At 60.4% G+C, this 57,671-nt stretch carries 49 protein-coding genes and 1 tRNA gene (1 of these 50 running past the window's edge); 39 read left to right on the top strand and 11 right to left on the bottom strand.

Translation table 11 applies throughout. The features are described 5' to 3' along the window. The 8 genes from ribD to hisF form a co-directional block, all read left to right on the top strand. Positions 1–815, top strand: partial view of a bifunctional diaminohydroxyphosphoribosylaminopyrimidine deaminase/5-amino-6-(5-phosphoribosylamino)uracil reductase RibD gene (ribD, locus tag ACIQH5_RS11350; RefSeq protein ID WP_400403186.1) — the 3' portion only. Its footprint begins 322 nt before the window's first position; 815 of the gene's 1,137 nt are visible here — the last part of the coding sequence; the start codon falls outside the window, past its left edge; it ends in the stop codon at positions 813–815. Beyond that, positions 815–1,441 (top strand): riboflavin synthase, encoded by a 627-nt coding sequence (locus ACIQH5_RS11345; protein ID WP_400403184.1) that lies wholly within the window; start codon positions 815–817, stop codon positions 1,439–1,441. The genes ribD and ACIQH5_RS11345 overlap by 1 nt, the downstream gene beginning before the upstream one ends. Next, positions 1,441–2,136 carry a 3,4-dihydroxy-2-butanone-4-phosphate synthase gene (gene ribB / locus ACIQH5_RS11340; protein ID WP_400403182.1) on the top strand — a complete coding sequence of 232 codons (696 nt, stop codon included), beginning with the start codon at positions 1,441–1,443 and terminating at the stop codon, positions 2,134–2,136. The genes ACIQH5_RS11345 and ribB overlap by 1 nt, the downstream gene beginning before the upstream one ends. Beyond that, on the top strand, positions 2,133–2,852 hold the full coding sequence (ribA, locus tag ACIQH5_RS11335; RefSeq protein ID WP_400403179.1) for a GTP cyclohydrolase II: 720 nt from the start codon (positions 2,133–2,135) through the stop codon (positions 2,850–2,852). The genes ribB and ribA overlap by 4 nt, the downstream gene beginning before the upstream one ends. Before the next feature lie 2 nt (positions 2,853–2,854). Continuing rightward, the gene (gene ribH / locus ACIQH5_RS11330) at positions 2,855–3,340 is read left to right on the top strand and encodes a 6,7-dimethyl-8-ribityllumazine synthase (protein WP_014921429.1); all 486 of its coding nucleotides are present in this window, start codon (positions 2,855–2,857) and stop codon (positions 3,338–3,340) included. A gap of 107 nt (positions 3,341–3,447) precedes the next feature. Continuing rightward, complete coding sequence (locus ACIQH5_RS11325) at positions 3,448–3,711, top strand: phosphoribosyl-ATP diphosphatase (RefSeq protein ID WP_018778638.1); 264 nt, start codon at positions 3,448–3,450, stop codon at positions 3,709–3,711. Positions 3,712–3,794: 83 nt separating this feature from the next. Then, a complete protein-coding gene (hisG, locus tag ACIQH5_RS11320) occupies positions 3,795–4,655 on the top strand; it encodes an ATP phosphoribosyltransferase (protein WP_062065953.1) in 861 nt (286 codons plus the stop codon). A 64-nt stretch (positions 4,656–4,719) separates the two neighbouring features. Then, the gene (hisF, locus tag ACIQH5_RS11315) at positions 4,720–5,496 is read left to right on the top strand and encodes an imidazole glycerol phosphate synthase subunit HisF (RefSeq protein WP_400403174.1); all 777 of its coding nucleotides are present in this window, start codon (positions 4,720–4,722) and stop codon (positions 5,494–5,496) included. A gap of 76 nt (positions 5,497–5,572) precedes the next feature. Here hisF and ACIQH5_RS11310 read toward each other — a convergent pair whose 3' ends face one another. Then, positions 5,573–6,217 carry a TIGR03085 family metal-binding protein gene (locus ACIQH5_RS11310; protein WP_400403519.1) on the bottom strand — a complete coding sequence of 215 codons (645 nt, stop codon included), beginning with the start codon at positions 6,215–6,217 and terminating at the stop codon, positions 5,573–5,575. A gap of 89 nt (positions 6,218–6,306) precedes the next feature. Here ACIQH5_RS11310 and hisI point away from each other — a divergent pair, with 89 nt between their 5' ends. The 11 genes from hisI (at position 6,307) to pyk (ending at position 21,541) form a co-directional block, all read left to right on the top strand. After that, on the top strand, positions 6,307–6,723 hold the full coding sequence (hisI, locus tag ACIQH5_RS11305) for a phosphoribosyl-AMP cyclohydrolase (protein WP_400403172.1): 417 nt from the start codon (positions 6,307–6,309) through the stop codon (positions 6,721–6,723). Positions 6,724–6,781: 58 nt separating this feature from the next. Next, positions 6,782–8,365, top strand: a complete 1,584-nt coding sequence (locus tag ACIQH5_RS11300) for an anthranilate synthase component I (protein WP_400403169.1) — start codon at positions 6,782–6,784, stop codon at positions 8,363–8,365. Further along, positions 8,362–8,967, top strand: coding sequence for a Trp biosynthesis-associated membrane protein (locus ACIQH5_RS11295; RefSeq protein ID WP_400403166.1), 606 nt, complete (start codon positions 8,362–8,364; stop codon positions 8,965–8,967). The genes ACIQH5_RS11300 and ACIQH5_RS11295 overlap by 4 nt, the downstream gene beginning before the upstream one ends. A 133-nt stretch (positions 8,968–9,100) precedes the next feature. After that, a complete protein-coding gene (locus tag ACIQH5_RS11290; protein WP_024820583.1) occupies positions 9,101–9,373 on the top strand; it encodes an HGxxPAAW family protein in 273 nt (90 codons plus the stop codon). 2 nt (positions 9,374–9,375) lie between these two features. Next, positions 9,376–10,194, top strand: a complete 819-nt coding sequence (gene trpC / locus ACIQH5_RS11285) for an indole-3-glycerol phosphate synthase TrpC (RefSeq protein ID WP_400403163.1) — start codon at positions 9,376–9,378, stop codon at positions 10,192–10,194. A 114-nt stretch (positions 10,195–10,308) separates the two neighbouring features. Further along, positions 10,309–11,685: a tryptophan synthase subunit beta gene (gene trpB / locus ACIQH5_RS11280; RefSeq protein ID WP_209760138.1), complete on the top strand. Its 1,377-nt coding sequence runs from the start codon at positions 10,309–10,311 to the stop codon at positions 11,683–11,685. Continuing rightward, on the top strand, positions 11,685–12,497 hold the full coding sequence (gene trpA, locus ACIQH5_RS11275) for a tryptophan synthase subunit alpha (protein WP_062065929.1): 813 nt from the start codon (positions 11,685–11,687) through the stop codon (positions 12,495–12,497). Before trpB ends, trpA begins: the two co-directional genes overlap by 1 nt. A gap of 21 nt (positions 12,498–12,518) precedes the next feature. After that, positions 12,519–13,673: a prolipoprotein diacylglyceryl transferase gene (gene lgt, locus ACIQH5_RS11270; RefSeq protein ID WP_400403159.1), complete on the top strand. Its 1,155-nt coding sequence runs from the start codon at positions 12,519–12,521 to the stop codon at positions 13,671–13,673. Positions 13,674–13,932: 259 nt separating this feature from the next. Beyond that, on the top strand, positions 13,933–18,546 hold the full coding sequence (gene gltB, locus ACIQH5_RS11265; protein ID WP_400403157.1) for a glutamate synthase large subunit: 4,614 nt from the start codon (positions 13,933–13,935) through the stop codon (positions 18,544–18,546). Further along, positions 18,539–19,996: a glutamate synthase subunit beta gene (locus ACIQH5_RS11260; protein WP_400403155.1), complete on the top strand. Its 1,458-nt coding sequence runs from the start codon at positions 18,539–18,541 to the stop codon at positions 19,994–19,996. The genes gltB and ACIQH5_RS11260 overlap by 8 nt, the downstream gene beginning before the upstream one ends. Before the next feature lie 54 nt (positions 19,997–20,050). Beyond that, on the top strand, positions 20,051–21,541 hold the full coding sequence (gene pyk, locus ACIQH5_RS11255) for a pyruvate kinase (protein ID WP_400403153.1): 1,491 nt from the start codon (positions 20,051–20,053) through the stop codon (positions 21,539–21,541). A gap of 160 nt (positions 21,542–21,701) precedes the next feature. Here the strand turns inward: pyk and ACIQH5_RS11250 are convergent, their stop codons facing one another. Next, entirely contained in the window at positions 21,702–22,307 is a 606-nt protein-coding gene (locus ACIQH5_RS11250; RefSeq protein ID WP_011774540.1) for an ANTAR domain-containing response regulator, read from the bottom strand. A 198-nt stretch (positions 22,308–22,505) separates the two neighbouring features. Here ACIQH5_RS11250 and ACIQH5_RS11245 point away from each other — a divergent pair. Next, positions 22,506–22,587, top strand: a tRNA-Leu gene (locus ACIQH5_RS11245). An 87-nt stretch (positions 22,588–22,674) separates the two neighbouring features. After that, positions 22,675–23,805 (top strand): tyrosine-type recombinase/integrase, encoded by a 1,131-nt coding sequence (locus tag ACIQH5_RS11240; protein WP_400403151.1) that lies wholly within the window; start codon positions 22,675–22,677, stop codon positions 23,803–23,805. A 15-nt stretch (positions 23,806–23,820) separates the two neighbouring features. Here ACIQH5_RS11240 and ACIQH5_RS11235 read toward each other — a convergent pair whose 3' ends face one another. Beyond that, on the bottom strand, positions 23,821–24,087 hold the full coding sequence (locus tag ACIQH5_RS11235) for a hypothetical protein (RefSeq protein ID WP_400403148.1): 267 nt from the start codon (positions 24,085–24,087) through the stop codon (positions 23,821–23,823). Positions 24,088–25,474: 1,387 nt separating this feature from the next. Here ACIQH5_RS11235 and ACIQH5_RS11230 point away from each other — a divergent pair. From ACIQH5_RS11230 to ACIQH5_RS11215, 4 genes are all read left to right on the top strand, one after another. Beyond that, complete coding sequence (locus ACIQH5_RS11230) at positions 25,475–29,614, top strand: hypothetical protein (protein WP_400403145.1); 4,140 nt, start codon at positions 25,475–25,477, stop codon at positions 29,612–29,614. A gap of 625 nt (positions 29,615–30,239) precedes the next feature. After that, positions 30,240–31,256, top strand: a complete 1,017-nt coding sequence (locus ACIQH5_RS11225; RefSeq protein WP_400403143.1) for a hypothetical protein — start codon at positions 30,240–30,242, stop codon at positions 31,254–31,256. After that, a complete protein-coding gene (locus ACIQH5_RS11220; RefSeq protein WP_400403140.1) occupies positions 31,253–31,708 on the top strand; it encodes a hypothetical protein in 456 nt (151 codons plus the stop codon). The genes ACIQH5_RS11225 and ACIQH5_RS11220 overlap by 4 nt, the downstream gene beginning before the upstream one ends. Positions 31,709–31,736: 28 nt before the next feature. Beyond that, positions 31,737–32,903, top strand: a complete 1,167-nt coding sequence (locus ACIQH5_RS11215) for an alpha/beta hydrolase family protein (RefSeq protein ID WP_400403517.1) — start codon at positions 31,737–31,739, stop codon at positions 32,901–32,903. On the opposite strand, the gene ACIQH5_RS11210 is transcribed toward ACIQH5_RS11215, so the two are convergent. Next, positions 32,875–33,138, bottom strand: coding sequence for a helix-turn-helix domain-containing protein (locus ACIQH5_RS11210; RefSeq protein WP_400403138.1), 264 nt, complete (start codon positions 33,136–33,138; stop codon positions 32,875–32,877). The two genes, ACIQH5_RS11215 and ACIQH5_RS11210, sit on opposite strands and share 29 nt — an antisense overlap. Positions 33,139–33,338: 200 nt before the next feature. On the opposite strand from ACIQH5_RS11210, the gene ACIQH5_RS11205 reads away from it, so the two are divergent. Continuing rightward, positions 33,339–33,842 (top strand): hypothetical protein, encoded by a 504-nt coding sequence (locus ACIQH5_RS11205; protein ID WP_400403135.1) that lies wholly within the window; start codon positions 33,339–33,341, stop codon positions 33,840–33,842. Here ACIQH5_RS11205 and ACIQH5_RS11200 read toward each other — a convergent pair. Further along, the gene (locus ACIQH5_RS11200) at positions 33,796–34,119 is read right to left on the bottom strand and encodes a helix-turn-helix transcriptional regulator (RefSeq protein ID WP_128397298.1); all 324 of its coding nucleotides are present in this window, start codon (positions 34,117–34,119) and stop codon (positions 33,796–33,798) included. The genes ACIQH5_RS11205 and ACIQH5_RS11200 overlap by 47 nt on opposite strands. Positions 34,120–34,299: 180 nt before the next feature. On the opposite strand from ACIQH5_RS11200, the gene ACIQH5_RS11195 reads away from it, so the two are divergent. The 3 genes from ACIQH5_RS11195 (at position 34,300) to ACIQH5_RS11185 (ending at position 37,079) form a co-directional block, all read left to right on the top strand. Continuing rightward, positions 34,300–35,193: a hypothetical protein gene (locus tag ACIQH5_RS11195; protein WP_400403133.1), complete on the top strand. Its 894-nt coding sequence runs from the start codon at positions 34,300–34,302 to the stop codon at positions 35,191–35,193. A 54-nt stretch (positions 35,194–35,247) separates the two neighbouring features. After that, positions 35,248–35,964, top strand: a complete 717-nt coding sequence (locus ACIQH5_RS11190; protein ID WP_400403131.1) for a hypothetical protein — start codon at positions 35,248–35,250, stop codon at positions 35,962–35,964. A gap of 68 nt (positions 35,965–36,032) precedes the next feature. Continuing rightward, a complete protein-coding gene (locus ACIQH5_RS11185; RefSeq protein WP_400403129.1) occupies positions 36,033–37,079 on the top strand; it encodes a C40 family peptidase in 1,047 nt (348 codons plus the stop codon). A gap of 54 nt (positions 37,080–37,133) precedes the next feature. Here the strand turns inward: ACIQH5_RS11185 and ACIQH5_RS11180 are convergent, their stop codons facing one another. Continuing rightward, positions 37,134–39,026: a UvrD-helicase domain-containing protein gene (locus ACIQH5_RS11180; RefSeq protein WP_400403127.1), complete on the bottom strand. Its 1,893-nt coding sequence runs from the start codon at positions 39,024–39,026 to the stop codon at positions 37,134–37,136. Next, positions 39,023–41,272, bottom strand: a complete 2,250-nt coding sequence (locus ACIQH5_RS11175; RefSeq protein WP_400403125.1) for an ATP-dependent nuclease — start codon at positions 41,270–41,272, stop codon at positions 39,023–39,025. The genes ACIQH5_RS11180 and ACIQH5_RS11175 overlap by 4 nt, the downstream gene beginning before the upstream one ends. A 667-nt stretch (positions 41,273–41,939) precedes the next feature. On the opposite strand from ACIQH5_RS11175, the gene ACIQH5_RS11170 reads away from it, so the two are divergent. The 9 genes from ACIQH5_RS11170 (at position 41,940) to ACIQH5_RS11130 (ending at position 51,026) form a co-directional block, all read left to right on the top strand. Further along, positions 41,940–42,227: a hypothetical protein gene (locus tag ACIQH5_RS11170; protein WP_157372120.1), complete on the top strand. Its 288-nt coding sequence runs from the start codon at positions 41,940–41,942 to the stop codon at positions 42,225–42,227. Between the two features lie 6 nt (positions 42,228–42,233). Beyond that, positions 42,234–43,637, top strand: coding sequence for a type IV secretion system protein (locus ACIQH5_RS11165; RefSeq protein ID WP_400403123.1), 1,404 nt, complete (start codon positions 42,234–42,236; stop codon positions 43,635–43,637). After that, on the top strand, positions 43,630–45,108 hold the full coding sequence (locus tag ACIQH5_RS11160; RefSeq protein WP_400403121.1) for an SCO6880 family protein: 1,479 nt from the start codon (positions 43,630–43,632) through the stop codon (positions 45,106–45,108). Before ACIQH5_RS11165 ends, ACIQH5_RS11160 begins: the two co-directional genes overlap by 8 nt. Beyond that, the gene (locus ACIQH5_RS11155; protein ID WP_400403119.1) at positions 45,105–46,565 is read left to right on the top strand and encodes an ATP-binding protein; all 1,461 of its coding nucleotides are present in this window, start codon (positions 45,105–45,107) and stop codon (positions 46,563–46,565) included. Before ACIQH5_RS11160 ends, ACIQH5_RS11155 begins: the two co-directional genes overlap by 4 nt. Before the next feature lie 26 nt (positions 46,566–46,591). After that, positions 46,592–48,355: a type IV secretory system conjugative DNA transfer family protein gene (locus ACIQH5_RS11150; RefSeq protein ID WP_400403117.1), complete on the top strand. Its 1,764-nt coding sequence runs from the start codon at positions 46,592–46,594 to the stop codon at positions 48,353–48,355. After that, positions 48,352–48,852, top strand: a complete 501-nt coding sequence (locus ACIQH5_RS11145; protein WP_400403115.1) for a hypothetical protein — start codon at positions 48,352–48,354, stop codon at positions 48,850–48,852. The genes ACIQH5_RS11150 and ACIQH5_RS11145 overlap by 4 nt, the downstream gene beginning before the upstream one ends. An 85-nt stretch (positions 48,853–48,937) precedes the next feature. Continuing rightward, positions 48,938–50,083, top strand: a complete 1,146-nt coding sequence (locus tag ACIQH5_RS11140) for an ArdC-like ssDNA-binding domain-containing protein (RefSeq protein ID WP_400403112.1) — start codon at positions 48,938–48,940, stop codon at positions 50,081–50,083. A gap of 53 nt (positions 50,084–50,136) precedes the next feature. Next, positions 50,137–50,640, top strand: a complete 504-nt coding sequence (locus tag ACIQH5_RS11135; RefSeq protein ID WP_400403109.1) for a single-stranded DNA-binding protein — start codon at positions 50,137–50,139, stop codon at positions 50,638–50,640. 104 nt (positions 50,641–50,744) lie between these two features. Then, on the top strand, positions 50,745–51,026 hold the full coding sequence (locus ACIQH5_RS11130; RefSeq protein ID WP_400403106.1) for a hypothetical protein: 282 nt from the start codon (positions 50,745–50,747) through the stop codon (positions 51,024–51,026). Between the two features lie 69 nt (positions 51,027–51,095). Here the strand turns inward: ACIQH5_RS11130 and ACIQH5_RS11125 are convergent, their stop codons facing one another. From ACIQH5_RS11125 to ACIQH5_RS11110, 4 genes are all read right to left on the bottom strand, one after another. After that, positions 51,096–51,602, bottom strand: coding sequence for a hypothetical protein (locus ACIQH5_RS11125; RefSeq protein ID WP_400403104.1), 507 nt, complete (start codon positions 51,600–51,602; stop codon positions 51,096–51,098). A gap of 14 nt (positions 51,603–51,616) precedes the next feature. After that, entirely contained in the window at positions 51,617–55,177 is a 3,561-nt protein-coding gene (mobF, locus tag ACIQH5_RS11120; RefSeq protein WP_400403102.1) for a MobF family relaxase, read from the bottom strand. Next, entirely contained in the window at positions 55,174–55,515 is a 342-nt protein-coding gene (locus tag ACIQH5_RS11115; RefSeq protein WP_400403100.1) for a hypothetical protein, read from the bottom strand. Before ACIQH5_RS11115 ends, mobF begins: the two co-directional genes overlap by 4 nt. Positions 55,516–55,831: 316 nt before the next feature. Beyond that, complete coding sequence (locus ACIQH5_RS11110; RefSeq protein ID WP_400403098.1) at positions 55,832–56,791, bottom strand: Lrp/AsnC family transcriptional regulator; 960 nt, start codon at positions 56,789–56,791, stop codon at positions 55,832–55,834. A gap of 151 nt (positions 56,792–56,942) precedes the next feature. Between ACIQH5_RS11110 and ACIQH5_RS11105 the strand changes: the two genes are divergently transcribed. Beyond that, a partial coding sequence (locus ACIQH5_RS11105; protein WP_400403096.1) for a hypothetical protein occupies positions 56,943–57,671 on the top strand: 729 nt, incomplete at its 3' end.

Here is a 57,671-nt window from a genome sequence, read left to right as displayed (position 1 = left end):
TTTACGCCGTCGATGATCCCCATGACCCCGCCGCAGGCGGTGCACGGACGCTCACCGCCGCCGGTGTTGAGGTCAGGTCCGGGCTGGAACGCGGGAAGGCGCTGGATCTGAACCGTGACTGGTTCGACGCCGTTGCGGCAAAGCGTCCGTTCGTTACCTTGCATATCGCCCAGACCCTGGACAGCAGAATTGCTGCTGTGGACGGCACCAGCCAGTGGATCTCCTGTCCGGAGTCGCTTGCCGACAATCACGGACTGCGGGGACTCATCGATGCAATCCTCGTGGGCACCGGCACAGTGCTGATCGACAACCCGCGCTTGACGGCCCGGGCACCCGACGGCGGGCTTGCCGCTCACCAGCCCCTACGGGTGGTCATGGGCCTTCGGGAAGTCCCTGCGGATGCTGCAGTCCGCGGAACTGACGGGCGTTTTGTCCACTTGCCAACCCGCGATCCTGCGGAAGCCTTGGACTCCCTGTTCGAAGAGGGAGTCCGGCACCTCATGGTGGAAGGCGGCTCCTCGATTCTGAGTACGTTCCTTGCAGCGGACTTGGTGGACGAACTGATCGTCTATCTAGCACCCACATTGCTCGGATCCGGAACTCCGGCACTCAACGACCTCGGTATCACCACACTGGCAGAGGCCCAGCGCTGGTCTTGGGACGACGCCGGTGGCGGCGCTGTCCGGGTTCTCGGCAACGACCTTCGGCTGCACCTGCGTTCCCCGCGGCGTGCCGCCAGCACCATCACGAATTCGGTTTCGCAGAATGTGGTTTCTCACAGTGAAGCTGCGGACCATCTCACAGGAGGAAACTGATGTTTACGGGAATCATTGCTGAGCAGGGCACTGTGCTGGGCATTGAACATGACGGCGATACCAGCGCAACACTGCGTCTCAAAGCTCCCACCACGGCGGAAGGATTGCCTTTGGGCGGTTCCATCGCCGTCAATGGGGTGTGCCTCACAGCCACTGAGATCGACGGCCAGGACTTCAGCGTGGATGTCATGGGCGAAACCTTGGTCCGGACCACCATCGGTGGGTTGGCGGCGGGCGATGCGGTCAACCTGGAACGCTGCGTACCCGCCGGCGGACGCCTGGACGGGCATGTCGTCCAGGGCCATGTGGACGGTGTTGGTGAGTTGCTGGAACGTGAGCCGCTGGGGAACTGGGACCGGCTCCGGTTTGGAGTGCCAGCCACGCTGGCGCGCTACATCGCCGAGAAGGGTTCGATCGCCGTCGACGGTGTCTCACTGACCGTGACCGCTGTCAGTCCTGCCGCCGAAGCGGCACCGTGGTTTGAAGTGGGGCTGATTCCCACCACGCTGGAAGAAACAGGCCTGGGTGCCAAAGAGGCAGGAGGCCGTGTGAACATCGAAGTTGATGTGCTGGCCAAGTACACCGAACGCCTTCTGTCCTTCGCGCCCCGGCAGGGAGGCAACTGATGAGCGCTCCTGCCAAGACGACTCCGGCCGGCGCGGGACGTACCGGGCTTGATCCTGTTGAATCGGCCATCGCTGCCATGGCCGCAGGCCAAGCCGTGATCGTGGTGGACAACGAGGATCGTGAGAACGAAGGCGACATCATCTTCGCCGCCGAACACGCAACCCCGGCCCTGATGGGTTGGACCATCCGCTATTCATCCGGCGTCATCTGCGTTCCCTTGGATGGAGAGCGTGCGGACGCCCTCATTCTGCCGCCCATGGTGGAGATCAACGAGGACGCCAAGGGTACCGCTTACACTGTTTCCTGCGATGCCGCGATCGGCGTCAGCACCGGAATCTCGGCCACTGACCGTGCGTTGACGGCCCGGATCCTGGCCGATCCAAGCAGCACTCCGGCCTCGATCACCCGCCCCGGGCATATTTTCCCGTTGCGGGCGGTTAACGGGGGAGTGCGTGAACGCCCAGGTCACACGGAGGCTGCTGTGGACCTGTGTCGTCTTGCCGGGCTGGCTCCGGTGGGCGTGATCGCAGAGTTGGTACATGACGACGGTGAAATGATGCGGCTGGACAGCCTGCGCGATTTCGCCGCTGAACATGGATGCCCCCTCATCTCCATCGAGGACCTGGTGTCATATGTTGAGGCGGTAGAGTCCCGGGCGGCACATGTTTCACAGGAGGACGAGGAGAAGCGATGACCGCATCGACCACACGCAGCAGTGACCACACTGGCCCCGGACCGCACCCAGTCAGCGGTGGGCCGATCGTGCAACTGCCTACGGCTTTTGGGGACTTCGTGGCACAGGCGTGGACGGACCTCGAGACCGGCCATGAGCACCTGGCCGTCAGTTCGCCCAACCCGCCCAAGGGAGGCCGCGCGCCGCTGGTACGGCTGCATTCGGAATGCCTGACCGGGGACGTGTTCGGTTCTTATCGCTGCGACTGCGGAGAGCAGTTGGCCTTTGCCCTGGAGCTCATCCATGCAGAGGGCGGGACACTGCTCTACCTGCGCGGCCAAGAGGGCAGGGGCATCGGGCTGGCCAACAAAATCAAGGCGTACGCGCTGCAGGAAGCCGGCTTTGACACCGTGGAGGCCAACGAGCAGCTCGGTTTGCCTGTGGACGCGCGTTCCTACACAGCGGCAGGCCAGATCCTCGCGGAAATGGGACTCCATGAGGTCCGGCTGCTGAGCAACAACCCCGACAAGCAAAACCGCCTTGCCCAAGCAGGAGTCACGGTTGTGGAGATGGTGCCCACCGAGGTGCCTTCCCGCGAACAGAACCTCCGCTATCTGCAGACCAAGAAAGACCGGATGGACCACAGGCTTGCCCTCGATGTCGAGCCTGTCAGCAACGGCAAGACGCCGGCACCCCACCCCTTTGACAACAACCAAGACCGAACGGATTCCCAGTAAACATGAGCGGACACGGCGCGCCCACTATTGACCTCACCACCCTCAACCCGGAGGAAACTTCCCAGTTGAAGCTCGCTATTGTGGCCGCGAGCTGGCACACACAGATCATGGATGGATTGGTTGACGGTGCGCTCCGCGCAGCCAAGGAAGCCGGCATCGCCGAACCGACGCTGCTCCGGGTTCCGGGCAGCTTTGAGCTTCCGGTTGCCGCCGCCAGGCTCGCGCCGCACTTTGACGCCGTCGTAGCCCTTGGTGTGGTCATCCGCGGCGGAACGCCGCACTTCGACTACGTCTGCCAGGCCGCGACGTCGGGCCTCACCGACGTCAGCGTTCGCACAGGAGTGCCGGTTGGTTTCGGCGTCCTCACCTGCGACACGGAGCAGCAGGGCATCGACCGGGCGGGCCTTCCGGGGTCCAAGGAAGACAAGGGCCACGAAGCAGTGACCGCTGCCCTTGCCACGGCTGTGACACTGAAGCAGTTCAGCTAGAAGCGCTTGCTATCGAAGGGGATGTGAGTGTGTCTTCACTCACATCCCCTTCGTCATGCAACGCCCCAACAAGCGGTGGTTGCCCCGGAGCAAGTAGTCTGGAGGGCGTGAAGAATTTCGAGACGCTGTTCGCAGAACTGAGTGAGAAAGCAGCGACCCGCCCGGCAGGTTCGCGCACGGTTGCCGAACTGGACTCCGGAATCCATGGCATCGGCAAGAAGGTGGTCGAAGAGGCCGCCGAAGTCTGGATGGCCGCAGAGTACGAATCGGACGAAGCCGCCGCTGAGGAGATCTCCCAGTTGCTGTACCACCTGCAGGTCCTCATGCTCGCCAAGGGCCTCAGCCTGGAAGACGTTTACAAGCATCTTTAGCCACGCCACTCCGCTTGCCTGTTGCGGAGCCCCCTGCGTGGCCAAGGTGCCTGAAAACCTCCATTCCAACAAGAAAGTCCCCAATGCTCCGTGTAGCAGTCCCCAATAAGGGATCCCTGTCCGAAGCCGCCTCGGCAATGTTGTCCGAGGCCGGCTACCGCCAGCGCCGCGACACCCGCGAACTGGTCATGGTTGACCCGGACAATGACATTGAATTCTTCTTCCTCCGCCCCCGCGACATCGCCGTGTACGTAGGTCAGGGAACCCTGGACGTCGGCATCACCGGCAGGGACCTCCTGCTCGACGCGAAGGTGGAAGCCGAGGAAATACTTCCACTGGGCTTTGCCCCGTCAACTTTCCGTTTCGCGGGTCCCGTTGGCGACTTTGCCGGCGTCGAACAGCTTGAAGGCAAGCGCCTCGCCACAAGCTACGACGCCCTGCTGCGTGATTACCTCGCCGAGCGCGGCGTCAATGCCAAGGTTGTCCGCCTTGACGGTGCCGTGGAATCCTCCGTGCGTCTCGGCGTTGCGGATGCTATTGCCGACGTCGTTGAAACCGGCAATACGCTAAAGGCCGCCGGCATGGAAATCTTTGGCGACCCCATCCTTAAATCCGAAGCCGTGCTGATCCGCCGCTCCGGTTCGGGTGGTGCGGCCAATGGAACCGCCAAGGAAATCGAAATCCTGATCCGCCGCCTGCAGGGTGTTCTTGTGGCACGCCAGTACGTGCTGATGGACTACGACATCCGGAAGGACCTGGTGGAAGCCGCAGCGGCCCTGACTCCGGGTCTGGAGTCACCCACGGTGTCGCCGTTGCGGGATTCCGAGTGGGTTGCCGTGCGGTCCATGGTTCCCAAGAAGGAAACCAACCGCATCATGGACGAGCTGTACGACCTCGGCGCGCGTGCCATCCTGGTCAGCAGCATCCACGCCTGCCGGATCTGATCCAGCGCAGCAAAATCATAACGCGCATCAACCTGCAGAGTTCAGAAATGTTTAGGAGCAGCACATGGCCGTAGCCGTACGCGTCATCCCTTGCCTGGATGTCGATGCAGGCCGCGTCGTCAAGGGCGTCAACTTCGAAGGCCTTCGCGACGCCGGTGATCCGGTGGAACTCGCTCACCGGTATGACAATGGCGGGGCTGACGAACTGACGTTCCTGGACGTCACGGCGTCCTCCGGTAACCGGGAAACCACGTTCGACGTCGTACGCCGCACCGCCGAGGAAGTGTTCATACCGCTGACCGTGGGCGGAGGCGTCCGCGGCGTGGCTGAGGTGGACAAGCTCCTGCGTTTCGGCGCGGACAAGGCGTCCATCAACACCGCTGCCGTTGCCCGGCCCGACGTCATTGATGAGATCACCCGTCACTTTGGCTCGCAGGTGCTGGTGCTCTCCGTGGATGCGCGCCGTACCCGCGACGGTGACCAACCGACGTCGTCGGGTTTTGAAGTAACCACCCACGGTGGCCGAACCGGTACCGGAATCGACGCCATCGCCTGGGCCAAAGAAGCAGCCGACCGGGGTGTGGGAGAAATCCTGCTCAACTCCATCGACGCCGACGGCACCAAGGACGGATTCGACCTCGAACTGATCCGTCTGGTTCGTGCCGCCGTGAACATTCCGATCATCGCTTCAGGCGGTGCCGGGGTGCCTGCGCATTTCCCGCCCGCCGTACAGGCAGGTGCGGACGCAGTACTGGCGGCGTCAGTGTTCCACTTTGGGCCGGACGACATGATCGCCCAGGTGAAGACCGCGATCCGCGAGGCGGGCTTCGAGGTTCGCTAACTGCCGAGCGTTAAAGCAGTAATGGAGGGTCACCGGCGCGGTGACCCTCCATTACTGCTTTAAAAGCTTCGAAAGGTTAGAGACCAATGTCCGCGGACTGCAACAGCGCGACGGCGTCCGGCTGGCCTTCGAAGGTGACCAGGGCCTGGCTGGTGCGGCCATGCGCGTGCATGAGCAGCTCGCCGGGCTCGCCAACGATTGCAACTGAGACGGGAGCGCGCTTGGCTACGTGCCGGGGGCCGGTGGGCCGCACAAGAACTATGCCGAGGTCCACGCCGCGGTAGAGGAAAGCAGCCCGTTTGATGAGTTCATCCCAGAGGGCGTCCGAATAGGCCTCATCCAGGGCCCGGGGAGCCCAACGGTCACCTGCTCGGCGAATGTCCTCGGTGTGCACAAAGTACTCAATGAGGTTTGACGTCTCATCCAGGGCTTTGATCTTCAACGGGGACAGCGCCGGAGGGCCCGCACGGAACGTTTTGACCAGCTCTGCGTAGGCATCCGAGCTTTTCAGCTTCTCTGCCAGCTTGGAGGTGGCCTTTTCGGAAGCCTTGCCCAAGCTGGGAATCAGGAGCCCCAAGCCAACGGCAATCTTCCGTTCCCGGAGGTATAAGTGCGCGGCAAGATCCCGGGTCAACCACCCTTCGCAGAGCGTGGGGGAGTCAGGCCCGGCCGCCAGCAGGGTTTCGGCCAGTACTTCTCGGGAAGGATCGACGAAATGCATCACTTGTGAAACTAGCACGATCGGAGCACTCTTGCGCACTGGAACCGCCGCAGAATCCGGCTCCCGTCAAAGGCACTAGACTTGATCTGATGTCAGAGCAGTCCGCCCCCAGCCCAACTCCTGCCGCGGAGCCCTCAAGCGACCCCGCGAGCCCTTTGCCGCAGGAGATCGCCAGCGCCCTGAAACGGGATTCTTCCGGCCTCGTCGCAGCAATCGTGCAACAACACGACACCCACGAGGTCCTCATGCTCGGCTGGATGGATGACGAAGCACTCCACCGCACCATGACGTCAGGCAGGGTCACGTTCTACTCCCGCTCCCGTCAAGAGTACTGGCGCAAGGGCGACACCTCCGGACACGTACAGTTCGTGAAGTCTGTTGCCCTTGACTGCGACGGCGATGCCCTTTTGATCCGTGTGGACCAGATCGGCGCAGCCTGCCACACCGGAACCCGGACCTGCTTCGATGGTCGCGACTTCACTGTCGTAACGGGCCACCGCGAATAAGGCACCCACCACTTTCCACTGACGCACCACCTCAGACAATAAGGCGGAGAACATAGCCATGCAGGACCTTGGAAGCATCAGCCCGGGCCTGGAAGAGTTCCGCGAACTCGCCGTCCACAGCCGTGTCATTCCTGTCCGACTCAAGGTTTTGGCGGACGCCGAGACCCCCATCGGCCTGTACCGGAAGCTGGCCAAAGGGCAACCGGGCACCTTCCTCTTGGAATCAGCGGCGGTTGGCGGCGCCTGGTCCCGCTACTCCTTCATTGGTTCCAAGTCACGCGCAACGCTGACCACCAAGGACGGGGAAGCTCACTGGATCGGACAGCCGCCTGTGGGCGTGCCGGTCTCCGGAAACCCGGTTGACGCTGTACGCGACACCATTGACGCACTGCAGACGGATCGCTTTGAAGGCTTGCCGCCGTTTACCTCCGGCCTGGTTGGTTTCCTGGGCTGGGAAGCCGTGCGCCACTGGGAGCGTCTGACGTCTCCGCCCGAGGACGACCTCCAGCTGCCGGAGATGGCACTGAACCTGGTCACCGATATGGCGGTGCACGACAATGTGGATGGCACGGTCCTCCTGATTGCCAATGCCATCAACTTTGATGACAGCACCGAGCGTGTGGATGATGCCTGGCACGACGCCGTAGCCCGGGTGAAGGGGCTGCTGGAACAGATCAGCACGCCTGTTGCCCAGCCCGTCTCCGTTCTTGAAACCGCCGCCTTGGACTTCGCATCCAGTGTCCAGGAACGCTGGGATGAATCGAAGTACTTGGAAGCGATCGACCGCGGCAAGGAAGCCATTGTTGACGGCGAAGTGTTCCAGGTAGTGATTTCCCGGCGCTTCGAGATGGAGTGCGCCGCGGACCCCCTGGATGTTTACCGCGTCCTGCGCAACACCAACCCCAGCCCGTACATGTACCTCTTCAGCCTGGAGGACGCAGACGGCCGGGAGTACTCGATCGTAGGCTCCTCGCCGGAAGCTTTGGTCACCGTCACCGGTGAGGAAGTCATCACCCACCCCATCGCCGGTTCGCGTCCCCGCGGCAAGACCGTGGAGGCGGACAAGGCGTTGGCAACCGAGCTGCTGGCCGACCAGAAAGAGCGCGCAGAGCACCTGATGCTGGTGGATCTCTCACGCAACGATCTCTCTAAGGTCTGCGTGGCCGGAACCGTGGACGTTACACAGTTCATGGAAGTGGAGCGGTTCAGCCACATCATGCACCTCGTGTCCACCGTGGTTGGCGAGCTGGCACCCCATGCCAAGGCCTACGACGTCCTCAAAGCCACGTTCCCGGCAGGCACTCTCTCCGGTGCACCCAAGCCGCGTGCACTGAGGCTGCTCGACGAACTCGAACCGCACCGCCGTGGCATCTATGGTGGCGTGGTTGGCTACCTGGACTTCGCCGGAGACATGGACATGGCCATCGCCATCCGGTCCGCGCTCCTCCGTGAAGGCCGCGCGTACGTTCAGGCCGGCGGTGGCATTGTGGCCGATTCCCATAAGCCCTCGGAAGCTCTCGAGACCGTGAACAAGGCAGCCGCGCCCCTTCGGGCCGTGCACACAGCCGGTTCGCTGCAGAACATTTCCGCGAACACCGTGCGTCACGTGGACGTATCCGACGACGGGACCCCGGCCTCATGAGCACGGCATCAGCAGCGCCTTCCGCGAGGCAGTCGCCGCGTTGGGCGCGAAAATCCACTCTTGTTCTAGCGACCACCATCCTTGCCCTGGCAGTTTTTGGAGCTACCACTCAGACTTGGATTGAGGTCCGGCTGGACCCCACTGGTGCTTCCAACAGTGACCTCCATGTCCAAGGAAGCAAGGCAGCCACCGCGGTCACGGCACTTGCCGTCGTCGCTCTGGCGGGCGGCTTGGCTGCATCCATCGCCGGAAAGATAGCGCGTTGGATCATCGCAGTCCTCATCGTTTTGTCCGCTGCGGGGATCATCCTCGCGGCGGTCACCGTGATACTTGATCCGCTGGGAGCCGCACAAGGTTCCATCGCCGCCGCCACGGGAGTCTCTGGCGGGCAGGCCGATGCTGCAGTGACGGTGTTCCCGGTGCTTGCCATCATTGCCGGGTCACTCCTGGCGGTCTGTGCTGTGGTTTTGCCGTTGGCGGGGCGCCACTGGACCTCGCGAACCAAGTATGACGCCGGGTCCCGGGGCAAGAAGAGCAGCAACGAACCAGTTGACGAGATCGACAGCTGGGACAGCCTCTCGCGCGGTGAAGACCCCACGTAGGCAGGCACATCGGACTTTCGAGTGGGCCCGGCGCAACAAAGCCGGACACCACGTGTCCCGACGTCCGGCGATGTCCCGGCCGTCGTCAATAAATGGCAGAATGTAAGCAGTATTCATCCTGAGGAGATTTCACATGAGCAAAACCACAGTGTCCGCAAACCAAGCTGAATCCACCATGGCCAGCCACGCTGACGCCATCGGCCACGGAAACAGCCCGGCTGCCTGGACCTGCGTACTTGTGATGCTGGTCGGCGCCCTGATTTCCTCCATCGCGTTTGTCATCGCCAGCACCCCGATCTTCGTCGGTGGACTGGTGGTCATGGTTATCGGCCTGATCGTGGGCTTCGTCATGCGCAAGGCAGGCTACGGAGTTGGCGGCAGCAAGCTGCAGAACAACGGTCACTAATCGTGACCGTTCTTGATGACATTATTGTTGGCGTCAAGGAGGACATGGAGGTCCGCCGCGGCCTCGTGTCCCCCGCGGAGCTGAAGAAACGCGCCGCCAACGCTGCTCCGGCCCGTGATGCATGGGCAGCCTTGGGCGGTCCGTCATCCATCCGCAACGACCTCAAAGTCATCGCCGAAATCAAGCGTCGCAGCCCTTCCAAGGGTGATCTCGCGTCCATCGCCGATCCCGCGTCGCTTGCGGTGCAGTATTCCGACGGCGGGGCTTCCGTGATCAGCGTCCTCACCGAACAGCGCCGCTTCGGCGGGTCCCTGGCGGACCTCGACGCCGTGCGCGCCGCCGTCGAAACGCCGTTGTTGCGCAAGGACTTCACTGTTGACGAGTACCAGATCTGGGAAGCCCGTGCCCATGGTGCTGACCTCATCCTGCTGATCGTCGCGGCGCTCTCCGACTCGGAGCTTGCTGACTTCAGTGCTCTGAGCCACGAGCTCGGCATGAACGTCCTGGTGGAAACGCATACCGAAGAAGAAATTGAGCGCGCAGTGGCAGCGCAGGCGAAGATCATTGGCATCAATGTCCGCAACCTCAAAACGCTCGACGTCGATCGTTCCGTTTTCGGATCATTGGCCGGTTTGATTCCGGCTGAGTCCGTGATCGTGGCCGAGTCCGGAGTCAGGGGTCCCGCGGACGTCGCGCACTATGCCGAAGGCGGCGCCAACGCCATCCTGGTGGGGGAGGCGCTGGTCAGCGACTCCACGCCGCGCGAACGCATTACCGAATTCAAGGCAGCCGGAGCTGCCGCCATCGCCGTCAGGAACTGAGGCAGTCACTGAAGCACGGCGAATAGTTGCAAGGCAGCCCGGGCATTAGCCTGCGGCTGCCTTGTGGCACGTGGAACTACCCAATGAACTAACTGGAACAGGACGGTGAGACTGATGGTCGACGCGCCAACAGCCGGCTCAGAAGAGAATGCGGCGGACGCATTCCTCCAAGGTGGCCCTTCGCTGCGGAATGCATCGGGGCCCTACTTTGGCAGCTATGGCGGACGCTGGATGCCCGAGTCGCTCATCGCCGCCCTGGACGAAGTCCAGGACACCTTTGAAAAAGCCAAAGCTGATCCCGATTTCATCGCGCAGCTCAAGGATCTCAACAAGAACTACTCCGGGAGGCCTTCGCTGCTGACCGAAGCCAAGCGCTTCTCCGAGCATGCCGGTGGGGCGCGCATCTTCCTCAAGCGCGAGGACCTCAACCACACTGGCTCCCACAAGATCAACAACGTCCTGGGCCAGGCACTGCTTGCCAAGCGCATGGGCAAGACCCGCGTCATCGCTGAGACAGGCGCCGGCCAGCATGGCGTAGCCAGCGCCACGGCCGCAGCCCTCCTGGGCCTCGAGTGCGTGGTCTACATGGGGGCCGAGGATTGCCGGCGACAGGCCTTGAACGTGGCCCGTATGCAGTTGCTGGGCGCAACGGTGGTTCCCGTGACCAACGGCTCGCAGACACTTAAAGACGCCATCAACGATGCCCTTCGGGATTGGGTCTCCAATGTGGAGCACACCCACTACCTGCTGGGTACCGCAGCCGGTGCGCATCCATTCCCTGCGATGGTGCGCTACTTCCACGAAGTGATCGGCGAGGAAGCCCGCAGCCAGATCCTTGAGCAAACCGGTAAGCTTCCCGACGCCATTGCGGCTTGTATCGGTGGAGGCTCCAACGCGATCGGCCTCTTCCACGCGTTCCTGGATGACGCATCAGTGAAGATCTACGGCTTTGAAGCCGGAGGCGAAGGCGTGGAGACGGGCCGCCACGCAGCAGCCATCTCCCTGGGCCGCCCGGGCGTCCTTCACGGCGCCCGTTCGTACCTGATGCAGGACGAAGACGGCCAGACCATTGAGTCGCACTCTATCTCCGCCGGCTTGGACTACCCCAGCGTTGGTCCGGAGCACTCCTACCTGGCTGACATTGGCCGCGTCACGTATGAGGCCGTAACCGACACCGAGGCCATGGATGCGTTCAGCCTTCTCTGCCGGACCGAGGGCATCATCCCGGCCATCGAGTCCTCGCATGCTCTGGCAGGTGCCATCAAGATTGGTCACCGGCTCACGGAGGGCAAGGAGAACCCCTCGGACGTCACGGTGATCGTCAACCTGTCCGGGCGTGGCGACAAGGACGTGGAGACCGCCGCTGCCTGGTTCAACATGTTGGACGAGGAAGGGCACGTCAAGGGCACCACGCTGTCCACGCGGAAGCCCAAGGGCCCAACGGAGCGCACCAACGAAGCAGCCGTGGATGTCAACGAGGACCAGAACTGATGACTGAAGAATTCGCCAGCAAATCCGCAGCCGCCATTGACCGCGCAAAGGCAGAAGGTCGCGCCGCCCTGGTGGGCTACCTTCCCGCGGGCTACCCCACGGTCCAGGAGAGCATTGAGGCCGGTATAGCCCTGGCCCGCAATGGCGCTGACCTGATCGAAATCGGCATCCCGTACTCCGATCCTGTGATGGACGGCCCCGTCATTCAGGCCGCCACCACCGAAGCGATTTCCAACGGCTTCCGAGTTGCCAACGTCTTTGACGTGGTTGCAGGAATCACGGCCGTTACGGATGCTGCGGTTCTGGTCATGACGTACTGGAACCCGGTCATGCGCATGGGCGTGGATGAGTTTTCCCGCCGCCTGGCCGAGGCCGGGGGAGCAGGGCTTATTACCCCTGACTTGGTTCCTGACGAGGCTCATGAGTGGATCGAAGCCTCCAACAAGTACGGCTTGGACCGGGTGTTCCTTGTGGCACCGTCGTCCACCCCGGAGCGGCTGGACATGACCGTCAAGGCAAGCCGTGGATTCGTCTACGCTGTCTCCATCATGGGTGTCACCGGAACGCGTACCTCCGTCAGCAGCAGTGCAGAAAGCGTGGTGGCCCGTGCCCACGCGGCCGGCGCCGAGCGTGTTTGTGTCGGATTGGGCGTCTCCAACCCGGATCACGTGCGTGAAATCGCTGCCTATGCGGACGGCGTGATCGTCGGCACCGCTTTGGTGGCGGCCCTCCGCGATGGCGGCGTGGACGCCGTCGGACAACTCACCAAGAACCTCAGCGCCGGCCTGGGCCGCGCAGCTGCAGAAGCCTAGGAAAAGGAAACAGCGAAGCGAATGCAGACCGTCCTCCACGCTGCGGCAATGGTCCCCTTGAGTATCCCGAGCCCATCGTGGTCCGGTTTCGACATTCCGCTGCCGTGGGGGACGTTACGCATTCACGCTTACGCCCTCTGCATCCTGGCGGGCATCATTGTTGGCCTGTGGCTGACCTCGGCACGTTGGAAGCGCCGCGGGGCGCCTGAAGGCAGCCTGTGGGATATTGCCATCTGGGCGATTCCCTTCGGCATCATCGGTGGCCGTCTCTACCACGTGTTCTCTTCTCCGGATGCGTACTTCGGTCCGGGCTTTGACGGCACCGGGGACCTCTCGCTGATTCCGCAGATCCAGCGCGGTGGGCTTGGCATCTGGGGTGCGGTGATCCTCGGCGCCGTGGGCGCGTGGATCGGTTGCCGCCGTGCCGGCCTGAAGCTGACAGCCTTCCTGGACGCAGCTGCCCCCGGGCTCCTGCTGGCCCAGGCAATCGGCCGTCTGGGGAACTGGTTCAACCAGGAACTTTTTGGCGCGCCCACCACCCTGCCATGGGGGCTGGAGATTGATCCTGCCAACGCGAACTTCCCGCCGGACATGGCTGCTGGCACACTCTTCCACCCCACGTTCCTCTACGAGATGCTGTGGAACCTCGCAGGAGTGGCCATCCTCTTGCTGCTGGACAAGAAGTTCAACTTCCGCTGGGGCCGGCTCTTCTGGCTCTACGCCGTGTACTACACCCTGGGCCGCGTCTGGATTGAGGCTCTGCGCATTGATGATGCCGAACAGATCAACCTGTTTGGCATCACCACCAGGCTCAATGTGTGGACCAGCATCTTCGTGTTCCTCGCGGCGCTGGCCATCTTCTTCCTCCTTGGCAGGAAGGGTCGCCCAGTCCCTGATACCCCTTATTTGGCGGGGCGCGAGCCGGAAGAAACCAAGGAAAAAGTGCCCGCTTCGGTGACCAGCGTCACCAGTCATGATGTGGACGCATCTGTCTCAGATACTGGTTCGCGTGGTAATCTCCCTGATAACCAAAGCGATTCGGGCCACGTTGACGAGCCGCGGGAAACAGCAGGGAAGCCGGAAAAGGACAGTGTGTCCTCTACGGATTCCACATCTGCTGAACCTGCCGCAAGGAAGGCCCCCGAATCCACACCGAAGGCAGACGACACCAAGTAGTCGCGTTCGGTAAAGGGGCAACAGAGTCACCGCTCGTAGGGCCCAGTCCACAGCGTCGTGGCACCCCGGAAACCGGATCGCAGCATACCGATGTTCACTGGTCAAGCCGGGGCCAGAGGTCTGCGTAACTGTTCGTTGCGCTGGATCGGCTGGCCTACAATTCCAATTACTAGCGCTTTGTTGTGCCCGTCACAGGGCAGGCAAGGTGGGGCCAACGTTGTCCCTTCCATACGCACGATTCCGAGGAAGGACGTCTCCCATGACCCATCTTCATAACCCCGGTTGGTCCGAAAATATCGAACCTCAGGGTGCCATGTCTCCATTCAAGCGCTTTGCCGCGCTCCCGGAGGCTCAGGGTCTTTACAACCCTGACAAGGAGAAGGACGCCTGCGGCCTGGCTATTATTGCCACGCTCCGCGGGGAACCGGGATACGACATCGTGGAAGCGGCTCTGACTGCTCTCCGCAATCTCGAACACCGCGGCGCCGTGGGCGCCGATGAAGGTACCGGCGACGGTGCGGGACTGCTCATGCAGGTTCCGGACGAGTTCTTCCGGGCCGTCACCGAATTCGAACTTCCTGCCCCGGGCCAGTATGTGGTGGGCACTGCCTTCCTTCCCGCTGAATCCCGCGAAGCAGAGACGGCAAAGGCCGGCATTGAAGCGCTTGCAGCTGACGAGGGCCTGACGGTTCTCGGCTGGCGTGAAGTTCCCGTGGTCGCAGACCTCGTAGGTGCCATGGCGCGGGCCTGCATGCCGTACTTCTCGCAGCCGTTCTTCGCCTCCGCCACCGGTGAGCAGCTGGAGTCCAACGAGCTGGACTCCCGTGCATGGCGTATCCGCAAGCGGGCCCAGAACAAGTTCGGTGTGTACTTCCCGTCGCTGTCCTCGCGCACCATTGTGTACAAGGGCATGCTGACCACCGCCCAGCTGGAGCCGTTCTACCCGGACCTCTCGGACAAGCGCTTCAAGACGAAGCTTGCAATCGTCCACTCGCGCTTCTCCACCAACACGTTCCCGTCGTGGCCGTTGGCACAGCCTTTCCGCACCATCGCCCACAACGGCGAGATCAACACGGTCAAGGGCAACCGCAACTGGATGCGTGCCCGCCAGTCGCAGCTGGCCAGCCCGCTGCTTGGCTCAGTCCCCGAAGAGCTGTATCCGATCTGTACCCCCGGTGCCTCGGACTCGGCGTCCTTCGACGAAGTAGCCGAGCTCCTCTGGCTGTCCGGCCGCCCCATCACGCACTCCATCATGATGATGATCCCGGAAGCGTGGGAGAACCACGCCACCATGGATCCCGCACGCCGTGCGTTCTACGAGTACCACTCCCTGCTCATGGAGCCCTGGGATGGTCCTGCAGCTGTCTCTTTCACCGACGGCAGCCTCGTTGGCGCCACCCTGGACCGCAATGGCCTGCGGCCGGGACGTTACTGGATCACCGAAGACGGCCTCATCATCTTCGCCTCCGAAGTTGGCGTGATCGAGGTTGAGCCTTCCAACGTGGTCAAGAAGGGCCGCGTTGCCCCGGGCAAGATGTTCCTGGTGGACACCGAAGCGGGCCGTATCATTGACGACGCCGAGGTCAAGGCCGAGGTTGCTGCTGCCAACCCCTGGGCCGAGTGGCTCAAGGACAACCTGATCGACATCAATGAGCTCCCCGAGCGCGAGCACGTGGTTCACACCGCAGCATCGGTGAACATTCGTCAGCGGACCTTCGGCTACACCACCGAAGAACTGAAGATCCTGCTGGGGCCGATGTCCCGCACAGGTGCAGAGCCTTTGGGTGCCATGGGTTCAGACACTCCCGTTGCTGTGCTTTCCAAGCGACCGCGCTTGCTGTTCGACTACTTTGTGCAGTCTTTCGCCCAGGTCACCAACCCGCCGCTTGACGCCATCCGCGAAGAGTTGGTTACCTCGCTGAAATGCGCCATTGGGCCCAACGGCAACCTGTTGGACGGCAAGCAGGTCCGTCAGCCGCAGATCTCCCTGCCGTTCCCGGTGATCAACAACGATCAGCTCGCCAAGATCGCGAACATCGAAACCCCCGACGGCGATCGCATCGCCATGAAGGTCCGTGGCCTCTACCGCCCCGAGGGTGGGGAAGCTGCACTTCGTGCACGGCTGACCGAGATCTGCGAGCAGGTCTCCGGTGCGATCAACCGCGGTGTGCAGTACGTTGTGCTGTCCGACCGTGACTCCAACGCGCAGTGGGCTCCGATTCCTTCGCTCCTGCTGGTCAGCGCCGTTCACCACCACCTGCTCCGCAGTGCCAACCGCACCAAGACCGCCCTGGTGGTTGAGGCAGGCGACGTCCGCGAGACGCACCACGTGGCAGTACTCATCGGTTACGGTGCATCCGCCGTCAACCCGTACCTGGCCATGGAATCGGTGGAACAGCTGATCTCCAACGGCGACGTCACAGGCGTCACTGCCGAAGACGGCGTTTATAACCTCATCAAGGGCCTCGGCAAGGGTGTCCTGAAGATCATGTCCAAGATGGGCATTTCCACTGTGGCTTCCTACACGGGCGCCCAGACCTTCGAAGCACTGGGCCTGTCCCAGGAACTCGTTGACGAATTCTTCTCCGGCACGCACTCCCAGCTGGGCGGCGTCGGTCTGGACGTCATTGCAGCCGAAGTTTCGGCCCGCCACCAGATGGCGTACCCGGAAGGCGGCATCGAGCACCCGCACCAGCCGTTGCTGGGCGGCGGCGAGTATCAGTGGCGCCGCGACGGCGAACCGCACCTCTTCAACCCGGAGACAGTGTTCCGCTTGCAGCACGCTACGCGCGAACGCCGCTACGACATTTTCAAGTCCTACACCAAGGGCATTGACGATCAGTCCGAGAACCTGATGACCCTGCGTGGGCTTCTCAAGTTCAAGGACGGGGTCCGTCCGGCCGTTCCGCTCGAAGAAGTGGAACCCGTTTCCAGCATCGTCAAGCGTTTCTCCACGGGCGCCATGAGTTACGGCTCCATTTCCAAGGAAGCCCACGAGACCCTCGCGATCGCCATGAACCGTTTGGGCGCCAAGTCCAACACCGGTGAGGGTGGCGAGGACGTTGACCGCCTGCTGGATCCGGAGCGCCGCTCAGCCATCAAGCAGATCGCTTCCGGCCGCTTCGGTGTCACCAGTTTGTACCTGACCAACGCCGACGACATCCAGATCAAGATGGCCCAGGGTGCCAAGCCCGGCGAAGGCGGCCAGCTGATGGCACAGAAGGTCTACCCCTGGGTGGCCCGGACGCGTCACTCAACACCGGGCGTCGGACTCATTTCCCCGCCCCCGCACCACGACATCTACTCGATCGAAGACCTCGCGCAGCTCATCTACGATGCCAAGCGCGCCAACCCTTCGGCACGAGTCCACGTGAAGTTGGTTTCGGAAGTCGGGATCGGCACGGTGGCGTCCGGCGTCACCAAGGCGAAGGCCGACGTCGTACTTGTTTCAGGTCACGACGGCGGTACCGGCGCCTCGCCGCTGAACTCGCTCAAGCACGCGGGTGTGCCGTGGGAACTTGGCCTCGCCGAGACCCAGCAGACCCTGATGCTCAACGGTCTCCGTGACCGTGTGGTGGTTCAGGTTGACGGCCAGCTCAAGACCGGCCGCGACGTTGTCATTGCCGCCCTTTTGGGTGGCGAAGAGTACGGCTTCGCGACTGCTCCGTTGGTTGTCTCCGGCTGCATCATGATGCGCGTCTGCCACTTGGACACCTGCCCCGTCGGTGTTGCCACGCAAAACCCTGAGCTTCGCTCCAGGTTCAACGGCAAGCCCGAGTTCGTGGTCAACTTCTTCGAGTTCCTCGCAGAGGAAGTCCGGGAAATTCTGGCCGAGCTCGGTTTCCGCAGCCTGGAAGAGGCAATCGGCCACGCCGAGGTTCTGGACACCCGCGAAGCGATCAACCACTGGAAGGCCGAAGGGCTGGATCTGGACCCCATCCTGCACGGGCTGGAGTTCGACGACGACGTGCCGCTGCGCAACATGACCGGTCAGAACCACGAGCTGGACAAGCACTTTGACCAGCGGCTGATCACCATGGCCCAGGAAGCGCTCAGCGACCGCATGCCGGTGAAGATCACCCTGGACGTCATCAACACGGACCGTTCCGTAGGCACGATGCTTGGCCACGTGGTGACCAAGACATTCGGCATTGATGTCTTGGCCACTGACACGATCGACGTCACGCTCAATGGCACCGCGGGCCAGTCGCTTGGTGCGTTCCTGCCTGCCGGCATCACGCTGCGCATGTTCGGCGACTCCAACGACTACGTCGGTAAGGGTTTGTCCGGCGGACGGATCATTGTCCGCCCGGACCGGACCAACGTGTTCCAGGCTGAGCGGAACGTCATTGCCGGCAACGTCATTGGTTACGGTGCCACCAGCGGTGAAATGTTCCTCCGTGGCCAGGTCGGCGAACGGTTCCTGGTGCGCAACTCCGGTGCCACCGCCGTCGTCGAAGGTATTGGCGATCACGGGTGCGAGTACATGACCGGTGGCCAGACGCTCATCATCGGCCGCACCGGCCGCAACTTCGGTGCCGGCATGTCCGGTGGAACGGCCTATGTGCTGGACCTGCAGCCTGAGCGCGTCAACAAGATGGCCCTTGATACCGGTGAACTCCAGCTCCTGGAGCTCGACGCCGAGGACCGCGACATTGTTCACGGCCTGCTTACCAAGCACGTTGAGGAAACCGAATCCGTCCTGGCCGGCCGTCTGCTCGAGAACTTCGACGACACCGCCGCCCGCATCACCAAAGTGCTGCCGCGCGATTACGCCGCAGTCCTGCAAACCCGTCTCGACGCCATCGAAGAGGGCCTTGACCCCGATGGCGAAGAAGTATGGTCTCGAATCCTGGAGGTAACCGGTGGCTGATCCACGCGGATTTCTGAAAGTCCGGCAGCGCGAAACGCAGCCACGCCGTCCCGTTCCTGTCCGCATCATGGACTGGAAAGAAGTGTACGAAGCCCAGGAAAAGGGCGTCCTGAAGAGCCAGGCCGGCCGCTGCATGGACTGCGGTGTTCCGTTCTGTCACCAGGGCTGCCCGCTGGGAAACCTCATTCCAGAGTGGAACGACCTCGTGTGGCGGGACAAGGGTGAAGAAGCGATTGAGCGCCTTCACGCTACGAATAACTTCCCGGAGTTCACCGGCCGTCTGTGCCCTGCACCCTGCGAAGCGTCCTGTGTGCTTGGCATCAACCAGCCCGCGGTGACCATCAAGCAGGTTGAGGTTTCGATCATCGATCAGGCCTTCGACAACGACTGGGTCCAGCCCCTTCCGCCGACGCGCCTCACCGGCAAGACCGTGGCTGTGGTCGGTTCCGGTCCCGCAGGCCTTGCCGTGGCACAACAGCTGACCCGTGTGGGCCACACTGTTGCCGTGTACGAGCGCGACGACAAGATCGGCGGCCTGCTCCGCTACGGGATCCCCGACTTCAAAATGGAGAAGGAACAAGTTGACCGCCGCCTGGAGCAGATGAAGGCCGAAGGCACCCGCTTCCGGACCGGCGTGGCTGTGGGTACGGATGTCACTTGGGAGCAGCTGCGCCGCCGTTACGACGCCGTTGTTGTGGCCACTGGCGCCACCGTGCCTCGTGACCTGCCCATCCCGGGCCGTGACCTTGAAGGTGTCCACTTCGCCATGGATTACCTGGTTCCTTCGAACCGTATGGTGGCGGGGGAGAACCCCGAAAACCACATCGATGCCCGCGGCAAGCACGTTGTCATCCTCGGTGGTGGCGATACCGGTGCCGACTGCATCGGCACCGCCCACCGCCACCAGGCTGCATCGGTGACCACTCTCGCGATCGGCAAGCAGCCGCCCGCCGAGCGTGCCACCCACCAGCCGTGGCCCACGTTCCCCACCCTGTTCGAGGTCGCCAGCGCCCACGAAGAAGGCGGCGAGCGTACATACCTTGCATCAACCGTTGAGTTCGTTGGAGAAAACGGCAAGCTCACCGGCGTCAAAGTTGCTGAAACCGAGTTCGCGGACGGCAAACGCCTGCCCAAGGCCGGTACAGAACGAATCATTCCAGCTGACCTTGTGTTCTTGAGCCTTGGCTTTACCGGTGCTGAGCCGGCAGGTATCACAGAGCAGGTCAGTGCAGAATTCGACGGTCGGGGCAACGTTGCCCGCGACGGCTACTACATGACGAACACTGAGGGAGTGTTTGTTGCCGGTGATGCCGGACGTGGCCAGTCACTGATTGTGTGGGCCATTGCGGAAGGCCGTGCGTGCGCGGCTGCAGTGGACAGGTTCCTGATGGGAAGCACCATCCTCCCGGCACCGGTCGCCCCCACCGACCGGGCGATAGCGGTCTTATAGCGCCGGCAGGAACACTTCTTTTACTCAATCAGCATGACTACTTAGGGTAGGTATATGAGACGCGCGAAAATTGTGGCAACTTTCGGCCCGGCTATCTCCAGCTTCGAGAACACCCTCGCGGTGTTGGAGGCCGGCGTCGACGTTGCTCGCATGAACATGAGCCACGGCGACTACTCCGTGCATGACATCACCTACGAAAACGTCCGCAAGGCGGCCGCCCAGCTCGGCAAGCCTGTGGCCATCATGGCCGACCTCCAGGGACCCAAGATCCGTCTTGGCCGTTTTGTTGACGGACCCCACGAGTTGGCTGTCGGCGACACCTTCACCATCACCACCGAAGACGTCCCCGGCACCAAGGACATCTGCTCCACCACGCTCAAGAGCCTCACCGAGGACGTCAACGTTGGCGATGCCTTGCTCATTGACGACGGCAAGGTGGCCCTGCGCGCCATCGAGGTTGACGACGTCAAAGTTGTAGCCACGGTGACTGTTGGCGGCAAGGTCTCCAACAACAAGGGCATCAACCTTCCCGGTGTTGCCGTCAACGTCCCCGCCTTGAGCGAAAAGGACGAGGACGATCTCCGTTGGGCCCTCAAGCGTGGGGCTGACCTCATCGCCCTCTCGTTCGTCCGCGATGCCTCGGACATCAAGCGCGTCCACGAGATCATGGACGAAGAAGGTCGCCGCGTGCCGGTGATCGCCAAGATCGAAAAGCCGCAGGCAGTGGAGCAGCTCCACGAAATCATCGACGCCTTCGATGCCATCATGGTGGCCCGTGGCGACCTCGGTGTGGAATTGCCGCTCGAAGAGGTACCGATCGTCCAGAAGCGCGCCATCGAACTGGCACGCCGTTGGGCCAAGCCGGTCATCGTGGCCACCCAGGTCCTCGAATCCATGATCGACAACCCGCGTCCGACGCGCGCCGAGGCTTCCGACTGCGCCAACGCAGTTCTCGACGGCGCCGACGCAGTGATGCTCTCCGGTGAAACCTCCGTGGGCCAGTACCCCATCGAGACCGTCAAGGTCATGGCAAGGATCATCGAATCCACGGAGGTACACGGTCTTGAGCGCGTACCCCCGCTGGGCACCAAGCCCAAGACCCGTGGTGGCGCCATTACCCGTGCCGCCGTTGAAATCGCCGACCAGCTGGACGCGAAGTACATCTGTACTTTCACCCAGTCGGGTGACTCGGCACGACGCCTCTCGCGTCTGCGCCCCGTCAAGCCCGTCTTTGCCTTCACCCCGGTGGAGCACGTCTGGAACCAGCTCGCCCTCACCTGGGGCATTCAGCCGGTACTGGTCCCCACCGTGGGGCACACCGACGAAATGACCGCGCAGGTTGACCGCAGCCTTCTGGACATGAAGCTCGTGGACGAAGGCGACCTCGTGGTCATCGCAGCCGGTTCCCCTCCAGGACAGGCCGGTTCCACCAACTCGCTGAAGGTCCACAAGGTAGGCGACCTCGCCGACACGTCCACAGTGGACTCGTCGCGCAAGGAGCCTGTTGGCCCGTGGCCTGAAAAGAAGTCCAAGACCAAGGCGTAGTTCTTAGGTTGTGAAAAGCGGGTCCCGCCTTCAGGCGGGGCCCGCTTTTGTTTGTCGGCTTTGGGTTTTGACCGTGGTGAGTACCGCTGTTTGTGGCGTGTACGACGGCGGCCGTCCACCTCGCGTGAGGTGAGCGGCCGCCGTCGTGCGTTGCTTTGTGTTAGTTGACCTGGTTGATGATGGTTTCGGCAACCTCACGCATGCTGAGGCGACGGTCCATGGAGGTCTTCTGGATCCAGCGGAAAGCTTCCGGCTCCGTCAGGCCCATCTTGGTGGTCAGAAGGCTCTTGGCGCGCTCTACAAGCTTGCGCGTAGCGAACTGCTCCTGGAGGTCGGAAACCTCGTTCTCGAGCGCCTTGATCTCCTCATGGCGGGACAATGCGATCTCGATGGCCGGGATCAGGTCCGCGGGGGAGAACGGCTTGACGACGTACGCCATGGCGCCGGCGTCGCGTGCGCGCTCCACCAGTTCCTTCTGGCTGAAAGCGGTCAGTAGGACAACAGGTGCAATGCGCGCCTTGACGATCTTCTCAGCAGCCGAAATACCGTCCATGACAGGCATCTTGACGTCCATGAGGACGAGGTCAGGCTTGAGTTCCTCGGCCAGCTGCACAGCTTTCTCGCCGTTGTCTGCCTCGCCGACGACGTCGTACCCCTCGCCCTTCAAAATCTCGATAATGTCCAGGCGGATGAGGGTCTCATCCTCGGCAACGACAACGCGTCGGGCCGGCTGGGCTGTGGACGTGGACTCCGTCTGTTCGGTCACGGGATCTCCTTGAAAAGGTTCGGCGGGTTCATGTCCATCTTAGTGTGGACTCTTTGATGGCAGGTTTTTGTTGCATCAGCGCGCCCGGTTCTTTGAATCAGCCTATCTGCATGTATAGTAATTTCGCGTGCTGGGAAAGGATTGCGTTGCTCACAGAAGTGAGAGCAGTCAGCGAGATTTAACTTCCCGGTAATCCGCGCCCGAGTGGCGGAATTGGCAGACGCGCTGCACTCAAAATGCAGTATCGAAAGGTGTGTGGGTTCGAGTCCCACCTCGGGCACGATGTTATCGCAGGTCAGGGGCCGTAATGGCCCCTGACCGTGTACAAAACCCCTAAAAGTGTGTACAGCGGCGTAGCGTTTTATCTATGGCCAGCATCTCTACACGACCCAAAAAGGACGGTTCCCAGTCCTTCATGGTCCGCTGGCGGGACCCCAAAACTGGCAAGGCCCAAGGGCTTACTTTCGTCTCTCATTCTGAAGCCGAGACCCTGAAACGGTTGCTCGACGCCAACGGCCAGAACTTCGAAGTGGCCCAGCACGCGATCCTCGAAAACGCCAAGCGAGTGCCGACCGTCGCCGAGGTGATCCAAGAGCACATCGACCTTCTGGTTCGACCCTCCAGCGGCACCGTGAAGACTTATCAGACCATGCTCGACCTTCATGTGAAGAAGGTCATCGGCGGACTGCCCGTCGACAAGCTCGACTACCGAGCGATTGCGTTCTGGGTGAAGTCCATGATGGCCAAGGGCCGTTCGCCGAAGACGATCAAGAACGTGCATGGCCTGATCTCGGCTGCCATGAACACTGCGGAGATGCTCGGTTACATCACGCGAAATCCTTGCCGTGGTGTGCAGCTGCCGAGCGTCGAGAAGGCAGAGGACGAAATGATGTTCCTCACCCACGCGGAGTTTGGGCTCATCATGGAGAACATGGGGGAGCGGTACCGAGATTTTACGAACTTCCTGGTGATGACCGGAACGCGGTTTGGTGAAGCAACGGCGCTGACCGTGGCGGACATCGATCTGCTAGGAAAGCCTGCGACCGCCCGCATCAACAAGGCTTGGAAGCGGGATGGGCAGAACCAGTTCTACATCGGGCCGACGAAGACTCGAGCTGGGAAACGCACGATTGGGCTGAACCCGGCGCTGGTGGATCTGTTGGTTCCGTTGGTTGCTGGCAGGCCGAGCAGCGAGCTGCTGTTCACGACGCCCAAGGGGGAGCGGATCGTGCACAAACTGTACTGGCACCATTACTGGGTGCCGGCGGTGAAGGCGGCACAGCTTCGTGGGCTACGGAAGGATCCACGTATTCACGACCTTCGGCACACGCACGCGTCCTGGCTGATTCAGGATGGGGTGCCGATCTTTACGATCTCGCGACGGTTGGGGCACGCTTCCATCAAGACCACGGAGCAGGTTTACGGGCATCTCATGCCTGAGGCGCTGCAGGTTGGTGCCGACGCGACGGAGCGTCAGGTCGCGGCGTTCATGCGCTGAGGCCGTCCTGGCCAGCTAGGAGACAAGTCGATTGCGCGCCCGCGTGCCTATGAGCCTGGTGCTGGTTGTACCGGCGCCGTGCGCCGTAGATGACGGATGGGGAGTCGGCAACACCTCGTTGAGCCTGGCTATCTCTGCGATGTGCTCGGAGGTGAAAACGATCTTGCCTTTGCCCCAGCAAGCGTGCGGGAAGCGCCCGGCAGCTGCGCCATCACGCAGCCATCCTTCCGTGCAGCGCATAAGTGCTGCAGCTTCTGCAGGTTCGAAGAATTCGAGGTCCATCGCCCTCCGATGATCGATCTCTTCCGTAGATATTCATCCGGAGTCACTGACATAAAGACATGACTATTGCGCAAGCGACGGCCGGTAACTTCGCATTGGAGCCCCTTAAGTGGTGGCCCGGCCAACTTCCCCTTGAATACGAAAATAATCAAGGGCACAGACGATCCATCGGCCCAGTGCTTCAACATCATCACCTGCGTATGCGTACGTCGCTTTAGCCGGCGTTGATGCGCTAGCGCAGTGGGAGGGCTCCTATCAAGAAGTGTTGCTCAGTGGGGCGGTGTCGGAAAGCCACAGGTGGCTAATCGCGTGCGCGGCGTCGCCAGGGTGTGGCTTGATGATTCGACTGATGCGCAGACCACCTAAGTTCTCGAGGACGCGGTGAGGTGACAAATTCGGCCCGGGTACTCCTTAGGATGTTAGTCATGTTCCAATGTTGCGGTCGCTGCTTGTGCGGTTTGTCCTGTTATCTCGTCGTGGGAAGCGTTCTCTCGGCAAACCGTTTGCGAGGATTTCTCGACTCGGCCGAAGTGAAGCAAGCGGCGCTGACATGGCCGAAGTAGGAGCATCCCCATACTCCACCGGAGGCGGTGGAGTCACGTTGGAGCACACGTATGCAGCATGCCTGTTGGCGGCACTCCTGGCAGGTGAAGCAATCCCTGAACTTGGGGATCACTTGAAGGTTTCGGTCATGCGTCTCCAAGCGAGGGACATTAGCGCAATCGATGACATCGTTGTTGAAGGCCACGACGCACACGGGGTTCTCCATCGAGCTTCTGTTGGAGTGAGGCGGGACCCAAAGCTGGTAAGAAGTGATTCGTCATCAGTGCCGTTGATCCGCGACTACCTCCGCATCATTACCGACAACTGGCAGGAAGTGAGATCGGGTAGGTGGTCGTTGGTGCTGGCCGTTGGGACAACTCGGGCAGCCCATCGCGAGTTTGGCGAACTAGCCGCCTTGGCCCGATCTGTTCCGGATTTGGAATGCTTCAGTAGCGCCCTCGTACGGTCTGGTACAACGAACAGTCAGATCAGAAACCGGCTTGCGCACGTCACCGCTCTCGTAGATCAAGCGGCTGGCGAGCTGCCAACCGAGTTAGACCTCACCACGGCGGAACTCACCTGGCGCTTACTGTCGGGCATGAAAATTCGGCACCTTCGCCTAGAGGGCTCAGACACATCCGATCGCATCGTGGCAGTTAATGCCCTTAAAAGCGTTGTGACTGATCACACCGTAGAGGCTGCTGACCTCTTGCTCCTCAAAGTATCCGAGCTCACTGCGTCTTGGGCAGCTCGCGGTGCTGTAATTACCGAAGCAATGCTGCGGAAGCAGCTAAGTGCCTATGGCCTTGAAAGGTCACAGTCACATGGCCGAGCCTGGGACGTCATGGACCGACTCGCGATCAGGCTACGTGATTCGATTCGACCCGGACTCGGATCTGTAAGCAATCTCCTTGAGCTGGAGCGCAAGGTGGAGAGAGCCAACCTTGAAGCCTGCATGCGAAATGTGAGTGATGATGGAGGATCAATCGTCGTCACCGGCGAACCCGATGTCGGAAAGTCGGCGCTCTCCCTCCGCGTGCTGGAGACGATGGGAGACGGAGGCGCAGTAGTTGCCAGCCTGAGCCTCCGAGATCTCCCTGCCAGTGTTTCCGACTTTGAGGAACAATTGGGTGGATCAAGCCTCGACGAGGTCATGACCACGGGAGAGGCCCAGGCCCGTCAACTGCTGCTGATTGACGGTAGTGAAGCAGTGCTCGAAGGAAAAGGCGATGTGTTTCGCGCACTGACAACTGCAGCTCTCAAGGCCGGTATTGGCGTCATCGCCGTTACACGCACCGATGGCGCAAGGCAGGTTCGCGAAGACCTAGTCCGGGCCAGCGAGGTTGCACGCATTTCGCAAGCTCCGGTTGAACATGTGGTTGGACCGCTCTCTGAAGAGGAACGACGTACGCTCCCATCTAAATTTGGCGTCTTGGCTCGTCTGAACGGCGATTCGCGCGCTGACTGGCTTTTGGGCCGCCCTGGCTTGGTTGACGCCCTCCTCCGTTCGGGCGCGGTTGTTGAGCCAAAGAACGTCTTGTGTGAAGCCGAAGTCTTTTCGGCCGTTTGGCGAGGACTCGTTCGCCGAGACGAGCGGCGTGGGCCGGGTATGATCTCCGCTGAGGACAGAGAGAACGCAGCCCTCGCTGTGGCTCGACGAACGCTGGGACTTGTCGCTGTCCGTGCCTACGGTACAGCCGTGGCAGAGCTCAAGTCCGACGGTGTACTCAGGATTCCGAATGATCCAGCGTTCTCATCAGGTGACGAGTTTTCGACGGATCTCTTCCGGGACTTCTCACTCTGTCGATTGTTCCTAACTGATGGCTGGGGGAACCTTACCGAGGCAGGGGCGCCGCGCTGGTCGATACGTGCGGCGCGGCTCGCTTGCCAGGCGTACTTGTTGCGTGGGGAGCGGCACCAGTCGTGGTCGCTCTTAACAAGGGAATTCGGAGCCATTGCAGAGATGATGGGCAGCCGATGGGCAGAAGTCCCTTACGAAGCTTTGCTAACTCTTAGCGATGCTGAGTCAGCTATCCATGAGCTCTGGACGAAGCTTGAAGAAGCTGACTATAGCGGACTCCGGACTCTCTTGAGACTCGCAGAGCAACGCTACGTACAGGGTACGTTCGGCGACCCGTTTGCACTTGCTCCAGTCGTCAAAGCGGTCTTTGCCGACCAGCCATTGTTCAACCGGGTCTCGGGAGCGACTAGCTCAGGTTTGACTAAAGTCGTTAGACAAGTAGTGCTTGCTTGGATTCGGGGCTTGGCATCGGCTGGCTGGGGTCAGGAAGAACTTCGGCAGATGGTGCGGGACGTCGTCCTAGAGCAAAGTCCGCCTCTCTATGATGAGTTTGCTGTCGAGCTTTTGGCTACTCTTGGCCCGGACATTGATGATCGAACCGAGGCGTGGCTGCGTGACGTCGCAAGTAAGCGCCCAGGCAACCTTCATCCCGCTGTGGAATCGGCGGCCACGGCGATCAGTATGTCAGCCTCTCACCCCAACCTTTTGCTGGATCTTGCCGAGTCTTATTACATTGAAGCACCCGACCCCGAACAGACTTGGGGACGAATGGGCTTGTTTGACGATGGCATCAGAGATCTCAAGCACGGTCCTGGCTTAGGCCTTGGTGTTCCCCAATCGGCTTGGTATTACGGTCCGTTTTTTCGCCTTTTGAGTACCGTTCCGCTTGACGCACTCGCCTTCATCAATCGCATGTTGAACCATGCCACGACGTTCCGATTGCAAAGAGATACGGAGCACCCCGCGCGGCTCGGCGAGTCCGTGGAACCGGAGGGGCTATGGCTAGACATCACAGGAACGGGCCCACGCTTCTATCATGGCGACAGTCAGGTATGGGCATGGTACCGGGGAACAGGAGCAGGGTCTCACGCTTGCATGAGTGCGCTCCTTGCCCTGGAACGCTTTGTGGACTACCTGTATGAAGAGGCTAAAGTCGACGTCCCACGCATATTCGAACTGCTACTGGAAGACTGCACTAACATTGCGGTCCCGGGTTTATTGTTTGGATTCCTAACACGACACCCTGACCTGGTTGGTGATCGTCTCGACGCCTTCCTCAGCCATCCCGAAGTCTGGCATTTTGAGACTGCGCGAACGACAGTTGGCCTTAGTTTCTTTTCCCCAGATGCAGATGCGGAGAACCTGACCGGAGCCCAAAGACGAGGCCATACGCCGCACGACACAGTTGGCACGATGGTTGTCAGCGCCCGACTCCGAGGTGACCATGAGCGGCTCGCCAATCTTGCAAATATTGGAGATCAACTCGTTGCAAATGCGCGAAAGAATCTTCGCGGTGCATCCGGTGAGGCGGAGTACATTGCCATGATCGAGGGGTGGGCGGCAGAGTTCCGGTTCGAGAGTTATAGTGCCAAACAATCTGACGGAGGACTCGTCATTGAATTTGAGCGCCCAGAACACGTGGAGAAGGCCTTGGCGGCTCGAAACGATGACCTCCAGACCACGATCAACCTCTATGGATTTCAGAACAGCTATTCTAGGTTGAATGGAAGCCCGGTTGAGTGGGCAATGGATGATCTACCGGACGACCTGACTAAAGCTCGGAGCATCAGTGAACGGGGCCTTCCACAGGACTCCCTTTCGCCGGAGGACGGCCTAGTTGCGGTCGCCTCCGCAGCCGTCCGCGCGCATGCTTTCGGGCTGAAAGTCATAGAGAACGTCGATCTGATGTGGGCGGCCGAAGCTGTGATGTTGACGGCAGAAAACCCTAAAACTGATGATCTGAGCCATCACGGCATCATGTTTCCAATAGGCGCTGATAGGTTAGCCGCCGTGGCCGTGCCGCTCCTTCTCACGAATAAGTTCGACAGCTTGGGACTAGATCGTCAGCGTCTGGACGAATGCCTGCGGGCGCAGGCTACGAGCCACAACGACGAAGTTCGAATGAAATATGCCGAAGGTTGCGAGCACATCTGGAGTGATCCTTGCTCGTATGCTCCCAATTCCGGTCCATGCTTGCGGCACGGCTCAGCTTGGAATGCTGCAGTTGCCAGTTTGGCTGACGCCCAAGGCGGCCAGCGGAGTCACAGTGGGCAGCGCAAGACCATCCGACCGCTCCGTCCTCCTTTCCACAAGTCTCTACCGAAGGTCGACAGCGATCGTCTTTTGGTGAACCACCTTCGAATGCCCATCGCATGTATGGTCGATGCATCGGCAGCGGCTTGCCTGAAGAAAGAAATTCGTCAGCTGTGGGACCCACTTTGGAATGCCGGTATCCGTGGAGTGCATCATTCATGGAGCCAAGGATTTGATCACCTTGAGATCATGCGGCACGAGCCAATCACTCGACGGCTGATCGATTTGGCGATCGACGGCGAGACAAGTCCCCTGGAAACCCACGTCAGAGCGTTCGCCGGCGACGCAAGCGCGCTTCACTTATTGCTTGAGAGCTTGACGCAGGTGCTGACATACGGGGATCGGCAGAGAAAGTCTCTGGGTGTTCTTTGGCCATGGGTGATGCGGGTGGCTTTGGATGCGGTGGGCGACGGCGCGGCTCTCCGGGCGCAGCGCCCCTGGGGCGGCTACGCAATATCGGCCATACTGCCGGTCCCGAATCCTCGGTCCTCTGACCCTGATATCGACGCGACGCTCGAAACATGTCGCCGAAACTGGATTCAGCCCGATGTCATAGCTGAAGTTGATGAGCGATGGCTCCGTCTTGCGGAAGGGCAGCCAACGGCTGTGGATGCCATAGTTAAATTCTCCCGTAGCGCGGCCCGAGAATGGCAAGCTTCGATTGCCCTCACCTGGATTGAAGTAGTCATAGGTACCCGCTTTGAAGTTTTTGCTAATCGTCTTTACTACCTTGAGAACTGGCTGACGGAGCTCCGGAATCTCGGGGCATTTACCAATGGTGACGCCCAAAGCCGGTACCACAGGATCGTGGATGGACTCGCTGCCGCGGGGGACCATGGTATGGCGAACCTCCAACAATTAGATGAGTGAGGGACGTGAGTGCGACCGGCCTCTGGACATGTCCAGAGAGCGGATGTTCAATGTATTTGAGGGTTCGCACCGGTCCGAGGTGCGGTGGGACGCGCTACGATTCACGCGAACCGGGGTCAACGTCACTGGGGGTGCCCATGCAAGTGAACCCAATCTACTCAGGGCAGTCGCCGGCAAAACGAGCAGCGAATGCCTTCGATTCCTTGTCGCTGCCGTCCCACCTGAGCTTGGAACGCCTGGTCAGTGTGGTCGAAGGTGTCCGGCGTCGTCCAATCGAAATTGAGGCAGCCGGATTTCTGAACGGAGGATCGGTGTGTGGTCTTTGGCTTTCGACGGATGAAGTCGAAGTCATTCTGCATGCCGTCAGTCCTTCGGGGCTACACCGGCAGCAGTTCGTGCTTCATGAGCTGGGGCATATGGTCCTGCGGCACGATGAACTTGTCGTTCCGGTGGACTACGTTGGGGTTCTTTTCCCAAATCTTCCGCCAAGTTTGGTGCATCGCGTCTTGGCGCGCACCAGTTTCGCTGATGAGTTAGAGGCAGCCGCGGAGTCTCTCGCGGACCTCTTCGCCGCAGCGATCAGGAATAGCGCGAGGGAACCGAGGTCGTTCGAGAGGGTTTTCGGATGATTCAGGTTGCGGCGGCGGTCTTGATTTGGTTGCTGGTTGCCTGTCTGCTGCCAGGAACTCGTCGACGGCGAGACCACAGTGTGTTGACTGCGGCCATCACGATTGCTGTGGCACTCACGCTGAATATCGACCAGGTCTATTCGAGTCTCGACGCAGCGTTCGGCGGCCGAAACTACGTAGACCTTCTGGCAAATGTCTCCATGGTCGTTGGTATCTACTTTCTCTCCAGGGCAATTATCCGGGCAGCGACTCCTGACGATGTGGGAGAGAGGCGAGACACGCCAGGCATTGTTCTCCTCGGCCTCGTGATTCTGGGGCTCTCGCTCAACTTCAGCTTCATCTCTACGCATGGAAGCTCGACGCGTTTCATGCTGGACTATGGCGATCAGTTCCCAGCTGCGTCATACTCGGCGATCCAGTTCGTCTACATCGGTTACGTGGTCAGCGTCACCGGAGCTACGTGCTTCCGGTTCCGCACCGGCATGTCGAGGCCCTACTACCGCCTGGCCTTCACGTTCATTGGAATTGGATGCGCGCTGGCCGTGTTACTTGTAACGCTTGTGCTCGCTATGGACGCCTTGCATTTGCAAGGCCAGCTCGATGCCATGCGCGCAGTATCGCCTGCATACGATGCGACGATGATTGCCGCCATGGCGTTCCTTTGCGTGGGCCTGGCCATCCCGCCTGTTGCACGGCGGATAATCCGCCGCAAAGAGTCCGAGACCCAGGATGAGTTGTTTCGCGGGCTCAGCGGAGTGTGGGAAAAGACAGCTGGGAGGAGGCAAGATGTCCGCCTGCAGCTCGGCGTCGAATCACTAAGGCAGCAGGACCAGGCTCGCAAACTGCACAGGATGCTCGTGGAGGTGCAGGACGCTCTTCTCGTTGAGCCAGGATTAGCGAGTTCCTTGGATATCCGCGAGCTTAGAGTATTGAGTGCTGTCGAGAATTATCTGGCTGGACCGATTGACCATGGAACGAAGGTGCGGAAGGGAAGAGGGGAGCGGGCGCTATGACGGATGATGGTGCCAACGTTTCCGAGACGCCGCAGTCCAAGTTGGCTCGAAAGCTCAACTTGCTCCTCGATCTCTATGAAGCAGGTGGCGCAGAGACTCTGACCTACCCAAAGATCAGCAGGCACATGAGTCAGCGGGGAACCCCGCTATCGCGATCTCGTTGGGCTTACATGCGCAGTGGAGACAGTTCACTGGCTACTGATGCCGCACTGCTAAGAAATCTGGCTGAGTTCTTCGGTGTGGACCGTGACTACCTCCTCGACGATGCAGGGGAGATTCCGCGGCTAGTGGACGCGCAGTTGGAGCTTCTTCGGGCTTTGCGGGAGTCGCGAGTGCGTAATTTTGCCGCCCGACAGCTGCAGGGAATCTCTCCAGAAACGCTGGAGAAGCTCCGCCAGGTGATCGACGACCGGAGGAAGCAGAAGGGGGAGAACGGTGTCGGTGACAAATAGGCAGCTAGCCGTCGATGCTGGACTGTCGATGGGATGGGTCGCGCTCCTGGCGGGTCTGTGTGGATCTGCGTACTTTGCACGTCGGGTAGTCGTACCCAAATACAGCCGTCGCGAGGACCTTTCCATTCGGTCGGTGTACCCCGGCAATGATGGGCAACTTCTTATTGAACTTCCGGCAACCAGACACACCAAGGCGGATGGACTGCACAGCTTATGGTTTGCGAAGGGGACTGGCCATGCCTGCTTGGGTCAGGTGGTTGAAACCAGCCCGGACAGAGACTCCGTCACTCGTGTGGTGGAGCGCGTGGACTCCGGAAACCTTGCACAGGCACCGGCGGGTATTTGGAGTGGGTACGTCTACTCAGAGCCCGAACAACTAGGCCTGCCTTACCGAGACGTTGAGATTACCGTCGACGACGGCGTGGCTCCGGCCTGGAGATTCGACTCACCTCCTGCAGACAGGGCTGGGACCTGGGCGATCCATATCCACGGAATGGGGGGCAGGAGAGCTGGTTGTCTTCGAGGCATACCAGTCACCAGACGTCTGGGACTGACCTCGTTGGTTGTCTCGTTCCGAAACGACGGCGACGCACCGCCGTCGTCCGATAACCGGTACCGACTCGGCGAAACCGAGTGGCGCGACGTCGAAGCGGCTATCAATCATGCCGTTGCCGAAGGCGCTGAGCGCATTGTGATCTTCGGGTGGTCATTGGGCGCGGCCTTAGCCCTACAAGCGGCAGCCCTTTCAGCGCACGCTCCTCGGATAGTGGGGATGGTTCTAGACGCCCCCGTCTTTGACTGGCGTACAACGTTGCGCGCGAACGCCAAGGCCGCCAGGTTGCCACGTCCGCTCGTGCAGTTGGGGTTCGCCATCCTTCAGTCGAAAGCGCTTCGGTGGGTGACCGGCCTCGCCGAACCGATACACCTAGATGCCCTGGATTGGCTAGCGCGGGCGGGGGAGCTGAAGAAGCCGATCCTGATCCTCCATGGCAGGAAGGATGACACCACCCCGTTTGAAGCATCTAAAAGGGCTGCGACGGTGCGGCCCGACCTCGTCAGCTTGGTGGAGTTTGAGTCCGTGGGCCACTCTCTCGAGTGGAATTTCGACCCCGACAAGTGGGAGCACTCCGTTGAGGACTGGTTCCACGGGCTCCCGCTGGCTGCCGCTAGTCCTGAACAGGCGGTGGCGTCGTAGGAGGCATTTGCACGGAGTATTGGTCGGCCAAGTCGATGAGCTGGCTCTCAATAAGCGCGGGCCGAGCAGCGAAGCGCTCACCGTCCAAGTCATGAACAAGGCCGGCTGACTCGAGGAGCATGAGATGACGTCGAATGGTGGCCTTCGAAGTCTGGAGCTCTGAAGCCAAGACGTTACGGGTGGCTGGCCCGCTCCTTATCAAGAAGCGGAGTATCTGGGTGCGTGTTTGGTTCATCAGGATGGATGTCGACATGCAAACCACGGCTCGGGGTGAGAAGGCTGAAAGCTGTAGACGGGTCTACAAGGACAGGATACGCCTGCGGTCATCCGCACAACAGATTCAAACTGCAAATGATTGTGTCGGTACGGCGCTCGCGGAATACTGATGGCGAAGGAGCCATGGTCACGGTCAGACAGGCAATCGAAAGGTGGAGCATGCCGGCGAATGACGCTAGCCGCAACGGCGAGCCACCGCAGGCAACGCTCGCGCGGCGATTGAACCTCCTGTTGGACGTCGTTGTTGCCGAGAGGGGATCGCCGGTTACTTTTAGGGAAGTCGAGGCCGGACTCCTGGCTCGGGGTGTCAAGATCTCACGGGCCAGGTGGTTCTACATGAAGGATGGAACTGGACGTCTGGTCAGCGATCCTCAGCTGCTCACCGCTATCTGCGAGATGTTCGACGTCGATCCTTCTTATCTGTTGAACGGTGTGGAAGGCGACATTCCTGAGCGCATAGATTCACAGTTGGAGTTTGTGAAGTCGTTGAGGGCGGCCCGAGTGAAGACATTTGCCGTCAGGACGCTGGGGGATGTATCCCCGGAGACACTGCGCGCTATCAGCGAGCATCTGAACAAGGACATCGACCTCCACCCACATGGAGAGAGGGCAGCAGCTACTCCTCCAGGACATAGCGAAGGTGAGCGTCCAGCAGCTCCTTGATGCGAGCGGGATTCGCTGAGTACCGCGGGGATCGGCCGTGGCGGCGCCCGGCCGGAACGTCGACGACGATCGCCCCCACCTGCTCGAGAGCGACCAGATGCTTTGCCACACTTGGCTCGCCAGCGCTGACGGAATCCACGATGTCGCCGCGCGTCGCGGGGCCGAAAGTCGTGAGGAACCTCAGTATTTCGTTCCTTGCCCTGTTTCCAAAGGTGGCCACAGCTGCCTCGACGTCGGGCGACCAGGCGTCGTCGTGAGGCTGCGTAATCCGTGGCATGGCTCAATTCTTGCCGAACAACATGAAAAAAGTAAGAACCGGACTCTTGACGATACTTAAAGTATCTTCGACAATAAATTTTAGATGCTTTGGTTTGCGGCTGAGTTGGTTCGGCTGCGACAACGTGGCCACTTTGCGGCGAACGTTAGTGAACAGTAGCTATTCGAAGCGGTGAGGGCGATGAGCCTAAACGACAAGATTGAGCAGGCCGAACAACTGCAGTCACGTCCCGGAACGGTGGACATCTCGCTTACTGGTCCGCCGGAGCCGATGTTGTCCGTGTCTGCTGACCAAATGATGCGAGCGGTTGAAGGGGTGCGGCGCTACGTCGTTTCTCACTTGGCTCATATCGGACGCGCATGCGATGTTGACGACGTCCTGCAGGACATCCGCGTAGCTGTCTGGAATGGGATAGCTCGGGGGAGCTACCGCGCGTTCCCTGGGGTCCCCTTTGAAGCGTGGGTCCAGGGCGTGGCGTCCAACATCTGCGCCGCGCACGCCCGACGCGAGCTCAACCACAAGACGCTGCCTTTGCTGCTAGACCCCACGGGCGACCAGGTTTTGGGTTCCTGGGGCCGGATCTCAGCGATCCTCATCGCGCAGGACAACCCGGAAAACCAGGAGATCATCGACCATGAGTGGGCAATTATGGTCCTGCAGTTGACTCGAGAAGCTGTCTCTGTACCGACGTGGCGGATGGCCGTTGAGAGCCTTACCACGCCTCGCCAATATGCGCTCCCGACGCCGCACGACCGCCGACGTTGGAACGCCGTAACTGCTGTGCGCCAGACTGCGAAGACAGTCAGCTTGGCGCTCGATGTCACCCCGGGCAGTATTGGCGATATCGGCCAACTCTGTCAGCGTGCGGTTGAGTGTCTCCCAAGTGTCCTCCTGCGTGAGGTCGCCAACGCGATAGTTCTTCCCGACATTCACGGATCGGAACGGCAAGCGGCGATTGCTCGGCTGGCCCGGGAGCTGGGCGTCACCGATCGCTATGTTGCTGTGCAGATCGGCACTGCACGTCGCCTGTACCAAACTGCTTGGCGCGTGGTCCGCCGGGCGGCCTCCTTCTAACCGGCGGAGGACTTGCCTCCGTAGCGGACAACCCATGCCTTCGAGGTGGTGATCATGAGCATTCGCAAGGCCAGCGGGGTTCGGACACGTTTGGGCCAGTGGGTCTTTGGACTGGCGATCATCCTCTTTGTTGGCTCGTTGGCTCTGCTTATCGCACTGCCGTCCAAGGGGCCAGCCACTGGGGCGCCGCCAGAGGCTCCTCCCGTAGCTTCGTCTTCTACGCCGAGCGTGTCGGCCGCCGCTCCACGGCCCTCAGCTAAACCTTCAGGAACAACCAAGGCGTCGGCTGTATCGCCTGTGCCCGGGGCGGCGGACTTCCGTGCAGTTGCCTCTACCGCTGCCGAGGCCATCTACACCTGGGATACGAGGACCTCGTCCTACTCAGAGGTCTACGGCCGGGTGCGCGATCTTTGGGTCTTGCTTCCCGATGGTTCCAATCCTTGGACCGTTCTGGTTCAAGAGCTTGAGGCTACTGGCGTGAACGCTGGATCGTTCGTCACTTTGGCGGGCCAAGGCGCCTTTCGTGAGGCGAATTCGGAGTCATTGATGTGTGACGAGCAGCTGGTCAAAGTGCGCGAGCGGCCCGCTCCATGGCCGGGGCTACATGTCTGCACCGTTCGGCTTCATGTCCAGGACCACACCTCGGCAAGTACCAACTCGTATTCCGCGCCCCTTAGTGTCATGGTGAACTGCCCTCCGGCTCCGACAGCACCTGCTGATAGTTGCGTGATGGTCGCGTTCTACGCGTCATCTGACCGAATCGTTTACTGATGCCTCATCCAGGACTTTCTGTCGTTCTCGTGCGACGGCGCGCCCTTTTCAGGTTGGTCGGAGCCTTCATGGCTGTCGTCGCGCTCGCATTTGGTGTCGTCGCCAGTGCGGTGGCTGTGGTCTTGGTGGGGGATCGTCCGACGGCGGCCGTCGCCTGTGTCCCTGGCCAAGAGACTGGTGCTGGTAGCGGCTCCGAAACGCTCAACCTGCGAACCGGCGTTGGAATCGCAGGGCTTTCGGCGGCCCAGACGAATGTAGCCAGGGGTTACGTGTCCGTCGGTAAGGGGCTCGGCTTGCAACGGGAGGCGTTGGTCATTGCCATCATGATGTCGCTGCAAGAGTCCAGTCTCCGAATGCTTGCCAATACCAACGTCCCCGATTCCTTCAACTACCCGCACGACGGAGTTGGTAGCGATCACGACTCGGTCGGATCGGCCCAGCAACGTCCTGCCGCCGGGTGGGGGAGTGTCGCGGAATTGATGGATGTTACCTACAACGCTAGAGCTTTTTATGGAGGGACGTCGGGGCCGAATCACGGAAGCCCTCGGGGGTTGTTGGATATCCCCGGTTGGGCTTCCTTGAGCAAAGGACAGGCTGCACAGGCGGTGCAGGTTTCGGCGTTCCCTGAACTGTACGACCGATGGGAACCGCAAGCGTCCGCGATCGTGAATGCGCTCAGCGGAATGGCGCCAGCTTCTGCATGTACGGACGCTCCAGCTGCGAGCTCGGATGTCGTGTCAGCTGAGGGCCTTAGCCAGATCCGCCAAGACATCCTCCGGTTCACCAAGATGGGAGTGGGAGGCAGCTATGTCTGGGGTGGCACTGCGTTCAAGTCGTGGGATTGTTCCGGATTCGTTCAGTGGATCTATCGACAGGTGGGAATTGAGTTGCCGCGTGTGGAGCAGTGGCAGGTAGGACGGATGACCGACTCGCCACAAATTGGCGACCTGGTGGTGCAGAACCCTCTTGGGCCGAACAATTGGGGACACGTGGGGATCTACGCCGGCAATGGGATGATGTACAGCGCGCTCAACCCATCTGCGGGAACGCTTTTGCACCCCATCGGATGGAACTCGGGAACAGCCTACTTCGACCTCCTAGAGCAGAACAGGTAGCCATGTCTCTACGGAAAATCGTTGTCGAAATGCTTCTAGGTCGAATATCGCAATTCACGCCGACCTGGCTGCCATCGGCAATTCAGACGCGGTTGCTATCTGAACGTGGTCACCGATGGCGGAGTGCCGAACTGCTTCAACCGCAAGGGTGACATCGGAGGCGAAAAGTACGATAGCCAAAGCCTCCTTTGCTCTGGAGACGCAGACGTAGAACAACCGGCGGGTGCGTTCTATTGCAGAATCTTTCCCTGCAGCCTGATTCGCGACATCCGTCGCCGACAGACTCTTGAGACCGAGAAGCTTCTCATATGAGTAGAGCGAGTATCTCCCCTCATCGTCATCCAGCACCACAACGACTCGCTCGAATTCCGAACCCTTCGTTCCGTGTTGCGTGGCGTACGGAGACTCTAAGGTGATGTAGCGATAGTAGCCCTCTAGTTCTGACAATTCACACAAAGACATCGCATCCAAGACTCGCTGGGTCGTCTCGTCTAATACAACGTCGTGATGGGAGCCGTCGAGATCAATGTATGCGGCCATACGCGGATCGAGCTCGACCAGCTGCAGGCTTGCTGCAAGTCTGAGAAGCTGGCCCAGGGTAGCGGGGGTGTCTACGACAGTCAACTTTCTGAGCGCTTCGACTGCTGTACGGCAAGAAGCCAGCGCAACTCGAACCTGTCGAGACTCTCGAGCGGTCCGCAGCAACGGGCTATGCTCCCTCAAGATTGAGAGGACGGCCGGTGTGTCGAAATCCTTCGTCGAACATAGGGGAAGAATCACGTCACGAAACGGACGAAGAGGCCAAGCCGCACCTTCATTAAATGCTTCCGATAGAGCGGTCGCCCTATTGTCGTTGAAGGCGGAGTACAAAGCACCAAATCCAAGTCGGCTAGCTGCCATGCGGTGCACAATCATGAGCACCTTTGAGCCGCCGTCCATTGCGCCTTCCGACCAGTTGCCTGATTTGCTGTGCTCATCCAGCCAGAGGCGCACCCGTTCGAGGTTCTCGCTCCTCTGGTCATCGGATGGCAAAACGAAACAGAACGCTTCTCCCTCGGATTGTGAGCTCCCGAGCCCACTCACTTGTTGCAAAGTGTCACCCTCAGCACGTACCGCATTGACGCAGGCTAGGACTTGCCGAGACGACCGAAAATTTTCTGGCTTGTCGATTTTGTGCCAACTTTGGTCGGGCATAATGGAAACGACGCCCTGTTGGTAAATCTGTTGCATGGGGTCTCCGAAGAATCCTAAGCACACCTTGCCGCTAGAGAGCCTCGCCACATGCTTCAAACACTCGACGACGGCGGGGAATGTGTCTTGGCTCTCATCAACGAAGATAAACGGAAACTGCCGGGCAACCAGCCGGGCAAAAAGGTCGCGTCTAAGTATTAATTCGGGAACCATTCTTAGAATGTCCGTGTGCCCTAAAATCCCACGTGCATAATCACCACCTATCCCATATGTCCAGTGGGTTACACTCAGGACAGACTTCCTTTGAGATTGTCGTTTTGCGAGATCCGAAGCATCCTTTTCCTTGGTGGCTGAAGTTGTGCGAGCTCCGTATTTAGCCTGCTTTAGAATTAGCCTGTCGATTTCATCATCAATGTGGGAACTTACCCATGCGCCGATGTCCTTCTGGAAGGGCCTTGATAGCGACCAGAGAAAGCTGTGGATCGTAGAGACGGAGGCAAGAGGGTCGTTTCCAATCTCCTCATGTATCTCGCGGGCAGCGACTTCTGTGTAGGTGATGCATGCAACACGCTGACTTTTCGCACGAAGGATGGCCCCCCTAGTTTGAGTGACGTGAGCGAGAGCCTTGACAAGCGAGGTCGTCTTGCCTGAGCCGGCGCCAGCAACCACGATGAAACCCTCGAGGAGGTCCTGGCTAAGTATCTCTCGGAGGTCCTCGTCAGCCGTCGTGTCTGGGGAATCAACTCTGGAAGTCATTCCGCTCCTTCCCCAGGCGCGATTCCATCCGCCGTCCTAACTGAGACTTCCGCAGTGAGTCTAGCGCTGAGCCACTCGAGTCCCTCCACAATGTACGCAGGTGCAGTCCACGTTGGGTCGCTTGTAGCAATTACTCCGAGTGCAAACTTGGTCTTATCAAAATTCTTGACGCGTGTGTAAAGCTTTGCATGTAACTCGGGGATTGAAAGGTCGGCCGCCTTGGGGATCTTCAAGCCCAAATGCTTAGCTTCCTTGCTCTGTGTCCAATCGAGGTTTTGTAGTGCGAATGCCTCTTCAAGTGTGCGGCCGACGCGTTCCTCGGCACGATCTTGCCATTTTACTGTTTCCTTAGTTTGATAAGCGACTCGGACAAGACTGTCTAGTCCGTCGAGCATTTTCGCCGATTTCACTTCTGAGCTGGCAGAAAGTAGATCTTTGATGCGAGAGAGTTTAGGGAGCCATTGAAGTAGCGTCTGATTGGATGTCACGGCACCCGGAGTGTCGACAGGGCACGACGACCCTGTTACTGCTTCGTTGTCCTCTTCTGCTGTTTCGACGTCCTCATCATCGTTGTCCTCTTCTGCTGTTTCGACGTCCTCATCATCGTTGTCCTCTCCTTCTTCTGCTGCTGCTTCGACGCTGTCCAAGTCTGTAATAACAAGTGTTGGAAGTGCGAGAAAACTGACCAGTTTCTCAAATCTATAGGCGAAGGCCCCACCTACTTCGAGGATGGTGAGATGATTTGAGGTCAGCGAGGGGACAAAGCGTTCGATGATCTGTGGAAGCAGGAGGCGTTCAACATTGCCTTCAACTAGCACTGCAGCGTCTGCGAAGAATAGGTCGCAGTGAGTGAGCTTTATGTACTGTTGCAGGAACTCGCGGGTTGCGTGTTCTTCTGTGTTATAGAACGTCGAAAGATTCTTGACCACACTCAAATTAAGCCCGGTTGCCGATGCCGATCGGCTGAAGTATCGGATCGGTTTGAAGTTACTCTCATAGATGATGTGAGGTGAGTGAGTCGTCACTACCAACTGAGTTTGAAAGCCTGCTTCCGGCTCCGGTAAAACCTCTTGGATTTTCCTGATGAATACTTGCTGCAACTGAGCATGCAGGTGGGCCTCTGGTTCTTCGATAAGCACGAGATGAATTGGCGGACGGTCGTCCTCTGCCTGGACCCATGCATGGTGAAAGTCAAGTATCTCGACCACCATGTAGATCAGATTCTTAAACCCAAGCCCGTTGTACTGATCAGGTAGCGTCTGCTCAGAAATAGTTCCGTTTTCGCTTCCAGTGGCGAGGGCGTAGTGAACCTTTGCGCTTGTAGTCAGAATGCCGTGTGCGTTGAATGATGCTTTGACGACTAGCCCCGGGTTGGTCACACCTGGATACCCGACCTCTCCAAGCCGATCTAGGGTTGGCCCGAAAACACTGGCGAAGTGGGCGTTCAGGCGCTCCTCAGAGTCTGCGATGGCTCCAAGTGCATCTAAATCTCCCTCAAGTTGCTGAAGATTCCGTTCGTAGAATCGACTCAGTCGCTTCGAGAGATCCTCGCTTCTGCCTCGTGAGTCGACGTCCGATAAGTGCCTCTGGGCGTGTAGGAAATCTACAGTGACGATGGATTCAAGGATTTTTGAAGCCCCACTGCCGTGCGTACCGAGGAAGAATGGCTCGTAGCCCTCCTCGGGAACAAGATCTTCAGCGCACTGTTTGGCGTCCAGAACAAAGTACTTTATCTCGTACTCCTGTTGCAGTCGCTTGCGTAGATATTCGACCATTGTGGCCGGCCACGGCTTGTAGGACGTTTGCTCAGCGCTGATGGTTGATTGCGCTTTCGCCCGCGCGTCGACGTAGTTGGCTACGAGGCTCTCTCCGTCGCGTGGCGCGTAAACCAGGCGAACGCCGACGGGCTCTCCGTCCCAGTCCAATCCCGGTAAGAGATCCAGCACTCGGTGCAAGTTTTCATCGTCGACGTCGAACCACAGGTCAAATTTGATTTGTGGAAGATCCGTTCCAGGGTCGCCGGATTCTGGGTTGAACGAGTTGAATGACTCCCAACAATCGGCTGTGAAATCGTATATCTGAAAGGGTGCCCGCGGGCTCCGCCCAAGGAACAACTGGAAGAGGTGAGTTGCCGAGGTCTTTCCGCTGTTATTCGCACCTACAAAAATCGTCTGATCAGACTCAAGGTCTATTCGGACGTTCTTAAGTCGCCTGAAGTTCTCGACACGGAAGCTTTTGATATACACGAGGTTCTCCAGGAGGTAAGTGCCGGTTGTTGCGTAATCATCGTAGGTGAGGGAACGGTTGCTTTCGGCTCGCCTCGCCTATAGAGCCAGCATGTTGCAGACTTCGCTCCCTGTCCCTGTACCAAAACGTGGCATGTCCAACCACCGTGTGCACATCGCTTAGCTGCCGTTCCAGCGTCTGCGTAAGGCCAGCGAACACGCTTTTTCGTGGTCCATGGGATGGACTGGAACCTGCATTTACCGAGGACGGTCGCAAACGACCAAGATACAAGCTGAGCCACGCGACGCGATTCTCTCGTCTGAGTGCATTCTCTTGACAGGGGGGCTATAGAGCTGGCAAGGACTAAAGCCGGAAACAGGGTCTAAGCTCCTGCCTGCGTCCTATGCAATTCGATCGAGGCACCAACGGAACTAGCTTAGGACGGCCTTGTCGATTCGTCGCCGCTGTGGCTGCCTACGGCTCCGAGGAGGCCCAGTAGTTCGAAGCCCGAGCGGTTGATGCCGGAATGGATCTGATCGTCATTAAGTTGGAAGTCACTTGATCGCACTCGGACCTCGCTACCTTAGTACCATTTCGCCAATGTCATGTCGTTCCCTCCCTCCCCATCCATGAAGTCGTGAGCCCAATCAGCTCATTCCATTGGAAGACGACTGGATGGAGCACCAGATGTTTCTGGCAGCGGTGGATCCCGGGATCACACCAAACGCGAATTTCCCTTTTCTTGAGTCGTTGAAGCAGATCGGCGGGGGCATCCTCGTCGGCGCCTTCATCGTCATCGCCATCGTGGCGATCATCGGAGCGGCGATGCTCCTGGCCGGCAAGCTGAGCCAATCCTCACGGCTTGCTTCCGGTGGCGGAGTGATTCTGCTGTGGACCGGTCCTGTCGCGGCCATCCTCGGCGGGATCAACGGCTACATCCTCTGGTCGCAGACGGCATTCCCGCTCGGCTTCTGAGCTGCCATGCCTGTCGATTGCGACCTCAATGGCTGGTGGCCGCCAGGATGCGGACTGGTTTCCCAAGCGAACGACGGCATCCAAGGTTCGATCACATCCGTTTTCGCCAACGTTCTGCAGAGCATCGCCTCGTGGATGTGGGGCTTCATTACGGGCGCCTTCACCGTCTCCGACGTCGACGACTCCCAGTGGACCGCCATCGGAGGACTTACCAACTGGTGGGTCGTCGTCATGATGACACCACTGGTCGTGGTGATGATCATCCAGCTCCTGTCCGGTCTGCTCAGCCAACAACCACGAAGGCTCCTACGTGCTCTGATCGGGGGAGCGGCAGCCGTTCCTCTCGTTGCCGCCGCGGTGTACGTCGTGCGTCAGCTCACCCGAGCAAGCGACCAGGCCTCGGCGGCGCTCCTGGATTCGATCGGTACAGACCCCTACGTCGTCTTCATGCGGTTGTTTGGCTTTGAACGAGCTCCTCAAGGCTCAGACCGAGAATGGAATGTCGTCTCCCTCGCGCCCGGCAATCAGGGCGGCGCAGTCGGAGGTGCGATCGTCACGGTCATGGCCGTCGTCGTGGTGTGGATCCTGGCGTTCATTCTCATGTGCTCGATGATTTTCCGGACGTTCGCGCTGGCAGTCCTTGCCGCAGTGGCGCCCGTCGCCCTCATGATGCTTCCCTGGGAGAAATCCAAGGTGTGGGCGGGGCGCTGGTGCGAAATCGTCGTCGCCCTTCTCCTTGCTAAACCTCTGGCGGCCACTGTCCTGGCAACCGCCATCAAGCTGTTTGCCGATTCGAAGTCCTTCGCGGGCCTGGCCGCCGGAACGGTCGGGATGGTCTTGGCCTGTGGAGCACCATTGATGGCGCTTCGTCTCGTAAGCTTCGCGGGTGGAGAGTTGGCCGCAGCGGCTCAAACCGCGGGCGGCGGCCATGTTCTGTCGCGGAGTAACAGCGTTGCAACGCGACAACTCAGCCGACAACTTGGCGGTCGTCTGACGATCGCGTCCATGATGGCCCGTTCCTCAATTGCGCGGCCTATTCCGTCGAGCCGGCGGGATATCCCCACCCGAGCTCTCCCGTCTTCCGTTCCGCTGCCGCGGAGCCTGACAGGTACGACGCCGGTACACCGCTCGGGCGGCGACGTCACCCTCATGGACGTGTCGTCGAGTAGTTCCAACTCCAGCAGCTCAGTCGTAAGGGGGCAGGTGGTCACTGACCACGACGTGAGTACGAGCGCGAGCACGATCCGTGCTGGAGCTAACCCGGGCAAGACAACGTCCCCGGGCACCCAACCAACAAGGCGGGCACCCGAAGTCAGGGCTCCGAACAGTACCTTGCCATCGACCGAACTACCGCCGATCAAGCACAAGGACACCTACAGGCCACTACCTCCGGACAAGTTCAATGAGTGATGAATCGCGGGCTCTGGAACCCGTCAAATTTCCCAGGTACGAACGGCGCGGAATCTTCATGGGGTTGAAGTGGTATCAGCTAGTGCTGGTCGCCATAGGCGTGCTCGTGGCGATTATTGCCTCGGCTGTGGGTGGTCCCAGCGGCCTCGTAGTGACAGCACCGATGTGGGTGACTCTGGTTTTGATCGGAGTTCTCCAGTACTCGCGGATTCCGTATCCGATTTGGGGCAGCCTCATCGTCTTGTTCTTCGTGCGGAGTGTTCTAGGGCAGACCCGGTACCTGGCTCGGCCAGAGCGCCCGGTAAAGGCTGGAAAGCTTGCCCTTCCCGGCGGCTTAGGGAACCTCAAGGTCCAGCCACTTTCGCGTGGGGAATGCGCGATCCTCGATGCCCCGGGCAAAGAAGCCATTGTCGTGCTCCGTTGTAGCACCCGATCCTTTGCTCTACTCGACGACGATGACAAAGCTTGGGCTGCTCAAGCGTGGTCCCGAGTGCAAGCCGGGTTGGCCCAACGATCTGACATTGCCCGGATTGCCGTTCAGGACTACACGGTGCCGTACCCGTCGTCAGCGCTGCAGGACTTCTACGATCGAACGGTCACCACTACAGACGGCGAGCGCAGCTCATGGGGGCAAATTGCGTACCAGGATCTGATCTCTGCGGCCGGGTCGGCGATGAGTCACGATGTGCTGCTGTCGCTGGTGGTTGATGCGTCGAAGTCGCGTCGACGGATCAAGGAGTCCGGTGGTGGGAAGAACGGGCTTGAGCGGTTGCTGCGTCTTGAGGTTGGTGCGATCACGACTTCGTTGGCGACCCACGGTGTCAAGGTTGATGAATGGCTGTCCGAGTCAAAACTGCTCGCCGTCCTACGCGGAGCTTTCGATCCAGAGACCCTCGCACGCGGGTCCTCCAAGTCGGAGCCTCAGCCCAGAGATGGGATGCAGCCACCGCGTCAGAGTTCCGGCCCCATGGCTGTCGAGGAGCACTGGACCTATCTTCGAAGCGACTCTGGATTCCACCAAACGTTCTGGGTGGCGGAGTGGCCGCGCCAGAAGGTGTATCCGGGCTTTCTGCATCCGCTCGTGTACGTCGGCGACTTCAGGCACACGGTAACCCAGGTCATCAGGACCGTGCCGACGATCGAAGCCCTGCGTGACATTCGCTCTGCCCAGGAGGCCCACGAGACACGACGGCGGATCAACGCGCGTTTCGATCGACCGACGACGCGGGAGCAGCGTGCTGAGGAAGAAGAGGTTTCCCAACGGGAAGAGGAGATCGTCGCAGGACATGGCGATGTCAGGCCCACGGCCTTCGTCACCATAACCGCCGAATCTTTGGAGGACCTGGCCCGGCATCGGCATGAACTCGAATCAGCGGCCGCGGGCGCATTTGTTGAACTGCGTCTGCTTGCGGGCCAGCAGTGGGCTGCGTTCATTGCAGGTGGACTTCCCTTAGGGCGGGGATTGCGATGAGCCTCAAGAACCAAGAGGTGACCTATACGCCGTCGGGCACTCGCTCGGAGAGGACGGCCGCCAAGCGGGCGGCAGCCATGGAGTCGACTTCACCGAAAAGGCGACTGTTCCACAGCGAAGACGACAAGTCGGCGGAAAGCCACGACCGTGAGCGCCTTCGTGGTGACTGGGGGAGTCGCGAGGCGAGCTCCTTGTGGGGTCCCCATCGCTTGCGGCCGGCTCCGCACCGTGCATCGACCCTGACGTTCGCTGCCGCCTACCCGTTCATCACAGAGTCCGGTCTGGGCCATGAAGGCACCTACATCGGAACGGATGTCTTTGGCTCCGGCGCCTTCTCCTACGATCCATGGATCCTTTACGACAAGGGCATCATCAGCGGTCCGTCGATCGTCGTCATCGGCACGGTGGGAACTGGAAAGTCGATGTGCGGCAAGTCGCTGGTTGCGAGATCCATAACCCTGGGCAGAAAGGCTGCGGTAGCCTCCGATCCCAAGGGTGAGTGGGTTTCCGTTGCCAATGCTGTGGGCGGCAAAGTCATTTCCGTTGGCCCGGGCAGATCGGCGCGCGTGAACCCGCTCGATGCAGGACCGAGGCCGAGCTTGCTGACAGACACTCAATGGAAGGCCGTCGTGCGGCAGCGACGCCGGCAACTGCTCGTGGCTCTCGTGTCTCTCATGCGGCAGGGCACTCCGCTGCATCCGGTTGAACACACGGCATTGGACATGGCGCTGATGGAAACGACCGCGGAGAACTCGACGCCGACACTCCCCATCGTGCTGGACCACTTGCTCAACCCGTCCCCGGAAACCCTGGCTTTGGTTGGTAGGGATGGCGGCGTCGCTGTTAGCCACTCGCTGCGGAGGACAGTATCGGGCGACCTAGAAGGAATGTTTGACGCTCCCTCCACCGTGGCCTTCGATGCCGACGCGCCAATGATGGTCATGGACACGTCCGCACTGATCGGTGCGTCCGAGCAAGCGCTGTCGTTGGCAGCCGCCTGCAGTGCCACCTGGCTTGAGGCTGCGGTAACAAACCCCGACGGCGGCAAGCGGCTTGTGGTGTACGACGAAGGTTGGCGGATGCTCGCCGATCCCTACATGTTGGCCAAGATGAGCGAGCAATGGCGCCTCGCGCGGACGTACGGGATTGCGAACCTCCTCATCATGCACAAAGTGGCGGACCTCAACGAGATCGGTGACAGCACGAGTGGTCACCGCCAGAAGGCCCTGGGCTTGCTGACCGAAGCGGACACTCGCATCATCTATCGCCAGAAGCATGATGCCATGCGGCTGACCAAGGAAGCCTTGGGTCTCACCGAAGCTGAGTGTGAGCATGTTGAGAACCTGCCCAAGGGCGTCGGGCTCTGGAAGGTGGGAAACCGCTCGTTCATCGTGGCGAACAGAGTGACGACCGATGAGCTTGAGGTCTTCGGCACCGATGATCGGATGCACTTGTGAGGACACGAACAGGGAGTACCACCCCGATGGTCTCCGTAGGTCTGTGGGCGATTGCTGGCTATGTGGTCTTTTGCTTCCTCGTCCAGGCCGCTGCCTCTGCGGTGACGCCTCGGCCGTGTGGCGGCAGGCCGCCGTCGTTCCTCAATCCGGTGGCCGGCGTCGGGCTGGTAGTTGGCCGCGGTGACTGGGTCTCCCGAGAGTGTGCGCCTGACCTGGCTGCAGTCTGGTGGATCGTGGGTGGCGTGCTTGCCGTAGTCGCGGCGCTCGCCGTTGGGGGAGTGCTCGGCTGGAGAATGTGGAAACAATCCGGTGCGTGGCTCCGCCAAGACATCCTGAGCAGGGATGGCGTGGCTGGAAGGGCGGAGATTGTTCGCGACTTTGGCTCCCGAGCCGTCCGACGTCGCGGCCTCTACACGCGTCCCGGGCTTAGTCGACCGAGCATCCAAGACGTCTCGTGGACGCTCGGTCGCTCGCGAGGTGTGACCATCCATGTCTCGACGGAGGAGTCGATGGTTATTCAAGGTGCGCCTCGGTCGGGCAAGGGCCTGTATGTGGTCATCAATGCGATCCTCGATGCGCCAGGGGCGGTGGTCACGACGTCAACGCGTGCCGACAACCTGGTGGTGACCATGCGGGCCCGGATGAGTGATGGGCGGCCTGTGACTGTCTTCGATCCGCAAGGCATGTCGGGACTACCTTCGACGCTTCGCTGGTCACCAGTCCGCGGATGTGGGGATCCTGACATCGCAACCCGTCGAGCTCTGGTGATCACAGCGGACACAGAGATGAAGGGCGAGAACGCCGCGTGGCAGAAGCGCTCGCTGATCGTTCTGCAGTGCTTGTTGCATGCGGCGGCGCTCTCGGGAGAGGGAATCAGTGCCTTCCGTCGGTGGTCTTCAAGTCCCGTACTGGCGCGAGAAGCACTGGACATTCTAGGTAGGCCGGGAGCCGCGCTCGGTTGGCAGGCAGACTTGATGGGGATACTGGAGGACGATCCCCGCAATACCTCGAACTCTTGGATCGGAGTCTCTGCAGCGGTCGCACCGTTGTCCTCGCCACGAGTGTTGGCGGCGCTGAATCCGCAGGACGAAGCCCAGGAGTTCGACCCCAAGGCCTTCATCAGGCAGCGAGGGACTCTGTACCTGATTGGCACCCGCTCCGGTGCAGCGGCGGCGGGGCCGTACCTGTCCGCCCTGATTGATGACATTGACAATGCCGCTCGCGAGATGGCGTTCGTCTCGGCTGGAGGGCGATTGGATCCACCGTTGTCTCTAATCCTTGATGAGATTGCCAACCTGTCTCCCTGGCCCGGGCTTCCAGTGGTGCTCTCTGATGGCGGAGGGATTGGCATCTCGACTCTCGTGGTTCTTCAGTCGTTGTCCCAGGCACGTAGCGGTTGGTCGATAGAGGAAGCTGCGACCATTTGGGACTCCGCCATCATCAAGGTCATCTTCGGCGGAGGGTCTGACGAGCGTGACCTGCGCTCGCTGGCGGGTCTGCTGGGGGAGCGCAGTCTCATCATGAATACCCGGTCCTGGTCCGCTCAAGGGCGCCAGGACGGAGAACAAATCCGGGATACACCGGTGATCCGCCTGGACGAGATCCGTCGTCTTCCTGTTGGTACTGCCCTCATGCTTGGTCGACGGACTAGACCCATACTTCTTGACCTGCGCGATTGGCACAAACGCAAGGACGCTGCTGAACTGGGCCGTTCGAAAGTTGAGACGGAGCGGGAGCTGGCTGCCGGTCACCTGACCCGGCAGGAATCGAACACTGAGGTTGAATCATGAGCACCCAGGCCGATGATTCTGACTTTGAAGTTGGCAGAGTCTCTGATCTTGACGACGAGCTGACGGCTGAGCTGTTTCGCTCGTCGTTTCAGCCCTCGCCCCGCACGGCAGGAGTTACTCGTCGCTGGCGGGACATGTCCGCGGAACAGGTTGCGGTTGTGTGGCAGAGCCTCTTTGACTGGGTTCGCTGGTTCGTCGCCACATACCAGCTGACCACCTCCGTGGTGCCGGACTGCTGGTGGCGGCATTCGGAAGTGGTTGCCGAGCTCTACGCGCTGCAGCGGGCGGAGATGGCTTCTTTTACTTCCGACGACTCGGGCTTCGGTCCCTTGGCTTTCCACGAAAGGCTCCCACACGCCGTCGAGCGTCTCCGCACCCACACGAGAACCGCAGGGTGCGTGGGACTGCAGAGCCATAAGGAGCCGGTCATCAGAGTTGTGCCCGCTGATCTCGCTTTCGATGACTGGAAGTTGAGCGCCCATCAGTTTGGGGCCTGATCCGGTCATGGCGTCCTGGCCTGGGCCGGACATGGATAGGTGATCCCTTCTCAGGGCTGACTCAGAAGTACGAAGGATGGCTGCCGTGGCCGCTGCACCTGAATCGAACGCTCACCTGCCTAGCGGGACGGGCGACGTCGGCCTTCCGCCGGGCGTTCGAATGTCACCTGAAGAGCGCATCGCGAGTCTCACCGATGGGCTCCATACTGCCCTTGAGCAAGCTATCGAGTCGCCGGCTCGATGGCAGGTATTGCTCGACGCCTCAGCCACTTTGTGGCGTTATTCAGGGGGCAACGTCGCCCTGCTAATGGCGCAGATGGCGCAGCGTGGTACCGAGGAGCCTACGCTGGTGGCCGGCTACAAAGAGTGGGCGCGTCATGGCCGGACGGTGCTGCGTGGCGAGCATGCGCTCTGGGTGATTGCACCGCGGACCGCGTCCATGCAGGAGCTGAAAATGGCCGATGGTCAGCGGAAGCTGTTGCCCGTGGCCCAGGCAGTTCCGGTCGATGCGGTCAGCCTTGGCAAGAAGAACGTCGTCACCGGTTGGCGGGGTCAGGCCGTCTTTGACGTTACCCAAACGGAGGGTACGCCAATCCTGGTGCCGCGCGGGGGCGTTGAATCCGGCGAGAACCTGGATGACCTGTGGCGTTCCCTGTGTGATGTTGCGAAGGAACGCAGCTTCCGGGTGGAGGTCTCAGGTGTCCAGTACGGCTACACGAGTGGCTACACAGACTTCGATGCTCGTCGGATCCAAGTTGGCCTTTGGATGAGTAGCGAGGAGCGGGTGGCCGTCCTTGCCCACGAACTCGGTCACGTCTTGTTGCACGGTCCGGATGACAGTGTTGGTCGGCTCTATGGCAGCAGCGCGAATCACCGCGGTTTGGCTGAAGTGGAGGCCGAATCGGTTGCTTACACCGTCCTCAGGGCTCATGGCATTGATCGTGGGCCACAGTCGGCCACTTACTTGGCTGGGTGGGCTGACGCGGTCATCAGAACCGAGAAGGAACTGCAGGAGGGGCGCGCTCCGACGTCGCGCGTGGACATCGCCAAGTCCGTGCTGGGGCGGGTAACGGCGGCAACCAAAGGCATACTCGCTATTTCGGATCCTCCTGGGTTTGGTGGGAAGTTCGCTGCTGTCAGCGCTTCGCCTGCTGTCACGGCTTCCTCTACCTACGCTGGCGTGCCTGGCCCGGGCGCCTCGATGCCTGGGCCTGAGTTGGCAGGTCCCTGATCCGTTCAGATGTCCGATGGGAGAGGCCCGTTGGCGAAGAAAGGTAACCGACCATGAACACAAAAATTCCCATCACCATCGCGGGAAATCTTGTCGCGGACCCGGAGCTCACGATCGGGGAGTCCGGGACGCCGCACGCGAAGATTCGGGTCGCTGTGAACCAGCGCATCCAGAACCCTGACGGCACTTGGCGGGACGGCGAGCCGGTCTTCCACAACGTCTCGGCGTTTCGGATGCTGGCCGAGAACGCTGCGACCTCACTGAAGAAGGGTGATCCGGTGACCGTCTCGGGGGAACTGGAAATTCGGTCGTACGACAAGGACGGAGAACGCCGCGAAGCTCGGCGGATCATTGCTGACACCATTGGTCCTGACCTTCGGTTTGGGACTGCCACCTACCAGCGTTCGGCACGTGCCGTCACGGAACCAGAAACGACGGTGGAGGCGACCGGTCCGGAGGCGACGACCGCGACTGGCTGGCCCGTCTACAACGTGACGACGAAAAGCCCGGTGGTGTCGTCCCCTTTCGGCGGGGCGCGGACTGACATGTCGATCTGATCCGTTTCTACGACTCGCTGCCCACGTCGCATGTTGGTGACGTGGGCAGCTCTCCGGTTGGCGCCGAATCCGCGCATTCGAATATATGTTCTAATCTTGGTTTTATGAGACCGAAGCAAGACTCCATCGCTTTCGCGCGCATGATGGCTCAGATCGAGGCCGATAGCAATCACCCCAAGCCGGACGACGGCAAGATCATTGAGCTCGACCTTGGAAAGCAGCCCTTGGTTCGCGTGGGTGAGATCTATGGGCGCGCGATCAAGTACACGAGGTCCTTTGGCCTGGTGGAGTGGGTGGATGACCAACGGGCCTATCACGTGGAGTGGTTCCCTGCAGGGCAGATCAAGCGGGTGGACCGGGAAGCGTGGAGGGGACGACCACTCTGAAGCGCACTCTGACTTGGTGCTGGAATCAGCGGGCTCGCGCCTTTAGGGCCGGAGGGTGGCTGCTATCGATCAGAGTTGTGGCGCCCACGTGAGGACGTGGTTGGCGGCTACTGAGTAGGTTGTGGGCCAGGGGTTGCCGGGTCGGACCTGTTCAGGGTCCGGTCGGATTAGGAGTACTGAGCCGGGCCAGATGGGCTCTGGTAGCGCTTCGATCCATGCAGGCTGGATGTAGTCGAAGCGGTTCCAGCGGATGGTGATCCAGGCTCCCGTTGGCTGAGGGGAGTCGACGCTGAGTACGGTGATCTCAGTGGTGGTCTTAGCGCCGTGCTTCATAGCTTCCAAGCGCGCCCATTGTGCGCGGCTCGAAGTCTTCCACACGCGGTAGTCCCTGAGTCGCTCGTACCAGAAGTAGGACAGTAGGAGCCCTGTAGCCACGATTACTGCTAATGCCCAGCCAACGGCCGGAAAGGTATAGGTCATCGCCGCCAGCGTGACGGCAAGTGCCAGCGTCACCGCGCTTGTGACGATCAGAGCGGGTGTCGCAACTTTCGGTTTGAGGACTGGATTTACTTGCATCTATTGCTCCATGTTCAGTTTAAAGCTGCCAACCCGTGCTGGTAAGGCCCTGCTGGGTGGGCATTCCGCTGAAGGTCACGATGTCTGGCGGCTCCAGCGCCGATTGGGGCGCCGTGAACTATCCCTTGGAGATGTTCCCATTGCGATCGCTGTTCCCACTCCCAGTTGGCGGGAACTGCACCGAGAACGAGAGGGGAGTCGTGGATACCCCATCGGTCTCTGTAGACGGCAACTTCGCGAATCAAGGCTGCGTTCTCGAACCCATCTGAGAGTGGGTCGAGTTCATTGATAAGCGCTGTCTTCCATTCAGGTTCCTCAAGTAGTGCAGCCATGGCGACGTGGTCCGTGCGGTTCCCAATCCGCCGTCGTACTTGATCCAGAGTCTCTTTCAAGTCGTCGCGTTCGACGATGAGCCGTTCTGACAGGGGATCGATCGGTGTGTGGGGCATCGCGGAGCAGTAGCGGCGAAGACGTGAGTGGATCACTGCGGTGAGGTCGTCGGCCGTGGCGTCCGACTCAAGGGATTCAGAGAGTACGCGATGCGCCCCTGGCCGATTGGTGTTTGTCGCCTGGCGCCATGCAGCTACTGCTGCTCCCCACGCGGGGGAGGCTCTTGGTGAGTCAGCCAGGCCGGGCGAAAGGCGCTCGAGAGTACTTGCCAAATCTGCGCTCGCCGCAATCTGGGCAAGGTAGTCGTACTCGCGGTTGAGCTGTTCAAGGCTGTCCGCGCGGGAGCGTTCACGCTCGCGAACCTCGTGGGCTGTCCGCTCAGCGCCTTCCGCGGCCAGGACTTCGCCAAGGATCGCCCGCCAGTTGGATCGAGAGCTCGGGTCGAGGATTTCGTCTTCGTCGGGGTCGTTCTCACTGACATAGGCCGTATTGGAGTGTCGTCCGCGAGTCAGGCTGACGTACAGGAGTTCCCGGGTGAGTCGGCCAGGAGTGACTACGACGTGGGCGGAGTCCACCGTGATGCCCTGGGATCGGTGGGCGGTGGTGGCGTATCCGAGCTCAACGGATGACGCCAGATATGAAGCGCCGAGTTCGACCGTGGCACCGGTATCCGTCCGCTGAGCATGTAGCGATCGGTGACGTACGTTGACGCTCAGCACTCGAAGTAACGTTCCATTCCGAATGAACGCACCCTGATCGTCGACAAGGGAACGATCATTTCGACGCGCAATGACGATGTCGCCGCGACCCGCCCGGAGCCCATCCCTGAGCGCCAGTGTCTGTTCGGCATCGGCGACACCCAGGATCACCCTGTCAGCCTGGGCGCGTTCGTTCAGCATGTTCACTGTCTCGTTGTCGGGAGCAATCAGGACCGAAGCGTGCCCTGAAAGGACGTCGGCGTGCCACGCGGCATATGCGCGGTCCATCATGTCCAAGTACGCGCCGTGACTGATCCGCCCATGCCGCTCGTAGTCCGCGAGCACGGAGATGTCGCCCGCACGGAGACCCACAGAGGCCGACGCCTCCCATGCGTGCTGGAAACGCCAAATCGAACTCAAACTGGCAGCTTTGCCTTGCCGATCGAGCCAACCCAGCACTCCGCCGGCGTCGATGGAATCAAGCTGAGCCGGATCGCCAACCAATAGCACCTTCGCCTGAGCCTGGTTGGCTTGTGCCACGATGGCCGCGAGTTGTTGCGTGGAGACCATCGACGCCTCGTCGACCACCACAAGCTGATTCGCCCTGAAGGTCCATTGAGTCTGCTCCGCCGTCAACCGGGTGATCCGTTGTTCGAGCATTGACTTCGCATCCCTTGCCATAACGGTGGCGAGCCGTGACTCTGCATCAAAGAAGGCCGAACTCCTTTGCACTGCTCCGCTACCAGCAGACTCGTAAAGCCACTTGGAGACATTCTCAGCAACCATGGCCAACTCCGAGCCAAGAACCTCGGCGCTCGCAGCCGCCGGAGCCAATCCGACAACGGTCCCTGTACCGAACTGCAATTCCCAGGCGGCTTTGATTGCGCCGAGGGTAGTGGTTTTTCCCGTGCCGGCCGGGCCAACGATGGCGTCCAGCCGATGGGAGCTCAGCAGGATTTCGGCGGCAGCGGCCCTTTGGTCGTCGTGCAGCTCCGACGTGCCGTCCTTTCTGTACGAGGCAAGTGACGCCATGGCGTCATTCGCGCTTACTGCCAGTCCGCCGTCGTCGTTCCTTGCCGCAAGAATCTGGTCCTCGAAGGCGAGGGTCGCCTCATCCGTGTAGAGGCGCGACCCGTCAAAATCGAAGACGCTCCGGTTCGCGAAACGTAGATCGTCGGCAGCCTCGGCAGGGAGGCTGTAGCGGTATTCGTTGAGCGGGACCGATTGGAGCTCCGCTGCCGTGGCGACGGCGTCTATCATCGCGTTGCGGTCCTCCGGCGAGGCGCAGCGAATCTCGGCGCAAACGCGCTCGGCTTCCGCAATCAGGTTCCAGCGATTCCACGTGGACCGCTTAGCGGCGACGCGCTGCCTGGTGACATGCCCGACGGCGGCAATCCAGTCAGAGGCGAAGTCAGTTACGCGGAAGGGTCGGTTGTGCGATCGGTGGATTGTGGAGGAGACGACTTTCTCGGGATCGAAGCCCTTGCCTTTTGCGCGATCCCGCCAGCTGCTAGACAGCTCGCGAAGAGGAGAGGGGGCGGCTTCTTTCGGTGTTCTTGTGGAGAGGGTTGCTTGTTGCCGCAACTTGACGGTCGTTGTGGCCGACGGGCGGGTGCCGTGTTCAGCGATCCATTCCTTGATCAGCCGGTCGGTCTCGACATCGATGAGTCTTGAGCGGTTGGAGAATTCGCGGATGAGCGCCTCGTCGATTCCGGTCAGTTGTTGGCCTGGGTTGTGGGTGTTTAGGGCAGGAGCGCGGACGTCTGTATCGGTTCCGAGGTTTTGTCTTAGGCTGTCGAAGAGCAAGCCGTTGTAGTGCTCGCTGGCGGCGACGACCGCCTTGTAGAGGCTTCGCGAGTCGAGTGTGGTCCACGCGTTGTCCGTGATGCGTTGGACGCGGTTGGCGAGCACTACGTGAGTGTGGAGTTGCGGGTCGCCGGCTCGCGATTCCCAATGGTCGAAGGCCGCTGCCACGACTCCGCGTGTTCCGAGGTGGGCGATGCCGTTTCGTCCGGCGCGTGTGTTGATGACGAGGTCTTCAAGCCAACGGATCGTTGCTTCGACTGCCTCGTGGTGGGTTTGGAGGATCTGTTCCTGTAATTGGCGCGGGCTGAGGGCCCAGAGTGCCGAGACGGACTTGGGGACGCTGAAGGTAAGGTCGAAGCCGGCGACGGCGTGATTGGTGGTTCGGCCGCGATTCTTTCGGGTGATGGTGCCTTCGCCGTAACCGCGGCCGAGGGGTGCTGCTGTATCGGGGTGCTGGGAGCCTTGGAAGATCGACCTCGCGTCGGCTTCCGTGACTGACTGTCCGGATGTTCGGTTGATGCCGTCGAGTCCGCGACCGGTCCAGCGACCCTGCGGTGTGCCAGTGGCCATGTAGTAGCTGATCGTATCCACGGGAGTGGGGCGGGCATCGTCGAGCATTGTCGACTGGAAGAGGTACTTCAGCCCGGACTTCACGGAGAGTCGGGCGATGGACATGGTCATGCACCAAGCGCCCCGCTTCTGTTCTTGCTTTGCAGCCAGCCTCGACGGCGGAGGATCCCGACGGTGGCTGGGTCGAGGGCGACTCCCTTCACTTTTGACACATGGACCAGGGCTGCGGCGACGTGTGCGAGATCCTGGACGTTTGTGCGCTGGGCGCGTTTCAGTCGGAGGACCTCGTTGTGGAGGAGGCCGTTTCTTGTGTCGAGTTCGTCGTAGATGGCGTGGAGGCGTTCGAGCTCAGAGGACTGGGATCGTAGTTCGGTGGTGAGACGGTCGATGTGGTCTTGGCAGGCGTTCCTGCTCGTGCTCCCGGATGCTGCCGCATTCTTCTTGTTCACGACCGTTCATGGTGAAGTCATCGACCGCGTGCATGACGATTGGCCTCAAATTCGGAGCACCGGGCCTTGGATGTCAGAGGTGTGAGAAGGGAGCGGAGGTGCGGTCGGCAGGGGACACTGTCATTTGCCGTTCAGGGCATTTACCTGGTGGCGACGCAGCCGCCTGTCTGTTGGAAACGTAGCCAATGGGCGGCGGACCAAGGAACTGCTAACAGGTGCGTTCCATTTTCGACGGAGCCGTTGCTCCTACGGAACGGAACCAGCGTTCTAGGCTGAATGCGGGGAAGCATGCCAGCCTGAAAGTCCAGGCACCATCTCAGCGCGGAACGGGTGGGGTATAGGCCATGATGTTCTCGTCGTACAAAGTGAGTGACCACGATGCCACGTACGGGTTGGTGGCGATCTCTTGCTCTATGAACTTGTCCAGATCCTGACGCTCAGGGCAGACCTGTACGAGGAGGAGATCGTAGGGGCCCGCGACTTCGACAACGAACCGCGTCGTAGGGTCGGAAACTGCACGCTTAATAAGGCTCTCGGTAGGGCCTGACATTCGGATAGCAATTTCGCCGTGACCGGTGATTCCGAGGCGGTATGGGTCCGGCAATGCCCGAACGCGAAGAGCTCCATCTTCGACTAACTTGACGTAGCGCTGCCTTGTCGCTGCGGTTGAGAGGCCGGTGTGCTCCGCAAGTTCGGTAAAGGACATCCTGCCATCGCGAGCGAGTTCTCTGAGTATGGTCAGATCGATGTCTTCCAGAAGGCGGGGATTCGGGTGTCGGACCCAGTTGTCGTCTGAATCATTGCCTTCTGGGGTGCCCCAGTACCTAGGCCGCAGTGAATGTATTTCCAAGCCGAGCCCGACTTCAACGCTTTCGACATGGGGAAGGGTCCACAGATCATTTCGGACTCGAAGGAGATCTTCGTGATCTGGGTAGGTGGCGTGGGCGCAAATCACGGGCCCTTTTGTACCGGTGCCGCGCTGGAGGGCAGCGAAGTCAACGCCGTCAACGCCTTTGATAGCAGCAACTGCGTCGGAGGTCGCTCCCACGTCCATGCCAATCCTGACGAAGGCATTGACCGGCCGCCCGACAAAGGCCGGCTCTATTTGCGCAGCCACGACGACTGAGCCAGATTCAAGGAGTTTGTTCAGGCGGTACCGGGCCGCGGTCTCCGAGAGGCCGATCTCCTCAGCCAGCTTCCGGACGGGAACCCGGCCCGATCGCTGAAGGATCTCCATGATCTGTTGATCCTTGGGATGGAACTTGACGACGTTCACCAGCGCCCCTTCGTCGGCTGAATCGACCGCCCTCGATGGGCTTCCTCATTATATCTATATCGAAAAATAGCGGTTTCGAATGCAACCATAGCAAAAAATGCAGAAATGCACTACATTTCAGTGACTGGTGTCGACTTTCTTGAAGGAAACCATGAAGGACATAATGACCGCTCCCTATGCCGACCTCGATGATCGAAGGTTTGTCGAAGATCCAGTAGGGTATCTGAGGGAACTGGCAGGGCTCTCTCCTATCGTGCTGACCGCCCGAGGAAACTGGGTGGTGGACGGGTCCTTCGTAGACAAACTCGCAGGTGATAGTCGACTTGTCGACATCCACGGCGGAGTCTTGGCTATGCTGCTCAACCAGCACGACTTGCAGCAGGAGGCGCTGAGTGTAGTCTCTGCGGTCTACCTCTCAAATAGCGGGGTGACAGCATTGCGTGGGCATATCAGGGAGATCGTCACGGATCTGTTGGATCAGTGCCCGTCTGATCGACCGGTGCAGTTCTACGATGACGTTTGTAGCCACGTCCCGCCCAGGCTGTTCTGCCGAATGGTAGGTGTTTCGGAGAAAAGCGGCCCGTCGGTTATTCGGGCAGCCTCAGCTCTTCAAACTGTCCTTTCAAGAGACCCGGCACCCGACGATGTCTTCGAGGCAGCATACGGGGACCTCTACGCATTTGTTGAGGAGCTTGTTGCCGAGAAGCGGTTGAATATCGGGTCGGATCTGATTTCCCAGTTGCTGCGTGCTGAGAGGGCTGGGCGCATGACCGAGCAGCAGGTCCATGACATGGTCGTCATGCTTCTGGAAGCCAGCACGGACAACACCTCCCACCAGATGGCGATGGCCGTAGCCGAGATCCTCGAACACCGTGACCAG

The sequence above is a fragment of the Paenarthrobacter sp. NPDC091711 genome (assembly GCF_044756605.1).
Taxonomy (GTDB): domain Bacteria; phylum Actinomycetota; class Actinomycetes; order Actinomycetales; family Micrococcaceae; genus Arthrobacter.
This window is presented reverse-complemented; position numbering and strand designations above follow the sequence as displayed.

What these genes read in the sequence shown, in the direction of transcription:
- ACIQH5_RS11345 (WP_400403184.1), top strand. Translation starts at nt 815, where the DNA reads ATGTTTACGGGAATCATTGCTGAGCAGGGCACTGTGCTGGGCATTGAA.
- ribB (WP_400403182.1), top strand. Translation starts at nt 1,441, where the DNA reads ATGAGCGCTCCTGCCAAGACGACTCCGGCCGGCGCGGGACGTACCGGG.
- ribA (WP_400403179.1), top strand. Translation starts at nt 2,133, where the DNA reads ATGACCGCATCGACCACACGCAGCAGTGACCACACTGGCCCCGGACCG.
- ribH (WP_014921429.1), top strand. Translation starts at nt 2,855, where the DNA reads ATGAGCGGACACGGCGCGCCCACTATTGACCTCACCACCCTCAACCCG.
- hisG (WP_062065953.1), top strand. Translation starts at nt 3,795, where the DNA reads ATGCTCCGTGTAGCAGTCCCCAATAAGGGATCCCTGTCCGAAGCCGCC.
- hisF (WP_400403174.1), top strand. Translation starts at nt 4,720, where the DNA reads ATGGCCGTAGCCGTACGCGTCATCCCTTGCCTGGATGTCGATGCAGGC.
- ACIQH5_RS11310 (WP_400403519.1), bottom strand. Translation starts at nt 6,217, where the DNA reads ATGCATTTCGTCGATCCTTCCCGAGAAGTACTGGCCGAAACCCTGCTG.
- hisI (WP_400403172.1), top strand. Translation starts at nt 6,307, where the DNA reads ATGTCAGAGCAGTCCGCCCCCAGCCCAACTCCTGCCGCGGAGCCCTCA.
- ACIQH5_RS11300 (WP_400403169.1), top strand. Translation starts at nt 6,782, where the DNA reads ATGCAGGACCTTGGAAGCATCAGCCCGGGCCTGGAAGAGTTCCGCGAA.
- ACIQH5_RS11295 (WP_400403166.1), top strand. Translation starts at nt 8,362, where the DNA reads ATGAGCACGGCATCAGCAGCGCCTTCCGCGAGGCAGTCGCCGCGTTGG.
- ACIQH5_RS11290 (WP_024820583.1), top strand. Translation starts at nt 9,101, where the DNA reads ATGAGCAAAACCACAGTGTCCGCAAACCAAGCTGAATCCACCATGGCC.
- trpB (WP_209760138.1), top strand. Translation starts at nt 10,309, where the DNA reads ATGGTCGACGCGCCAACAGCCGGCTCAGAAGAGAATGCGGCGGACGCA.
- trpA (WP_062065929.1), top strand. Translation starts at nt 11,685, where the DNA reads ATGACTGAAGAATTCGCCAGCAAATCCGCAGCCGCCATTGACCGCGCA.
- lgt (WP_400403159.1), top strand. Translation starts at nt 12,519, where the DNA reads ATGCAGACCGTCCTCCACGCTGCGGCAATGGTCCCCTTGAGTATCCCG.
- gltB (WP_400403157.1), top strand. Translation starts at nt 13,933, where the DNA reads ATGACCCATCTTCATAACCCCGGTTGGTCCGAAAATATCGAACCTCAG.
- pyk (WP_400403153.1), top strand. Translation starts at nt 20,051, where the DNA reads ATGAGACGCGCGAAAATTGTGGCAACTTTCGGCCCGGCTATCTCCAGC.
- ACIQH5_RS11240 (WP_400403151.1), top strand. Translation starts at nt 22,675, where the DNA reads ATGGCCAGCATCTCTACACGACCCAAAAAGGACGGTTCCCAGTCCTTC.
- ACIQH5_RS11235 (WP_400403148.1), bottom strand. Translation starts at nt 24,087, where the DNA reads ATGGACCTCGAATTCTTCGAACCTGCAGAAGCTGCAGCACTTATGCGC.
- ACIQH5_RS11230 (WP_400403145.1), top strand. Translation starts at nt 25,475, where the DNA reads ATGGACCGACTCGCGATCAGGCTACGTGATTCGATTCGACCCGGACTC.
- ACIQH5_RS11225 (WP_400403143.1), top strand. Translation starts at nt 30,240, where the DNA reads ATGATTCAGGTTGCGGCGGCGGTCTTGATTTGGTTGCTGGTTGCCTGT.
- ACIQH5_RS11220 (WP_400403140.1), top strand. Translation starts at nt 31,253, where the DNA reads ATGACGGATGATGGTGCCAACGTTTCCGAGACGCCGCAGTCCAAGTTG.
- ACIQH5_RS11215 (WP_400403517.1), top strand. Translation starts at nt 31,737, where the DNA reads ATGGGATGGGTCGCGCTCCTGGCGGGTCTGTGTGGATCTGCGTACTTT.
- ACIQH5_RS11210 (WP_400403138.1), bottom strand. Translation starts at nt 33,138, where the DNA reads ATGAACCAAACACGCACCCAGATACTCCGCTTCTTGATAAGGAGCGGG.
- ACIQH5_RS11205 (WP_400403135.1), top strand. Translation starts at nt 33,339, where the DNA reads ATGCCGGCGAATGACGCTAGCCGCAACGGCGAGCCACCGCAGGCAACG.
- ACIQH5_RS11200 (WP_128397298.1), bottom strand. Translation starts at nt 34,119, where the DNA reads ATGCCACGGATTACGCAGCCTCACGACGACGCCTGGTCGCCCGACGTC.
- ACIQH5_RS11195 (WP_400403133.1), top strand. Translation starts at nt 34,300, where the DNA reads ATGAGCCTAAACGACAAGATTGAGCAGGCCGAACAACTGCAGTCACGT.
- ACIQH5_RS11190 (WP_400403131.1), top strand. Translation starts at nt 35,248, where the DNA reads ATGAGCATTCGCAAGGCCAGCGGGGTTCGGACACGTTTGGGCCAGTGG.
- ACIQH5_RS11185 (WP_400403129.1), top strand. Translation starts at nt 36,033, where the DNA reads ATGGCTGTCGTCGCGCTCGCATTTGGTGTCGTCGCCAGTGCGGTGGCT.
- ACIQH5_RS11180 (WP_400403127.1), bottom strand. Translation starts at nt 39,026, where the DNA reads ATGACTTCCAGAGTTGATTCCCCAGACACGACGGCTGACGAGGACCTC.
- ACIQH5_RS11170 (WP_157372120.1), top strand. Translation starts at nt 41,940, where the DNA reads ATGTTTCTGGCAGCGGTGGATCCCGGGATCACACCAAACGCGAATTTC.
- ACIQH5_RS11165 (WP_400403123.1), top strand. Translation starts at nt 42,234, where the DNA reads ATGCCTGTCGATTGCGACCTCAATGGCTGGTGGCCGCCAGGATGCGGA.
- ACIQH5_RS11160 (WP_400403121.1), top strand. Translation starts at nt 43,630, where the DNA reads ATGAGTGATGAATCGCGGGCTCTGGAACCCGTCAAATTTCCCAGGTAC.
- ACIQH5_RS11155 (WP_400403119.1), top strand. Translation starts at nt 45,105, where the DNA reads ATGAGCCTCAAGAACCAAGAGGTGACCTATACGCCGTCGGGCACTCGC.
- ACIQH5_RS11150 (WP_400403117.1), top strand. Translation starts at nt 46,592, where the DNA reads ATGGTCTCCGTAGGTCTGTGGGCGATTGCTGGCTATGTGGTCTTTTGC.
- ACIQH5_RS11145 (WP_400403115.1), top strand. Translation starts at nt 48,352, where the DNA reads ATGAGCACCCAGGCCGATGATTCTGACTTTGAAGTTGGCAGAGTCTCT.
- ACIQH5_RS11135 (WP_400403109.1), top strand. Translation starts at nt 50,137, where the DNA reads ATGAACACAAAAATTCCCATCACCATCGCGGGAAATCTTGTCGCGGAC.
- ACIQH5_RS11130 (WP_400403106.1), top strand. Translation starts at nt 50,745, where the DNA reads ATGAGACCGAAGCAAGACTCCATCGCTTTCGCGCGCATGATGGCTCAG.
- ACIQH5_RS11125 (WP_400403104.1), bottom strand. Translation starts at nt 51,602, where the DNA reads ATGCAAGTAAATCCAGTCCTCAAACCGAAAGTTGCGACACCCGCTCTG.
- mobF (WP_400403102.1), bottom strand. Translation starts at nt 55,177, where the DNA reads ATGACCATGTCCATCGCCCGACTCTCCGTGAAGTCCGGGCTGAAGTAC.